Source organism: uncultured Roseobacter sp., assembly GCF_947492555.1.
Taxonomy (GTDB): domain Bacteria; phylum Pseudomonadota; class Alphaproteobacteria; order Rhodobacterales; family Rhodobacteraceae; genus Roseobacter.
This window is the reverse complement of the sequence record NZ_CANLNE010000001.1, coordinates 455,342-513,012: the sequence shown is the minus strand read 5'-3', so window position 1 is coordinate 513,012 and position 57,671 is coordinate 455,342. Positions and strand designations below refer to the sequence as shown.

The following is a 57,671-nucleotide window of genomic DNA, read 5'->3' as shown; positions in this document are numbered from 1 at the left end:
ACGCGCTGGCATCGGCGGATGAGATCATATCGGTGATGGAGGAGCTTTCCGAAGACTTCCCGGCGGGTCTTGAATATCAGGTGGTCTACAACCCGACGGAGTTCATCGCCGCGTCGGTCAACGCCGTTTACAAAACGATCTTCGAGGCGGTGCTGCTGGTTGTCATTGTGATCATCGTCTTCCTGCAGAACTGGCGCACGGCGCTGATCCCGCTTCTGGCCATCCCGGTGTCGCTGATCGGCACCTTTGCGGTGATGCTGGCCTTGGGCTACACGCTGAACCTGCTCACGCTCTTTGGGTTGATCCTGGCCATCGGCATCGTGGTGGATGACGCCATCGTGGTCGTCGAGAACGTGGAACGGAACATCGCGGACGGGATGAGTCCGCGCGATGCTTCCGCCCGCACGATGGACGAAGTGCAAGGGGCGATCATCGGGACCACGCTTGTGCTGATCGCGGTCTTTGTGCCCTCGGCCTTTGTGCCGGGGATCACCGGGCAGTTCTACACGCAGTTTGCCGTGACCATCTCCGTGGCGACGATCATTTCCTCGATCAACTCGCTGAGCCTCTCGCCTGCCATGGCGGCCATCCTGCTGAAATCCAAGGATGCGTCAGAACGGCCCAGTCCGCTGGCGCGGATCACCGGACCCCTGTCGCGCGGCTTCAATCGTGGCTTTGATGCCGTGACGCGCGGATACACCCGCGTGGTACGGTTGCTGGTGGGCTCCACGGCGATGATCGTCCTGTCGCTCGCCGTCTTCGTGGGCCTTTTGGGCGCCACCTATCTGGTCAATGAGCAAGTCCCCACCGGCTTCATCCCGGAGGCGGATCAGGGTTATGCCATTGTCGTTGTGCAATTGCCGGACGGCGCGTCGCTGGAGCGCACCGACGCGGTGATGAAACAGGCAACAGAGGTGGCCCTGAGCACACCCGGTGTCACCAATGCCGTTGCCTTTGCCGGCTTCTCTGGTGCGACGTTCACCAATGCGACCAATCAGGGGGTGATCTTCACCACGTTTGAAAGCTTCGAGGATCGGGCTGAAAGTGGCACCACGGCGGGCATGATCATCGGCCAGCTCTTTGGCCGGATGCAAAGCCTGCGCGAAGCTTTCATCATTGCCATCGCCCCACCCGCTGTCAGCGGTGTGGGCAATGGCGGCGGGTTCAAGCTGCAGCTGAAGGAGAATGAAAGCGCCGATATGTCCCGCGTACTGGGGTCGGCCTACGCAATCATGGGGGCCTCGCAGCAATCCGATCAGGTGCAGGGCGTTTTCACGACCTTCTCTGCGTCCTCGCCGCAGGTGTTTCTGGAAATTGACCGGGTACGTGCACAGATGTTGAACGTGCCCATCGGGTCGATTTTTGAAACCCTCGCCATCAATCTCGGGTCCTCCTATGTGAATGACTTCAACGCCTTTGGGCGGCTCTTCCAGGTACGTGCGCAGGCCGATGAACGGTTCCGGCTGGAGGAGGAGGACATCTCCACCCTGCGCGTGCGGTCTGCCACCGGCGCTCTGGTCCCGCTGGGCACGCTTGTGTCCATCCGGGAAACCGCCGGACCCGCCCTGGTGCAACGCTACAACCAACAGGTCTCCGTGCCTGTTCAGGGTTCCGCGGCAGCCGGTGTTTCGACCGGTGATGCATTGATCGTGATGGAAGAACTGGCGCAGTCGATCATGCCGCCGGGGGTCGACTTTGAGTGGACTGAGCTGGCCCTGCAGGAGCGGAACCAGGGCAATACCGCCGCCTATATCTTTGCCTTCTCGATCCTGTTTGCTTTCCTGTTTCTGGCAGCACTTTATGAGAGCTGGGTCCTGCCCGTTGCCATCATCCTGATTGTGCCCCTGTCCATCCTCGGCGCGCTTCTGGGTGTTCTTTATCGCGGGATGGACAACAACATCCTGACGCAGGTGGGATTGATCGTGCTGGTGGGTCTTGCGGCGAAAAACGCGATCATGATCGTGGAGTTTGCCAAACAGGCGCAGGAGGAACGCGGGCTGGACCCGGTCGAGGCCGCGCTGGAGGCGAGCCGTCTGCGGTTCCGTCCGATCCTGATGACCGCCTTTGCCTTCATCCTTGGGGTGATCCCGCTGATGATCGCATCCGGCCCCGGGGCCGAGATGCGGCAGGCACTGGGGACGGCGGTGTTTTTCGGGATGTCGGGCGTAACCTTCCTGGGATTGTTCCTGACGCCGGTCTTTTACGTGACGCTGCGCAGCATGTTCAAAACCAAGAAGGTCGCGCAGGAGGCCTGACGGGATCAAATTGTGGGTCGCCCCGTTATGCGCGGGCGGCCACTGATCCGTCACTGATGTAGGTGTTGAGCGTGGCAGCACATCCCTGCGACCAGAGAGTTTCGAGCCAACGGTCGAAGGTGGTCGCAAAGCGGGTGTTGCTGCCCAGGTCTCCGTAAAACTGCCGTTGTTCCAGCCAGGCAGCAGGCCGCGTGCGCGCGGCCTTGGCCGCCTCCGCAAGCAGTGGCCAGTGGGGATCATTGGGGCTGATCACCGTGCCGTTTTCGCGTGTGCCCTCGCACATCCGCGCCCAGAGCGCCTCGACCAGCGCAAGCCCTTCGATACCGGTCCCTGCGTCCAGGGCGATGCGCACCGTGGGCAGGACAAAGCCGGTATGCCGCGAAGAGCCGTCAAAGGCCACGCGCCGGGTGGTGTCCACGATCATGGGGTTGGCAAAGCGCCGCTCAATCAGATCGACATAGCTCGCCGCCGTCATGCCGGGCACAGCGGACACATGGGGAGCAATCTCTTCGGTTTGGACCTTGCGGGAAAACGCGGCAATCTGCGGATGCGCCATACAGTCGGCAATGGTCTCCAACCCCATGATCTCACCCGCATTCGCGAGGATCTGGTGCCCCGCGTTCAGAATGCGGATCTTCATCGCTTCGTAGCTGTGCACATCGCGGGTGAGGGTCGCGCCGACCTTGTGCCAATCCGGGCGGCCTGCACAGAAATCGTCCTCGATCACCCATTGGCGAAAGGTTTCATGGGTGACGGGGGCCTGATCGTCGATGCCGATATCCTGCACCAGAGCCAACTCCTTCGGGCCGGTAGCAGGCACGATGCAATCGACCATCGAATTGGGGAAACTGCAGGTGTCGTCGATCCAGTTCGCCAGATCGCTGTCTGACAACCGTGCCAGGGATACCACGGTCTGGCGCAGGATATCGCCGTTGCCCTGCAGGTTGTCGCAGCATTGCCCGGTGAAGGGCCCGGTGCCCGCCTCCCGGCGCTGCCGCAGGGCGGCGATCATCGCACCAAAGGCGGTGCGGGGTGTCTCGGGGTAGGCGGCGTCGTGCTGAATATCGGGATGGCCCGCGTCAAATCCTCCGGTGGCCGGGTCGATGTAGTAACCGCCTTCGGTGACCGTCAAAGCCACGATGCGAATGGTCGGATCCGCCATCTGCGCAATGAGCGGCGCATGTCCGGGTTCCACCGGGACATAGCCGATCATGGAGCCGACAACCTCTGCCGCACTGCCCTTGGGGTCGAGCTCCACCAGCGTCGTCAGGCAATCCTGTGCCAGCAGCTTGTCGCGCTGCGCCGCGTCCTGCGGGCGCACACCGGCACCGATAATCGCCCAGTCGTGGCAGAGGCCTGCGTCAAAGAGCCGGTGCAGATACCATGCCTGATGCGCCCGGTGAAAATTGCCCAGCCCGATGTGTACGATGCCGGGGGTGAGAGCGTTCCGGTCGTAGGTGGGCACCCGGACGTCGGCGGGAAGCCGGGCCAACGTGGCATTCGACAGGCGGATCAGCTCATCCATTGACCACCATCCACGTTGTAGGTCTGTGCCACGATGTAGTCGGCATCGTCACTGGCCAGAAAGACGGCCATGCCGGTGAGGTCCTCCGCCGTGCCCATCCGCCCGTAAGGAACAGCTTCGCCGACTTCTTTCTTTTTCTGTCCCGGCGCCTTGTTCTCATGCTTGGCGAAAAACGCATCGACCCCGTCCCAGTGTTCACCATCCACCACGCCGGGAGAGATCGCGTTCACGTTGATCCCGTGCGCGATCAGGTTCAGCCCTGCCGATTGCGTCAGGCTGATCACGGCGGCCTTGGTGGCGCAGTAGACCGCGACGAGCGGTTCACCCCGACGCCCGGCCTGACTGGCCATGTTGATGATTTTGCCGCCGCCGCCCCGGGTGATCATGTGTTTGGCCACCGCCTGCAGTGTGAAGAGCGTGCCACCCACATTGATATCGAAGACGCGGGCGTAGTCCGCGCGGGTGATTTCTGTGATCGGCGCGGCGGTGAAGAGGGCCGCGTTGTTGATCAGGATGTCGATCTGGCCGAAGTGCTGCACGGTCTCGGCGACAGCGCGGTCGATACTGGCCTGATCGGTGATGTCCATCTCTACCGCGATGGCGGCAGCGCCCAGATCATCGGCGGCTTGCCGGGCGCGCGCCATGTCGATATCGGCAATGGCGACCTGCGCGCCCTCGCGGACGTAGGCCTGTGCAAAGGCAAGACCGATCCCACGCGCGGCCCCGGTGATCAGGGCCGTTTTTCCGTCAAGTCGCGTCATGCAATCCGCAAGCCCTTGTCGTCAAAACGGTGCAGCTGCTCGGTGCGCGGCGTCATGTAGATGGTGTCACCATGGCGGAAACTCACCTCGCCCGGTGCGCGCACGGTGATGGTGTCCGTGAGGCCCGTCTGATGCACGTGAAAGAAGGTGTCAGAGCCGAGGTGTTCGGCCACGCCGACAGTGCCCTGCCATTGACCTTCGGTGGCGGAAACATCGATATGCTCGGGGCGAATACCCAGCGTGTGCCCGCCGTTCTTCACCGCTTCCTCGCCCTCGATCAGGTTCATTTTCGGCGAGCCGATGAACCCGGCTACAAAGGTGTTGCGTGGATTGCGGTACAGCTCCAGCGGGGAGCCAACCTGCTCGATATGGCCTGCGCGCAGCACCACGATCTTGTCGGCCATGGTCATCGCTTCGACCTGATCGTGGGTCACGTAGATCATCGTGGTGGCAAGCTTCTTGTGCAGCTCGCTGATTTCCATGCGCATGCCGACGCGCAGGGCGGCATCAAGGTTCGACAGTGGCTCGTCAAACAGGAAAGCCGCTGGTTCGCGCACAATGGCGCGCCCGATGGCAACCCGCTGACGTTGACCCCCGGACAGCTGACCGGGACGCCGGTCTAGATAATCCGTGAGGTTCAACGCGGCGGCGGCCTGCTCGATGCGCCGATCCTGTTCTGCCTGGTCCATCTTGGCCATCCGCATCGGGAAGGCGATATTCTTGCGCACCGACATATGCGGATAAAGCGCGTAGGATTGGAACACCATCGCAAGGCCGCGCTTGGCGGGTGGGATATCGGTGGCGTCATTGCCGTCGATGCTGATGTGGCCGCTGGTGATGTCCTCCAGCCCCGCGATCAGCCGCAGTAGGGTGGATTTGCCACAGCCCGAGGGGCCGACGAACACTGTGAACTCGCCGTCCTTGATCTCCAGATCCAGCGGCGGGATCACTTCGACGTCGCCGAAACTCTTGGTGACTTTCTGAAGCGTAATCTGTCCCATGGTATCGTTCCTTATTTGACTGCGCCGAAGGTGAGGCCGCGGACGAGTTGTTTCTGGCTGAACCAGCCGAGGATGAGGATGGGCGCAATGGCCATCGTCGAGGCAGCGGAGAGCTTGGCATAAAAGAGGCCTTCAGGGCTGGAATAGCTGGCGATGAACGCCGTGAGCGGCGCTGCCTTGGCGGCGGTCAGGTTGAGCGTCCAGAAGGCTTCGTTCCATGCCAGAATGAAGTTCAAGAGAAGCGTGGAGGCGATGCCGGGAATGGCCATCGGCGTCAGCACATAGAGAATTTCGTCGCGCAAGGTAGCGCCGTCCATCCGTGCTGCCTCCAGGATCTCGCCCGGAATTTCGCGGAAATAAGTGTACAGCATCCACACGATGATCGGCAGGTTGATCAGCATCAGCACGAAGGTCAGCCCGTAAACATTGTCGAGCAGGCCAAACTGGATGAACAGCAGGTAGATCGGATAGAGCACGCCCACTGCCGGCAACATCTTCGTGGACAGCATCCAGAGCAGGATGTCCTTGGTGCGCTTAGAGGGCACGAAGGCCATGCTCCAGGCCGCTGGCACCGCGATGATGATCCCCAGGATGGTCGAGCCCCCGGCGATGAAGATGGAGTTCCACAGGAACCGGCCATAGTTCGACCGCTCCATGACCGTCGAGTAGTTCTCGGTCGTCCAGTCAAAGAACAGGAAGATCGGCGGATCGGCGATGGCCTGCGCCTCGCTTTTGAAGCTGGTCAGGATCGTCCACAGGATCGGGAAGAAGATCAGCAGACCGATGATCCACGCAGCACCGGTGTTGATCATCTTGCGTTGGTTTGTGACAGCACGTGCCATGACGTCGTCCTCCCTTGTTTAGTCGAGGTTCTTGCCAACGATGCGCATCAGGAAGATGGCAACGATATTGGCGAGAATGATCGCATAGACCCCGCCCGCGGACCCGAGCCCTATGTTCTGGCTCTCAAGCACGCGCTGGAAGATCAGGTAGGACAGGGTCCGGGTGCCGAAAGCGCCGCCCGTTGTCACAAAGATCTCTGCAAAGATGGCCAGCAGGAAAATGGTCTGGATCAGGATCACGATGGTGATCGCACGGCTGAGGTGGGGCAGGGCGATGTAGAAGAACCGCGACAGCACCGAGGCCCCGTCCATCTCTGCCGCTTCCATCTGCTCGCCGTCGAGCGACTGGATTGCCGTCAGCAGGATCAGCGTTGCAAAGGGCAGCCACTGCCAGCTGACGATCATGATCAGCGACACCATGGGGGCGTCTGAGAGCCAACTGACCGACTCGGCCCCGAAGAATCGCCATAAATGGGCCAGCAGGCCGTTCGTCGGGTCCATGAAGATATTCTTCCACACCAGCGCGGAGACCGTGGGCATCACGAAGAAGGGGGCGATGACGAGGATGCGGACCACTCCTTGCCCCCACATGGGCTGATCCAGAAGGATCGCCAGCAGGATGCCGAAGACGATGGTGATGGTCAGAACGCCGATCAGCAGGACCAGCGTGGTCGAAATTGCGGGCCAGAACGAGCTGGAGGTGACAAAGCGGACGTAGTTGTCAAAACCGGTCCAGCCCTGATCCCCGCCGCGCAGAGGCAGGTAGGTGCGGAACGAAAACCACAGGGTCATGATCAGGGGCACCAGCATCCAGCCCAGCAAGAGCACAACGGCGGGCGCCATCATCACGCGGGCGGCTGATCGGGAGGCTTTGGTGGCCATTTGACACGTCTCCTCTGTGCGCAGCGGCCTCTGGTGGGCAGCACTGCAGAATTGGGGGTCTAGGACTTAAAGATACGTGAGAGGTGGAGGGCGGCTCAACTGTCCGCCGCCCTCCGATTGAAGGGGGCGGCTTATCTGTAGCCAGCCGCTTCCATTGCTTCGTTGGTGATTGCCTGTGCTTTCGCCAGCGCGTCTTCGATAGACTGCTGACCTGCGTAGGCGGCCGAGAACTCCTGGCTCACTTCGGTTGCGATGCCAGCAAACTCAGGGATCGCGGCGAACTGGATACCCACATAGGGGCTTGGCTCGACGGTTGAGTCAGTCGGGTCAGCCGAGAGGATCGAGTCCAGCGTTTTCTGAGCGAAGGGCACCTTTTGGTACTCGGGGTTCTCATAGAGAGACGTCCGCGCGCCCGGAGGCACATTGGCCCAGCCTTCGTTCTCGGCAACCAGGGCGATGTAGTCCTTGGAGGTGGCCCATTCGATGAACTGCTTAGCTTCGGCTTCTTGCTGTGTCCCGGCAGGAACCGCCAGAGCCCAGGCCCAGAGCCAGTTGGACCGCTTGCCGAGGCCCGTGTCAGGCGCCAGAGCGAAGCCAACCGAGTCAGCAACAGTCGAATCATCACCCGTCACGAAGGAGGCCGCAACCGTGGCGTCGATCCACATGCCGCATTTGCCCTGGTTGAAGAGGCTCAGGTTCTCGTTGAAACCGTTGGTGGCGTAGCCTGCCGGACCGGATTCGTCCATCATACCCTTGTAGAAGTTGAGCGTGTTGGCCCAGGCTTCGGTGTCAAATTGCGCATTCCACTCCATGTCGAACCAGCGTGCGCCGAAGGAGTTGGACATCGCCGTGATGAAAGCACCGCCTTCACCCCAACCGGCCTTGCCGCGCAGGCAGATGCCGTTGATGTCCGCGTCCCGGTCGGTCATGGCCGCCGCAGCTTCGCGCACGAATTCCCAGGTGGGGGCGTCCGGCATTTCCATCCCGGCCTTCTCCATCAGGTCGGTGCGGTACATGATCATGGAGCTTTCGCCATAGAAAGGTGCCGCATACAGCGTTCCCTCATGGCTCAGACCACCGGCCATTGCGGGCAGGATATCACCCACATCATATTCTGCGGACAGATCGTCCAGCGGCACCAGCCATCCGTTGGCACCCCAGATCGGGGTTTCGTACATACCGATGGTCATGATGTCGAACTGACCACCCTTTGTGGTGATGTCGGTCGTCACACGCGAACGCAGCACGTTCTCTTCCAGCGTGACCCACTCCACGGCGATCCCGGTCTTTTCGGTGAAATTATCCGTATACCCCTGCATACGGATCATGTCGCCATTGTTCACGGTCGCGATGGTGAGGGTGGACTGCGCCATGGCAGCCCCAGCGGTAAGTGCAAGTGCACTCGCCGCACAAAGTGCGGTTCTCAGGTACATCCGATTCCTCCCTAGTATTATGGATTGTCCCAACAACAGCATCGAAAAAATTTTAACGCGCGTCAATATTTTATTTTTCGCGCGTTAATATTGAGTGATTTCAAGCTGATGCGCGCAGGATCAGCCGGGCCTCAAAGAGTTTTTCAGTGCGCGAGGTGAGTCGTCCCCCCCCTTCGATGAGCTCAAACAGCGTCTCGACACTGCGGTTGGAGACGGCCTCGTAGTCATGCGCGACGGTGGTCAGCGACGGGCAGGTAAATCGCGAAAACGGGTGATCGTCATGGGCTGCCACGCGCAGCGCGCTGTCAGGCTCCCGCCCCACGCGGATGCCCTTTTCAAACGCCGCCGCGAGGAAACCAATCGCCAGACGGTCGTTGCTGCAGAGCACGGTGTCGCTGGCCAGGGTGTCTTCCGACAGCACGCGCATCGCCCCCCGGTATCCGATGTCCTCGAACGCCCACCCTTCGCCGTCCACCTTGATGACATCTGGTTCGAACCCAAGACGCTCCATGATCGAGATATAGGCCTTGCGCCTCTTGTTTGCGTTTGGGTTCGCCGGGGTGCGCATTTCGAAAAAACAGGGTGGGGCGCCGGACCGCACCAGATATTCGACACTTTGCGCAACGAAACTGAAGTTGTCCGAACCCACGAAGGCCGCGCCGATCCCTTCGAGATCACTGTCAAACAGCACCGTTGGCACGTCCTTACAGAATTTCTCGATGACCGATCTGTCCGAAGCCCGCCCCAGCGGCGCAAAAAGCACGCCCGCAGGTTTCAGGGACCGCAGACTGTCGAGAATATTGCATTCCAGATCGCGCGAGCCGTGCGAGGAGAACAACGTGGGCCAGAACCCCGCAGCGATGCAGCGCTGTTCGATATTCCGGGCTATTTCGGCAAAGAACGGGTCCGACAGGTAGGGCACGACGATGCCGATGTTCTTGGTCAGCCGCCGGTTCTGGTTCATTGCGTAGATGTTGGGCCGGTAGTCATGCTCTTCCAGCGCCGCTTCGATCCGCGTGCGGATGGTGGCGCGTACACTGCTGGGATCATTGAAGTATTTGGAGATCGTTGGGCGGGATATCCCGCTCACGCTCGCAAACTCCGCCATGTTCTTGATCTTGCTCTCGCTCATGCCTCAACTCTGGCCTTCGGCGCATCCACCGATCCGATTCCAGGATGCCAACTCTCGGGAACAGGCCCTCTTTCAATTTTTGTCGCGCGTTAATTTACAGCTTTACAATAGAAAGAGCATTCCTTCGCAGGTCAAGATCAGACTGTATTCTGAAACTTTTCTTCTCGCTTTTTGATGAATGCCGGTGCGCTAGGCGTTTCCGCGGTGCTCGCGGAAGAGCCCCAGTTTCTCCTGAATGGGCCGGTCCGAATAGGAAAACAGCACCGCATCCTCCGCCGTCTCATGGGTGATTTCATGCCAGGAGGGGACGACAACGACATCCCTCGGGCCCCAGTCGATCACCTCGTCTCGGACACGCAGGCGTCCGCGCCCCTCCACCCCGACATAGACGGTCGCATCGGTGGATTTATACGGCGCACTCTGAAAGCCCTTGGGCATCAGTTGCAGACAGGTGCCGATTGTCGGCATCGCCCAACCGCCATCGACAGGGTTGATGTAGCGCATGCGCAGCCCGTGGCAGGGATCCCATTCGTCGTATTTGCGCATCTGCTCAAGCGCGTCGCGGGAGCGGGCGTAAGGATAGTTGAAGATCGGAGAGGTCGGTGTGTGCTGTGCATAGCCCAGCGGCAGCATGTTGGCGCCGTAGCGGGCCGTGCTATCGCCCGTGGGCCTGGTGATCGGCTGCTGATTCTCGCCCAGCCCTTCGGCAAAGGAGGCGTCGAAGAACTGCACCACCGGAATATCCAGCCCGTCGAGCCAGAAAATCGGTTCATTGGTGTCGTTGCCGTGGTCGTGCCATGCCCAGTTTGGCGTGATGACAAAGTCGCCAAAAGACATCTCGGTTTTCTCGCCGCCCACCGCCGTAAAGCCCCCCGCGCTTTCCAGCACGAACCGCAAGGCGGATTGCGTGTGACGATGCGCCGGGGCGACTTCCCCCGGCATCACGCATTGCACGCCGCAATAGAGGCTTGTCGTGACCTTGGAACTGCCCGCCAGCCCCGGGTTTTCGAGGATCAGCACACGTCTTTCCGCCTCTTTTGCCGTGATCAGCTCTGCCGCCTCCAGCAGCCGCGCACGAACGGAGCTGTAGCGCCATTTGAACGGGATGCAGTCCGATTTAGGCTCCGGCGTGATGATGTCCGCCATGACCGACCAGAGTGCGCGCATCGATTCCGGCTCGATCGCGTCATAGAACTGCTGACGGGCCTGCGTGTTTTCAGAGGCGTCGTTTAGGCTCATCTCGGGGTCCTTTCGATCAGGGTGCAGCAAGGCGGTGCTGTGGACGTTTATGCGCCAGTGCAGCGGATTTCGCAAAAACCTTTGGGCGCACATACGGTACAGGTGCGAATTCCCGTTCCGCAATCACCCCGGATATGGTTTGAAGGACGCCAGCACACATCCCACGGGCGGACCTATGGACCTGACGGCGCATGTCGAAAAGCAATTCCTCAAAGGATCGCAGCGCATCTGCGCGGCGAGCGACACCCTGGCGCGCATCCTGCCGCTCAAGCACAAGTTCGGCATCACCCGGCTGGCAAATGTGACCGGGCTCGACAGCGTGGGTCTGCCGGTGGTTATCGCCGTGCGGCCCAACGCGCGGTCCATCGCGATCTCGCAGGGCAAGGGGATGACGCTGGCGCATGCCAAGGCCTCAGCGTTGATGGAAGCGATAGAAATCTGGCACGCGGAGCGCATCGACACGCCGGTGTTCTACGCCAGCATCGCCGATCTGGAGGCGCGGCACCGTTTTGTTGATCTCGACCGGTTGCCGCAGACGCCGCACCCGCGCCCGCATCGCACGGAACGGCAGCATTGGGTTACGGCCTTTGACATCCTGAACGGGCAAGACAAGCTGGTACCCTTCGAGATGGTGCATGCGGATTACACGCACCCGGTGTCGCCCGAAGCCGGGCGCTATCCTGCCAGCACAAACGGCCTTGCCTCCGGCAATCACCTGCTTGAGGCCGTCTGCCATGGCATTTGCGAAGTGGCGGAGCGGGACGCGTTGGCCATCTGGCACGCACGGCCCATCGAAGCGCAACGCGACAGTCGGCTCGATCCGGGATCGATTGAGGATGCCGCCTTGCAGGCGTCGCTGGGCAAGTTCAGACGCGCTGGGCTGGACTGTGCCATCTGGGATGTGACCTGCGATACCGGGGTGCCGAGCTTTCTGAGCATCGTCTTTGATCCCGGCGCGCAGGCGGATCATCTGGGCCTCGGCTCCGGCACCCATCCGGACCCGACAATTGCCCTGCACCGCGCGCTGAACGAAGCGGCGCAGACCCGGTTGAACTACATCTCCGGCGCACGCGAGGATCTGTTTCATGACGAATACAGCGCCGAGGGACGGCAGGCGAAGGCGCAGGCCTTTGAAGATCTGCTGGTCGGTTCCACGGGTGAACGCCGCTTCGATCAGGTCGCAGGGGCGACCAATCGGACGCTGGGCGAGGACCTTGCGTGGTTGAAAAACCGCCTGAAAGGGGCCGGGATCGAAGAGATTGCGGTTGTCGATCTGACGCATTCGGATTTTGAAATACCCGTGGTGCGCGTAGTCATCCCCGGTCTTGAGGCGCCGCATGATGACGTGGCCTATGTGGCCGGCCCGCGCGCTGTGCAGGCGCAAAGCGAAAGCGCAGGGTCATGATCGTTTTTGCAGGTCCATCGCTGGCAGGCGCGGATGCAGAGGTGCTTGATACATTCGACCTGCGGCCACCCGCGCAGCAGGGGGATGTTTACCTGGCAACGTTGGAGACCCCCCGTGCCATTGGCATCATCGACGGGTATTTCGAAGGCGTGCCCGCTGTATGGCATAAGGAAATTCTTTGGGCACTGACGCAAGGGATCGCAGTTTACGGGGCCTCCAGCATGGGGGCGTTGCGGGCGGCGGAACTGGATGCCTTTGGTATGATCGGCCTTGGCGCCATCTACGATGACTACCGCGATGACGTGCTGGAAGACGATGACGAGGTTGCCCTGCTGCATGGCCCGGCAGAGGTTGGGTACCCCGGTTTGAGCGTTGCCATGGTGAATGTGCGGGCGACGCTGAAGGCCGCACAAGAGGCGGGTGTCGTTTCGTCCAATACAGCCGAAACCCTGATCGCGCGCGCCAAGACAGAGTTCTACAAGACCCGCACATGGGATAGCATTTTCCGGACCGGTGAGACCGGGGGGCAGGGGGATACGGCGCTGCCGACGTTGCAAACGTGGATCGCACAAAACGAGGTGGATCAGAAGCGGCTGGATGCGCAGCTTCTCCTGCGCCACATGGCCGAGGAAGCGCATCGGCCCCCTTCCGCGTCCTTTCATTTTGAGCAGACGGCGCTTTGGCACGACGCGGTGCAAAGCTGGCGGCAGCGCGCGCGACAGGAAAGCGCAGCGACCCACGGCGGGTACCGATTGACCGGCGGGCTGTCTTTCCGCGACGATTAGACGAGTGATGGACTGAACGATACGATTGCGATAGCCATAGAATGTAAGTGGTCGGTTTGAAGGTGAGAGTGCATGCAAGGAACGCGGTTTAAACTGTTCCCACAGCCCCAGTTTCTGGACGAATATGCCGAACCGGAGGTGGTCGAGGTGTCGTCGGCGCCGGGCACGGTCGGGCCGGGGCCATCAGACCGCCGGATGTACAGCATCTTTCCGATTGGCAAGACAGAACCCTATGGTATTTCGCCTGATGGGTCGGACCCGTCGGCGCCGCCCTGGACCGGCAAGGTCGAAGCCCCGGCGATGCCGGATGCCGACGGTCATTTCGACTATCTGGAACCGGGCACGCCGCAGTTCGAGACGGCGCATCTTTTTGGCACCGTGCGCTTTGTCATGGACATCTGGGAGGACTATTTCGACCGGGAAATCCCGTGGCAGGGAGAGGCGAGCTATGACCGGCAGGAGCTGACGATTCTGCATTCACTGGAGAATGCCTATTCGGGCTACGGTTTCATTGAAATGGGCGTGGACCGCAGCGCTGGCGAGACGCGTCCCTTCAGCCTGAACTTTGATGTGATCGCCCACGAAGTGGGCCATGCGATCATCTATTCCGAGGTTGGCGTGCCCGATCCGCAGAATGTCACCGGCGAATACTTTGGCTTTCACGAGAGCGCCGCCGACCTCGTTGCGCTGATTTCCTCTTTGCATTTCAACTCATTGGTCGATCGACTGCTCGAGAACACGCGTGGCAATCTCTACATGCTGAACGCGGTCAACCGTGTTGCTGAGCTCTCGGAAAACAAACAGATCAGGATCGCAGCCAATGACAAGAGATTGGGCGAATTCGCCAAAGGCTGGGTCAAGGAGCACCACCTGTCGCAGCCGCTGACAGGCGCGTTCTTTGATATTCTGGTAGATATCTTCCACGAAATGCTGCTCGATTACGGGGCGATCACGCCGCAGATGGAGCACCTGTCGGACGAGTTGCTGGCCACGTCGAATTACGCCCCGGTGATGCAGGAGCTTTTCGACGAGGCCTATGCCGCCAACCCGGACAAATTCAAGATGGCGCTGCTGGATGCGCGCGATATCATGGGCACCTACCTGGCCGATACCTGGGAGCGGCTGGATGAGCAGGGCCTGAATTTCGTCGACGTTGCGGAGGTCTTCCTCGACGTGGATCGCGCACACACCGGCGGCCGGTTCGAGAAGCTCATCCTCGGTAATTTCAGAATGCGCGATATCGGGCTTGTTGCGGTGGGTCCGCAGCTCGAACCGCTCGGAAAAGACAGCCATGCAAATTCGGTCAGAACGATGCTTCCGATGGACTGAAAAACCAGAATAGGTTAACACTGTAATTGCTGAAGGCTGAGGGGGCGGATTTCCCTCACGAAAGGACAAACATTATGAAAGAATCCCTTTATACATCTGCATCTATCGTGTTGTTCGGACGGGAAGTCGACGATCTGGCGGTGGTGTCCGCCAGTCGCGACAATCAGGTGCTAAGCAAGGCGGATGGACAGTTTGCCCGCATTTACGGGTTCAGCTACGACGGCGCTTATTTTGAGATCCCGACACCTGTTCTTTTCATGGTGAAAGGCGAGAGCAAAGACCCCGACAAGGTGCCGGTGCCCGGACCTAATCCGCGGGACAAGAAGTTCTATGCGGACCTGCGGGCCTGGATCGTGAAGCAATCCGACGACACCATCCGGCTTGATGTCGATCAGGGTAAGTTCGAGGATGTGCTTCTAGCCATGGCTGCTGACGGTGTCAGTGGCGTTTCCGGTGCGCGTGTATCGGGTGCCCGGGTGTCCGGTGCCCGCGTGGCAGGTGCACGGGTCTCGGGGGCACGTATTTCCGGCGCCCGGATCAGCGGTGCGCGCGGCGGCGACGCCAGCGATTAATCAGGAAAGGGGTGCGGGCCTCAGAGGCCCGCGCGCTTCATGCCATCGAGGAAGTGCTGAACATCTTCCTCGAACTTGTCGGGCTGGACGGCTGCCCAACGTTCCACAGAAAAATTTGGATGCGCTTCACGTACGAGATCTGCTTGCGCGCGTGCTTCCTTGGTGCGCCCAAGATGGGCATAGCTGGCGGCAAGGATGCGGCGTCCTTCGGTCGGGTTCTGCATTTTCTGGATAGTGTTGATCGCATCTTCGTAGCGCTGCAGGTTGAAGTAGGCGCCGCCAAGGTGCCAGATGTATTGATCCGGATAGAACGGGTTGAGTCGCATGGCTTTCTGCAAAAGCTCCACCGCCTCCTCTGACCGGCCCATGTGAGCCAGTGCGTCGGCCATGTCCGACATCAGGTCGGCGTCGTTTGGATTGAGCTTGAGCGCGCGATCATAGGCGTTGATTGCCGGATCATGCTCCTTGCGGTAGAGATGGGCAAACCCAAGCTCTCCGAAACCACGGGCGTCCGCTTCGTCCAGATCAATCGCTTCGCGGGCGAAACTCAATGCATCGTCCAGCGCAAGATCCGGCTGCTCTGCCCAATCATACCGCCAATCCAGATTGAAGGTCCGGGATTTGGCTGCATAGGCCCGCGCGTAGCGTGCATCGCTGCCAATGGCATCTTCATAGAGATGGCGCGCCTGTTTCACTTCCGGCTGGGTGTATTTGAGCACATGCCTGTGACCTTTGAGCACGAACCCGTAGGCCATGAGATTGGCAGGGGGCAACAGGCGCATGCGGTCCCGCTCTGTGGCCTCGATCCGGGCTGCTGTCGCGGAGACGATGATCTGCGTGATCTCGTCCTGCAAATCGAAGATATCCTCGATATCGCGGTTGTACTGTTCACCCCAGATGGTGCGATCCTGCAGCGCATCCAGCAGCTGCAGCGTGATCCGGATACGTTTGCCAGCCTTGCGCACCGTGCCGTCGACCGCATAGCGCACGCCAAGTTCCCGCGCGGCCTGCGCCGGCGACTTGGTGCGATCCGCAAACATATTGGCCGATCCGCGCGCGATGACAAAGAACTCCTGAAAGCGCGACAGGTTGGTTGTCACGTCCTCGGTCAGACCTTCGGCAAACCACTGGTCCCCCTGGTCACTGCCCTGGAACCCAAAGGGCAGGACAACGATGGATTGGTTGGCGACCGGGCGCTCCTTGAACTCGGCGGAGTTCTCCAGATTGCGGCGCAGCCCCGGCGTCATCGCAGCCGTGGTCGGGTTCTCGTGCACCTGGAACACATCGATGGTCCGGCCAATGTTCTTGAAGTCCTGACCGCCAAGGTATTCGTAGCCGTATTTCAGCTTGGTACAGACGTGATCATAGGCCGCGCCTGAAATGCAGACCTGTCCCGGCGCCGCAAAGGCTTCGATGCGCGCGGCGATGTTGATGCTCTCGCCGGTGATTTCGTTGCCGCTGATCAGGATCTCGCCGAGGTTGATGCCAAAGCGGAAGTGGATCTGTTCTTCTTCCGGCAGCCCGCTGTTCTCTTCTTCCAGCGTCTTTTGCATTTCTACCGCAAAGGTCACCGCGTCCACGGCGCTTTCGAAAACCATGAAGGCATTGTCGCCCGCAGAGCCTTTGAACTCACCCGAGTAGGACGTGATGACATCGCGAAACTTTTCCAGCCGGTTGGTGACCGAGATCGTCGTCTTGACCTCATCCACGCTCATCATCGTGCTGAAGTTCGCCACATCAGCAAAGACGATCGCCACCAGACGACGTTTCAAGGTTTCGCGTGACCCGGGTTTGTTTGCAGTATCAGCCAAGATTTTCTTTCCAACAGGTTGGCGAGAACGAGAGATTGCAGGACCCCGCGACAGTTTCAATGACCTCGTCGCGAGTTGCAATCCATTCCGTTCCTAAAATGCCAGCAATTACGGTATCCTTTCGGATGCCGTCGACAAACCAGCCTTCGCGGAAACGACCTTCTTCGGCAAAACCGAATTTCTCCAGCACGCGTTGTGTCGCGGCGTTGTCCGAGCGGTAGAAGGTGGTCACCCGGTGAAGGCGCAGCCGCTTGAAGGCAAAATCCAGCATCGAGACGGTCATTGCCGTCGCCAGACCTTTCTTACGAAAATCCTCGGTGACGAAGAAGGGCAAAACCGCATCGCCTTGGATATAATTCACTGATTCCAACCCTGCGATCCCGACGGGATTGCCGTTGTCATCCTCTGCCATGAACCAATAGGCGCCCGGCGAGGATTTTTGTATCATCGATTCCCGCCAGCTTTCGCGCAATGCATCGACACTCACCGGTACGGGAAGGGTGCGGTCAAAAAGAGCAACATCCGTAAAGTTCCAGAACCAGCCCGAAATCCGGGGGATATCTTCCAGCCCCATCGGGCGCCAGGTGATGATCGCTGTAGTTTCGTGAGTCATATTTTTATCCTTCCAGCCAAGCCCGGAACTCACAAACGGGTTTTACAACGCCGGTGATCGGGCTTCGCGAGAAACTACAGTCCGTTGGTTAACTACCTTTGTTACTACCGTACCCATCAGAAAAGCAACGGAATTACGGGAAGTGGCTCAGTGGTATGGGAATCATGACGTGCCTGTCTGTAATCTTGGACACGTAGAACGAGAAGCATGGTGTCCTGGCTCACAATGATGAAATGAAGGCGGGCAGCGTCGCGCTGCCCGCCTTCATCCCGCCAGACATCGAGCGGTCAGCAAGTGCCGACCCGTCACGAAATCCTCAGGCCGTGGCCTCTTCCGGCAACTCCTCCTCTTCCGGATCAGGTGGGTCTTCGGCGAGGACCACCTGACCGTCCGTCAACTGCGCAAAGAGGTCGGCCGCTTCCTGCGTCGGATCGCTTTCGCTGCCATCCAGATCAGCTAACCCGTTGAAGATTGCATCTCCATAGGAGGTGAACTGGTTGCCCAGCGGGACATTCGGATCGATCATCACCGGATGGCTCTCGGTGTAGATGTCACCGGTAATCCGGTCAGAGAAGTAGAGATCGACCATGAAGTAGTTTTCTCCGCCAGACGTCGAATAGTAGCCATCCGTCTCCAGAACCCGAAGCACGTCCTCCATATCCATGTTGTAGCTGTCGGTTCCTGCCGGAAAGCTGGTTTGCCCCAGGCTGTCGGTCTTGGTACCGCTGATTTCCACAATCCGGGCACCCGGATCAGGCCAGCCCTCGCGGTAGGTCATCGGATCCAGCACCAGATCGGGCTGCACGTTCTCCGGCAGATCGGCAGAGTTCACGATCTCATCAATCGCTGGATTGAAGTTCTCGTACTCCTGATTGACGTTCTCGAAGGTCGGATCAATGATCGTATGCTGGAACTGATCCGGCGTGCCGGGGTTGTTCGGTGTGAACCATTTGAACAAATCCATGCCCGTATCGAACCCTGAGATCTGCGTCCCGATAAGGGTCATGTCGGTTGTGTTCGGGCCGAAATCGACGCCGACCTGTGCCGAGCTGTAGCTGACCCCCGGACCTTCCCCGATCAGATCGAAATCCTCGATGATGTAGTGCGAGGTATATTCGAAATGCGCGCCCGACCGCACGTTCCACGCGGTAAAATCGCTGAACTTACTGTGCAGATCGTGGCCCTGGTTGGGGTTGGATTTCACCACATGCAGGCCTTCCTTGGCGGCAAAGGTCTCGTTGCCGTCGAAACCCAGCACAGGGAAGTGATCAAGGAATACCGTCTCGTCGCCAAAGAAGGCATCCGGCGCTGCAAAGACATCCGAGTCAGCGGTATAGAGACCCTCTTCGAACCCGCGGTGCATGTAGACAAACCCGTGATTTACGCTGGCGGCAATGTTGTCGGTGGATTCCACCATACGCCCCTGGAACCAGAAGCCATCGCCGGTCTGACCCAGATCGAAATTGGCAATATCATTGCCGTCCTTCGGGGCGGCCCAGCTGTTGCCTTCGGCGTAAATGGCTATGTTGTTGCTCCAAACACCGGTTTCATTCCCGGATTCGGCCACATAGCCGGCACCAAAGGTATCGAAAGTCGCGTTTCCATCGACAATCGCATTGGAATCGTGGTGCACGATACCCCAACCGGGAGAGCCGAAGACAGCATTGCCCATCAGTATTGCCGGATCCTCCAGATCCCCAACGCCCGCCTTGTGAATATGCGCGGGATAGCGGCCTTTTACGTTATCATCAAAGCTGATGTCATTGATATCACTGGCATCCTGCGCGGATTCTGATTTGTCGGTGCGCCCTAAATCATGAAATGCCGCATAACGCACATCCACGTCATCATTGTGCATGAACATCACATGCCCCCGCGCGTAGATTTCCGCATCTGCGCCGTCTTCGGACGAGAAGGTGACATTGCGCGAGTAATTCGCCACGGACGTACTCAGATCATCGCGTGGGGCGTCATGGTCATGCTGCAACGGGTCGTCGAAGTAGACCATGCCGTCCTGAATGTCGGTGATCGTGCGCACCTCGTCTTGCGAGGGGAAAGGGTCAACACCATTGACGCCATTCCAGTCGTGCCCGCGATAATGGGTCCCCGCCACGACGATGGTGTCGCCCACCTCCCAGCCTTCCGGGGCACTGTCGAACTCGACCCATGTGTCGCCTTCCATTGGATCGTCAATTACCTTTTCATGGGCGTCTTTCTCTGCACCATGGATGTTTGTTTCGCCATGGGCGATCAGTCCTCGGGACAGCAGCGTCGGGTCCCAGTCGGTATCGATGGGACCGTTCCCGGCGAACACGATATCAACGCTGACATCCGCCTGCACTGGTGTCTCTTCTGTGCCGATGGTCAATGTGCCGCTGGGAGAGATAACCATCGTGTCAATGACCATCTGGCTGTCGGCGTCATGAGCAAACTCCAGATGTCCGTCAACACGGACGGTGAAGAGACTGGCGTCGCTCACGGCGTCATACGTCATGTGCACCCCATCGGGGATTACCACACGTGCGTCTGCGTCAGGGATTTGTCCCTGATACCAGTTGTCGGCGTCGAACCAGCTGCCGTTGCCGATGGCGATGTGCGTGGCGTCTGCGGGCGAGACGAGGTTCAGCGCCGCCATATGTTCCATACCCTGCGGGGAGCCCGGATCGTGGGGGTGGTGACCATCCTGCCCAGCTCTGACCTCGGCCACGAATGCTTCGATTTCCTCCGGGGTCTGTGGCAGGTCTGAGCCGTGGTCATGCGGTTCATCCCCATGCCCGTCTTCAGGCGGCGTTTCAGGATCGTGCGGACCATCATCATGCCCGTCTTCAGGTGGTGTCTCTGGATCGTTCGGCTCGTCGCCGTGGCCCTCTTCAGGCGGCATTTCCGGGTCCTGGGGATCGTCACCTCCTCCTGTCTCCGGGGGCGTGAAGGGGGGGGCGGGGTCTTCGCCATCTTCATTGGGTGGTGTCACCGGATCCTGATCGTGCTCTTCACAAACGGGGTCCTCTCCGGCTTCGGGCGGCGTTTCCGGAGTGTCTTCGCCACCGGTGTCCGGGGGTGGATCGATGGGTGCAGGATCAACGGGGGGATCCTCTGACGCGTCCTCTTGGGTCGCTTCGAAATATTCGGTCAGCTTTTGAAAGAAATCGGACAGGCCACCGGTGTCGTAAATCCATTTCAGGAATGAAAACATCTCGCGGTTCTCCAGCGTGCAGCATGGTAATGTGGTAGAATCACACTACTGTAGGTTGGTCCCCCGGTGCATACCCTTGCACGTCAAAACGCGATTTCGCAACAACTAGATTCAACTTTTTAGTGCATGGATTTTGCGTGCCGCCGAACCTCAAATCCGAGATTTACATACTGATAACATTGAGTTTTCATAGTTTAGCCGCATTCAGGTTTCGACGAAGTGTAAAGGCTTCGTAAACGCGTTTGGGTTGCGCTGGCGGATTGTTAAGTATTTGCGGATTGCGATGCGAAGGAACCGGTGTGTTGCCGAACGCGGCACCCAGATCGACTAGGGTGACGTTGCTCTGGACAATTGTGGCAACTTTTGGGAAATCCAAACGTCTGGACGCAATGAAGCTCCGGTTTTTGCGCCGCCTTCCAGTGGTGTCTTGGCACTTCGCGCTTGACGTGACACGGTTCCCAACCAGACCCGACGCCCAACCTGCTTTGATGTTTCCGGCGGGTTTTGTACGGCACGGCAGCGCGGTGGCAGCGCAGAATTGGCATCACGCGCACGGTCCGTGATCTGTATGGAGACCGCATATCCGAGGGTAATGCGGTCATCCAAAGGGTTGATGTCGTGGCGAGAGCTTACGTCACCCGCTGATTGCCCACGGGCGTCCGGATGGTGTTGTCCGCCCGATATCTGTGCCACATCTGGCAGTTGCCTACTCACGTAGCTTTCTGCCCGGGTTTGCGGAAACGTTAAGAGCAGCCTTCGTTTTGCTGGAAGAATTTGTGACCGGCTGCACCCGTTGGGGCGGGATTATTGGTCCTCCGGACGTACTGACGGTGTATCAAACTCCCGGTGCAGCGGCGGTAGAGCCTCGAATGACCAACTCGCCCTCGATGAGGGCGTCATTCGTCTGCGCATCTCTGTCCAGCAGAACCTGTCGCACGGCTTCTTTCGCCAGCAGGGCGCTTGGCTGAGAGATCGTCGTGAGCCGCGGCACCACGAGAGAGGCCAGCGTGATGTCATCGAATCCCATCACCGAAAGGGTCTCCGGTACAGCGATTTCCATGTCTCGCGCGGCGCGCAACACGCCGATTGCCATCTGGTCACTGGCGGCGGCAATTGCCGTGGGCCGGATGTCGGGCGGCGACATCAGCAGCTTCCGCGCCATCTGCTCTCCGCTTTCGTAGTCAAAATGACCTTCGAGGACGCGCAGAGACAGGTTAGGGTTCGTCGCCTGATGGCGCGCCACGCACCGCTCAAACCCCAACCGGCGCTGGCGCCCGACTTCGGTGTTTTGCGGCCCGGCGAGATAGGCGATGCCTGTATGCCCCAGGCCAATCAGGTGTTCGGCAGCACACTCTGATCCCTGCACATGGTCTGTGCTGACCAGGGGGCTGGCGTGAAAGCGGCGGTCCAAAGAGACCACCCTGACCTGCGTGTTGCACAGCTGTGAACTGGAATCGTTCGAGGCCACGATGATCAACCCGTGCGGCGATTGCTCCAGCAGCGCCGCGATCTGGCGCTCTTCCGTGGCTGGATCGTCATGCGAGTTGGTCAGCATAACGGTATGCCCCCGCTGTGCCGCTTCGGTTTCGATTCGCAGGGCGAGTTGAGCAAAGAACGGGTTGGTGATGTCTGGCACCACCAGTCCGACGATATTGATCTTGTTGGTGCGCAGGGCGCGGGCGGCCATATTCGGGCGATAGTTCAGATCGGACGCGGCCTGCAGCACCCGCTCGCGCAGGGCCGTCTTGACCGTGGTGTTGTTGGACAGCACCTTTGAGACGGTGCCGACCGACACCCCGGCTTCGCGCGCTACATCCTTGACAGTCGACATATGTCCTCGCTGCTCTGTGTCAGCCTGAGTTTTTCCGGTCCTTGGGCTTTGGTGTCAATGGGTTGTGACCGCTGGCGCGGTCTCTTCCGACCGGAAGGCCAGCAGGTCGGAGAGACTGGGTGCCGCTGCCGCTGCCCCTGGTCGCGTGGTCGCTAGGGCTGCCGCCTCCACCGCCATAGTGATCGCCTGTTCCGGTGTTGCGCCTTCGGCCAGAAACACCGCCAGCGTGCCATTGAAGCAATCGCCAGCACCCACAGTATCCACCGCATCGACCTTTGGTGCAGCTTTGCGACCCTGCGCGTCGCCGATCTGCCAGGCCACGCCCTGTGCGCCCATGGTCACAATCGCGCCGCGCGGTCCCAGCGTGGTCAGTGCCGTGGCCGTCATCTCACCTTCGGGCAAACCGCCCGGCAGGTGGCCGGTGATCAGCGCGGCCTCATGGGCGTTTGGCGTCAGGATATCGAAACGCGCCAGCGTGTCCGCATCCCACATCGGCTGCGGGGCGGGGGCCGGGTCCATGATCACGGTTACCCCGTGTTGGCGCGCAATCTGTGCGGCTTGCAGCGAGGCTGCCAGCGGGATTTCATTTTGTAGCAACAGCACCTTGGATCGCGCGATGAGCGGCGCATGCCGCAGGATGATCTCTGGCGTCAGGGAGGCATTCGCCCCCGGCGCGAGGCGGATGATATTGTCACCGTCCGGGCCTACGTCGATGAAGGCCATGCCGGTTGCGTCCCGAGGTTGGGTTTCGAGGGCAAGATCCAGATTTGCCTCTGTCAGCAAGGCCGTCACCTGTTGCCCGAAGCCATCGGCGCCTACCGCCCCGATCAGGCTGACCTTCGCGCCGAGCCGTGCTGCGGCCACCGCCTGATTGGCGCCTTTGCCGCCCAGACCCACCTGCGTGCGGATAGCCGTGACCGTTTCGCCGACCTGCGGCCAGCGGGGCAGGTGGTTGGTCAGGTCGATATTCACACTGCCGACGACGACGATATCACTCATGATGCGGAATACTTTGCCCGATAGTGGTCCAGAATGACAGCGATCACGATCACAAGTCCGGTGATCATCTGGCGCACGAAGTCGCTCAGGCCAATCAGGATCAACCCGTTGGCCAGCACCCCGATGATGAAGGCCCCCAGCAGCGTGCCAATGACCGACCCACGCCCGCCGCTGAGGCTTGTCCCGCCGATGATCACGGCGGCAATGGCGTTCAATTCGAACCCGATGCCCGCAATGGGTGAGGAAATGTTCAGCCGCGCCATATAGATGATTGCGGCGATCCCCGCCGTCAGCCCGCAGATCGAAAAGGCCGCGACCTTGTACCAGAAAACGGGGTGACCTGCGAGCCGCACCGCTTCTTCATTGTTGCCGATGCCGTAGATGAGCCGTCCAAACACGGTGCGGTTCAGCACGAACCAGGCGATCACCACCAGCGTTAGGGCGACCAGGAACACCACCGGCACGCCGTAGATCAGCTTGGAGCCGAATTCTTCAAAGGCGAAGGGAAAGGAGTAGATCGTCTGCGCCCCGGAGATTTGCAGCGCCGCGCCCCGTGCGATGTTGAGCATGCCCAGCGTGATGATGAAAGACGGCAGGGACCAATAGGCGCTGACCACCCCGTTCAGAATGCCGCAGACCATGCCCGCCAGCACACCTGCGAGCACGGCCAGAATGATGAGTTCGGTCGCCCCAAGCCCGGGCAGGGTGATCGCCTTGCCTGCCACCACGGCAGCAAAGGCCATGACCGAGCCGACGGACAGGTCAATGCCGCCGATCAGGATCACGAAGGTCATACCCACGGCGAGCACCAGGTTGATGGTGATCTGCGTGAGGATGTTGGTGATATTGTTGGCGGACAGGAAATGCTCGCTCGCGACCGAAAAGAAAAGGATCATCAGCAGCAATGCGATGCCGATCCCGGCGTTGTTGATCACAGACCGAATGGACATGCTGGTTTTCTCCGGGGAATGGGGGGTGATGTCGACGGCGCTCATGCGGGGATCCTTTCGTCGGTCTGCGTCTGCCCGTAGGCCAGATGCAGAATGCGCTCTTGTGAGTAATCGGCGCGCGCCAGCGTGCCCTGGATTTCCTGACCGGCCATGACCATGATCCGGTCGCAGAGCGTGATCAGTTCGGGCAGTTCTGAAGAAACCACGATCATTGACATGCCCTGCGCCACAAGATCGCGCAGGATTCCGTAAATCTCGGCTTTGGCACCCACGTCGACGCCACGCGTGGGTTCGTCAAGCAGCAGGATTTTCGGCGTTTTCGCCAGCCATTTCGCCAGCACCACCTTCTGTTGATTGCCACCCGAGAGGCTGGCGGCATGGTCCGACAGCTTGCCGTATTTCAACTTAAGCCGTGCACCGCCCTGGGCGGCCATCTCGCGTTCCTTGCCGAAATTCAGCAGGCCGCGCCGGGATATAGTGCCCAGATCGACCAGCGAGCTGTTGGCGCTGATCGGCATATCAAGGATCAACCCCTCCTCCTTGCGGTCCTCGGTCACAAAGCCGATGCCCGCTGCAATCGCGTCGCGCGGTCCGGTGATCTGCACCGGCTGACCGCCAAGCTCGACCTGACCGTCCAGCTTCGGGTCAGCCCCGAAAATCGCGCGCAGCACCTCGGTGCGTCCCGCGCCGACCAGCCCGGCGATCCCGAGGATTTCACCGCGCCGCAGCTCAAAACTCACCGGCGTGCCAGTGGGGTTCGCGGTGGTGCGCAAGCCATCAACCCTCAGCGCGATCTCTGCGCCCAGATGCGTCTCAGATCCCGCGTGCTGGGCCTCTTCCAGCGTGCGCCCGACCATAAAGCGGACCACATCCGCAGGCGTCACATCGGCAATCTCCCGGGTCGCAATGGTCTCGCCATTGCGGAACACGGTCACCCGGTCGCAGATGCCAAACACCTCGTCGAGATGATGCGACACGAAGACCACCGTCACGCCCTTGGCCTTGATGCCCGCGACAATCTCAAACAGCCGCTCTGTCTCGCGCTCGGTCAGCGTCGCGGTGGGCTCGTCCAGGATCAGAATGCGGCTCTCGCTTTGCAGCGCCCGCGCGATCTCAATAAGCTGCCGATGCGCGATCCCAAGTTGGCGCACGGGCGTGGTCACATCCACATCGCTGAGCCCGATGGCATCCAGTGCGGTGCGGGCGCGGCGGTTCATCTCCCCCCGGTCCAGTAGACCCAGCCGCGTCTTTGGCATCGCCTCAATGGAGATGTTTTCGGCTACGCTCAGATCATTGAGCAGGTTGAATTCCTGATGCACCACCTGGATGCCCGCCAGCTTTGCCGCATGCGGCGAGGCAGGCCTGTAGGGCGCACCGTCCAGCGTGATGTCTCCGGCGTCGAACAGGTGTACGCCCGAGAGAACCTTGATCAGCGTGGATTTCCCGGCGCCGTTTTCACCGACCAGCGCATGCACCTCGCCTGGTTCAAGCTCAAAGCTCACCCCGTCCAGCGCGTGAATGCCGCCAAAGGATTTGCGCAATGCTGACACGGAAAGGAGGGGGGATGCGGTCATGGCTCTGATCCTGTTGGGGGCACCCGGCGTCGCGCGCCGGATGCCGGGAGGGGCGGTTTATTCGCCCGCAACCAGTTCGATTGGCGTCTTGACCCAGCCTTCAAGCTGTGGGCCGCCGGCCAGCACGTCGAGGGCGAGGTCGATGGAGTTCGCCGCCATTTCCTGACCAAACTGATCCACGGAGGCCAGCAGGCGCCCGTCTTCTATCATCGGCAGCACGGCGGGAATGGCATCAAAACCGACCACCTTGATGTCGCTGCGGCCTGCGGATTCCAGCGCTTTGACGACACCGATGGCCATGGAATCATTGGCCGCCATCACCCCCTGAATGTCCGGGTTCGCGGTCAACATGGTGGCAAAGACCTGGTTGGCTTCCTCGGTCTCCCAATGGGCGGTGCGGCTGTCGAGCAGGTTCAGCTTGTGCTCCGCCACGGCATCTTCAAAGCCCAGACGGCGCTGCGTTGCGTTGTCCGCGCCGGGGTTGCCTTCGATGATCACGACCTTTGCACCTTCGCCCAATGCGCTGCCCAGAGCATCACCGGCCATTTTGGCACCGCCGCGGTTGTCGGGTCCGACAAAAGCCAGATCGACGCCCTGCTGTTTCTTCGCGCCTTCGTCCAAGGCCACGTCAAAGTTGATCACGACGATGCCCGCCTCCATCGCGCGTTTCAGCGGACGGACCATTGCCTTGGAATCAGCAGGGGCCACAACGATGGCGTCCACGCCTTGCGTGATGAAGTTTTCCACCGCGTTGATCTGGCTTTCAAAGTCGGTTTCATTTTGCATGCCCACCGCGCGTAACTCATAGTCGCCGCGTTTCTCCGCGTGGGCTTCAGCGCCCGCCAGCATGTTCTGAAAAAATTCGTTCGCCAGCGACTTCATGATCAGCCCGACAACGGGCTTGTCGTCGGCAGCTGCGATGGATGTAGACAATAAGATACTGGTCGCTGCCGCGGCAGCGAATTTCATGAGCTTCATATGAGCCTCCCTGAGTAATTCTCGGCCGCACAGCCGCCCCCACGGCGAATGTTCAACCTGAGTCAAGCAAGTCAGTGAAAGTGATTCTTGTCAATATGAAACGTTTCATTTTTAGTGGAGTAGTAGGTGAGGTAACGGGGATTCCCATTGCTTCGGTTGGTAATGGCAATCGAAACAACGGGTTACGGCGCGCCTCTGTCCAGCTTCCGGAACGCGAATTTCTCGGCGCTGAATTCGCACAGCTCTCCGATTGAGTGGTCAGTCCTGAAGAAGTCTTAACATGCACGAACAGCTTCAGGTTGTGTGGTTGTCGCGGGCAGTTGGTTTTGCCGATGACACGATACCGGGTTTTCGCGCGCTTCAAGTGTAAAATGTGACGCCGGGAAAACCGGGCCGCCTCGAAGAGGTCGAGCGCGTTGACCAAGCGCCGAAACCGCTTCGCTGACTAAAGTTTATAAAAACACTCGGAAAATCACATAATTTACCCAACAATTTCTATCAACAATATTGCTTTCCCCGTCGGAATCAGTAATTGAGTAAATCAATAAGGATTAACCTTTTGGGAGATACCAATGTCGACACCATCGAAATTCATGCTTGCTGCACTGGCCGCGACGACCGCGATCAGCACCGGCTCTCTGGCGCAGGCGGAAGGGGAGCTGAACCTCTATTCATCCCGCCACTATGACACCGACGAACGGCTCTACTCCGATTTCACCGAACAGACCGGCATCACCATCAACCGGATCGAAGGTAAGGCCGACGAGCTGATTGCGCGGATGGAAGCGGAAGGCGCGAACTCTCCCGCCGACATTCTGCTGACCGTTGACACCTCCCGTCTCGAGCGCGCCAAGAACGCGGGCGTTCTGCAGTCCATCGAGAGCGCGGTGCTGGAAGAGCGCATTCCCGCAAACCTGCAGGACAGCGACAACCAGTGGTTCGGCTTCTCTCAGCGGGCGCGTATCATCTTTTACGACACGGCAGATGTGTCCGAGCCGCCGATGGATTACGTCTCGCTGGCCGATCCCAAGTACAAGGGCATGGTCTGCCACCGGTCGTCTTCCAACGTCTATAGCCAAACGCTTCTGGCGGCGGTGATCGAAAACCACGGTGAAGAGGCCGCCAAGGCCTGGGCGCAGGGTGTGGTCGATAACTTTGCACGCGATCCCGAAGGCGGCGATACTGACCAGCTGCGCGGTCTGGTGTCCGGTCAATGTGACATATCGATATCCAACACCTACTACTTTGCCCGCGCACTGCGCAAAGATGTCTCTGGCGTCACCTCGGATATCGAGAAAATCGGCTGGGTGTTTCCTGCACAGGAAGCGGAAGGCGCGCATATGAACCTATCTGGTGGCGGTGTGGCCGCCCATGCGCCGAACAAGGACAACGCCGTCAAGTTCATGGAATACCTCGCTTCCGATCAGGCGCAGCAGTATTTCTCTGCCGGGAACGACGAATTCCCGGCCGTTGAGGGCGTTCCGGTGAGCGAAAGTGTGTCGAAACTGGGTGCTTACAAGGCCGATGCGGTTGATCTGTCCGCCGTGGCCAAGAATGTGCCTGCCGCGCAGAAGATTTTTAACGAAGTCGGCTGGAAGTAACGCCTTTCAGACACCAATAGGGAAGGGGTGTGGCAGGGCCGCGCCCTTTTCCATTTCCGCACTGTGATGTTGCGTGGAAACATCGGAGAAAAATAGCCAAGTTTTTTTGTCGGAATTGACTCCTGCCGTCAATTCCCGCAGAATTTCAACACGTCCCAGCCACCCGAACCGGGCAGCCCGGAGCCATGCAGTTTACTGGAGGTCTCAATGGAGCCATGCCCTTTCCCCGCTTTCCCGCGCCTGACACGCGCGCCGTTTTTGGTCCGCCCGGAGGTGACATCATGAATGCCATGGTGCCCCCGGTGCAATCTGCCACCACAGACAGTGTCGCGGCTGACATGGCGACCTACGATGTCCGTGCCTTGATTGAGACAGGCGTGCAGGCGCGGCTGGTGCTGGATGGACAGCCCTATTTTCTGCGCATCACCCGGGCGGGCAAGCTGATCCTGACCAAATAGCTGCGGCCCGCGATCCTCTCTCCTTGCCCGCTGGCTCAGGCAATCGAATTGCGTATCCTTTGCCGGTGCCCTTGGCATTCCGACCCAAAACGCTCAGGCTGTCCGCGACATGCCTGATATGCGCGTGGGTGCGGAAGCCCGGCGGCGGGATAGCGGAAGGTGAGACGTGGCGCAAAAGAACATCCTCTTCATCATGTGCGATCAGCTGCGCTTTGATTACCTGGGCTGCGCGGGTCATCCGCATCTGAAGACGCCGCATATCGATGCGCTGGCGGCGCGCGGTGTCCGGTTTGACAACGCCTATGTGCAGTCGCCGATTTGCGGACCCAGCCGCATGAGCACCTATACCGGGCGCTATGTGCGCAGTCACGGCGCGACATGGAACCAGACGCCGCTGCGCGTGGGCGAAATGACCCTGGGCGATCATCTGGAGCCGCTGGGGCTGCGCACGGCGCTCTGCGGCAAGACCCATATGGCGGCGGATACCGAAGGGATGAAGCGGCTTGGCATTGATCCGACCTCTGGCATCGGTGCGCGTATTGCCGAATGCGGTTTCGAGGTCTGGGATCGGTTGGATGGTGTCCATCCGACGGGGGGTAAAGCGCCGTCGCACTACAACGATCACCTTGCGGGATTGGGATACGGCGGGCCGAACCCCTGGGAGCAATGGGCGAATTCAGCCGCCGGAGAGGATGACGAGATCCTGTCCGGCTGGTTCATGTCCCATGCCGACAAACCGGCACGCGTGCCTGAAGCAGAGAGCGAGACGCCTTACACCACCACCCGCGCCATGGCCTTCATCGAAGAGGCGGGGGACCAGCCGTGGTGCCTGCATCTGAGCTACATCAAGCCGCATTGGCCCTACATCGTGCCCGCGCCCTATCACGACATGTACTCCGCCGATCAGGTGCTGCCCGCCCTCCGCTCCGATGTCGAACGGCAAAATCCGCATCCGCTCCTGGCGACCTATTTCGAACACCGGTTTTCCAAGGTGTTCACCCGCGACGAGGTCCGCACCCGCGTGATCCCCGCCTACATGGGGCTGATTGCACAGCTGGACGACCAGATCGGGCGGCTCATGGCGTGGCTGGACGAAACCGGCCGGGCCGAGGAGACGCTGATCGTCTTCACGTCCGATCATGGCGACTATCTGGGCGACCACTGGCTGGGGGAAAAGGAGCTGTTTCACGAACAATCCGTCAAGGTGCCCCTGATCGTGGTCGACCCCTCGCCAGCGGCGGACCGGACCCGGGGTCAGGTTCTGCACCAGATGATCGAGGCCATTGATCTTGCCCCGAGCTTTGTCGACTGGGCCGGGGGGGCCGCACGGCCGCAGATTCTGGAGGGGCGGTCGCTGTTACCTTTGCTGCGCGGCCAAGATCTCCCGTGGCGCGGCGCCGTGATCAGCGAATATGATTATTCGGGACGCATGGCGCAAAAAGCGTTGAACCAGCCGATTGCGGATTGCCGTCTCGTGATGGTCTTTGACGGGCGCTGGAAGTACATCCATTGCGAAGGCTTCCGCCCAATGCTCTACGACCTGCAAACCGATCCGCAGGAGTTTCACGATCTGGGTGCCGATCCTGCCTATGAGGCGGAGCGGGCACGCCTTGCCGAGATCATGAACCGCTGGGCGCGGCGTCACCACAACCGCACGACCATTACCGATGCCGAGATCGAAGCGGGGCAGGGCCGTGAGGTGGATCAGGGCGTGCTGATCGGCTTCTGGGACGAAAACGACCTCAAAGATGCGATCCAGGACGGGCACAGCGGCAACTGATACCCGCTTCAAGGCCTCGTGATGTATGGCTTGAAGGCTGATCCGGCCGTGCCCATTGATGATGAGCGTTCATGCGCAGCGTTCTTTCAACAAAGGTTCAGGATTTCTTCAGGTCGAGTCACCCACGAGTCTCTAGGTCAGGACTGGCGGGATGGATTGCGTATCCCGGGCTTGATCAAAAGGAGATTGTTATGGGGCTTTCGTTGAATGCCATAGCGCCGGATTTCTGCGCTGACACCACCGAAGGGCAGATCCGACTACATGAATGGATCGGTGATGATTGGTGCCTTCTGTTTTCACACCCCAAGGATTTTACGCCGGTCTGCACCACCGAACTGGGCGCCATGGCGCATATGAAAGCGGAGTTCGATCGGCGCGGTGTTAAACTCATCGGCTTATCGGTTGACCCGGTTTCGTCGCACCGGCGCTGGTCGCAGGACATTGCGGAAACACAAGGCATGGCGCCCAACTTCCCGATGATCGGTGATCCGAACCTTGAAATTGCCAAGCTGTACCAGATGCTTCCCGAAGAGGCAGAAGGCGCGGCCGGAGATCGCACGGCAATGGACAATGCCACGGCGCGCAGTGTGTTTGTGATTGGTCCGGACAAGCGGATCAAGCTGATCATCCTCTACCCGATGACCACTGGCCGTGATTTCAACGAGGTGCTTCGCGCGATCGACAGTCTGCAACTGACTGCCCGCCACAAGGTGGCGACGCCGGCGAACTGGCGACAGGGTGAAGACGTCATCATCGTGCCCGCGGTCTCGGATGAAGAGGCCCGTGAAAAATTTCCCGCCGGATGGGACGCGCCGCGCCCCTATTTGCGCCTTGTGGCGCAGCCAGGCTGAACTCCAACCTCAGGAATTGAAAAATGACCATGAAACTCACACGCCGTAGACTTGGCGGACTGATGCTGGCGGCAACGGCCTTGCCGCGTCTGGCCGTCGCCAATGTCACAGACTATGCCCACCCCGACCTGCTTATCCGTGCCGCAGATCTTGATGCCAAGGTCTGGATGGAAGGTGACGAACCTGCCGTGCTGGTCGATGTGCGGAACGCCAAGAAATACGCCGCCGGGCACATTCCGGGCGCCATCCTTCTGGATGCCAATGCGGTTGTGGCCCAAGGAGGACCGGTCAAAGGTGCCCTGCGACCGCAAGCGGAAATCGAAGCTCTTTTGGGAGAGAATGGCCTTCTGCCCAGCCGTCACATCATCCTCTACGATGATCGTGGTGGGTTCCACGCGGCACGCATGTTCTGGCTGCTCGAATACCTCGGTCATCAGAAGGTGACCCTGCTGAATGGTGGGCTCAAGGCATGGATTGCGAATGGCGGCAAGCTGGCGAGCCGGAAATCAGATCCCAAACCCGGACGTTTTGTCTCTGCTCTGATGCCACGCCGGTTCGCCAGTGCCGATTACATCATGGCGCATCGCCGCGACCGCGACACCATTGTGATCGATGTGCGCCCGCCAAAGACCTTCGCCAAGGGGCACATCCCATGGGCCAAGAATGTCCCGTGGAGTGCAAATCTGGATGCGGAAGGCTTGTTTTTGAGCGCACATGCGTTGCAGGCGCATTTCGCAGGGCACGGTGTAACCCCTGACAAGAACATCGTGATCCATTGCGAAGTCGGTCTTGCGTCCTCGCATAGCTACGTCGCCTTGCGTCTGCTGGGCTATCCTCGCGTCCGCGTCTACCACCGATCGTGGGCGGAATGGGGTCAGGATCCGTCTCTGCCAAGAGCGGGTGGGGTCTGAGCCTGAGAACTCGAGACGCACTGTTATCGGACAGACAGTGCGTTTCGTTTGCCTGAGGGTGTTTCCCCTCTCCACCCTCAGGATGCTTTTTACCCGGCACGTGCTGGTTCGCAAAATGCGCGCCGGGGCAATTCAGCCTGAATTGCCCCGGCTGACCCACATCGGCACTTTCGGGAAGACACACACGTCGCACATGCGGGTAAATGCAAATTGCTACCCGGCCCAGGTTGCGGTTAGGCTCGCGACTATGAAGAGTACGCCAAGCCCCCGTTACGCCGCCCGTCTGAACGCATTCAAGATTGGAGCGGATAGCTATTGGCCCGGCAAGAACTCCATAACCACCGCCGACCTTCTGGCGCGTGCCGCCTCTGCCGGGCTTACCGCTGCTGATCTCAACTACCCGGATCATTTCGTGGCTGACCGGCCCGCCGATCTTTCCCGCGCATTGGATGACAATGGTATGGCGCTGAATGGCATGGCCATGCGCTATTACACCGATCCGGGTTACAAACTCGGTGCGTTTACGCACCCGGACAAGGATGTGCGTCGCGCGGCCATTGACGAAACCAAGCGTGGTCTCGACGTGTTGGCAGAGATGGGCGGCAGGCTGATGACGCTCTGGATGGGGCAGGACGGTTTCGACTATTCGTTCCAGATGGACTACGCGCGCGGCTGGGATCACACCCTCGCCGCCATGGCTGAGGTGGCCGATCATAACCCCGACATCGACATCGCACTGGAATACAAACCAAATGAACCCCGCGCCTTTGCGCTGATGCCGGATGCCGCCACCACGCTGCTGGCGATCAAGGAACTGGGCCGCGCCAATACCGGCGTGACGCTCGACTTTGCCCATGTGCTTTACGCTGATGAGATGCCTGCCTTTGCCGCCGCCTTGGTGGCGCGCCATTCACGGATCCTGGGTGTGCACCTCAACGACGGGTATGGCAAATGGGACAACGGGCTGATGGTTGGAGCGGTACATCCTATTCAAACGATCGAACTATTGGTCGAACTGGAGCGGGCAGGATACGATGGGGCGATCTACTTTGACACCTTCCCGGATCATTCCGGTCTCGATCCGGTGGCCGAGGCGCAAACCAATATCGAGGTGGTCGAACGCTTGCGCGCCATCGCTGCCGGTCTGGTACAGAATGATGAATTGCAGGCGGCCATTGCGGCCCAGGATGCGCCCTTGGCCATGCGCCTGGTGAACAGGGTGATGCTGGCGTGAGCTTGCTTGTTGTTGGTGCCTTGCACCTCGATGTGGTCCTGCGCGCTCCGCATCTTCCGGCCCTTGATGAAACGGTTGCGGGGTCCTCTGTCGATTACGTCTTTGGCGGCAAGGGTGGCAATCAGGCGGTAGCTGCCGCACGCATGGGGGCCGAGGTCGCCTTCGCCGGGCGGGTGGGGACCGATGGTTTTGGTGTGATGATCTGCGATACCCTGACGGCCAGCGGCGTCCAGCTTACCCAATTGCAAACCGATCCCGGCCCCAGCGGGATGAGTGCGGCCATTGTCGATGCGCAGGGTGAGTATGGCGCCGTGATCGTGTCGGCGGCCAATTTGAATATTGAGGCCGACAGGGTTTCAATCCCACCCGGCACAAAGCTGGTTCTGCTTCAGAATGAAGTGCCTGAGACAGTGAACCTCTCGGTTGCGCGGCGGGCAAAGGCCGCGGGTGCCGTTGTCTGGCTGAACGCAGCCCCGGCGCGCACTCTGCCCGGCGCCCTGTCGGACGAGTTGGACTTGATGATCGTGAACCGGGTCGAAGCGGCGCACTATGCTGGAGTCGATGTGCCAAAACTGGAAACGCTGGGGGCAGACGGGGTGCGTTACGGCGGAGCGCACATGACCGGGTTTCCGGTTAATGTAGCTTCTACGCATGGGGCGGGCGATATGTTTGTCGGTGCGCTGGCTGCGCAGGTGTTGGATGGGCACCGTATTGAAGGCGCCATCCCCTTTGCGCAGGCTGCAGCGGCCTTGCATGTGGCGTCGCCGGTGCCGGAGCGCGCAAACCTCACGCGCAACAGGGTCGAGACGTTTCTGCGGGATCAGAGTAGGTAGTAAAACCGTCTGGCGCTGCCGCCAAAGACCTCCGCGCGCTCGGTTTCAGAAAGATGTGCCGTCAGCGCTTGGGCGATGTCGTGCCAATGGTCGTATTCCGCCTGCAACCGGCAGACCGGCCAATCCGACCCCCACATCACGCGCGACGGGCCAAACACCTCGAGCACATGATGCGCAAAGGGACGCAGATCGCTCAACTGCCACCCATCCCGCGCCTCGGTGACCATGCCAGAAAACTTGCAAAAGGCCTGTGTGTCTTCAGCGAGACGTCGCATGCCCTCAGCCCATTCTGAGAACGCATCTTGTCCCGTCATGGCATCGCGGATCTTGGGCTTCATTACGTGATCGATCACCACCCGCATCATCGGGTAGCGCGTCAGCAGGCTGTGGAAATTGGGCAGATGCTGTGGAAAGCCAAGGGCGTCGAAGGTCAGGTTCAGATCGATGAGCGCGCGGTACGCCCATTGCACATCGTCGCGCAGCATCCAATCCACGTCCGGAATGTCCTGGATCATCGGACGCACGCCGAGGAATTTGGGGTGTTTGGCCAGCCGTTTTAACGTCGCAAGGTGGCTGGTGTCTTCAAAATCGATCCACCCCACGACCCCTTTGACACTGGGCGTCGCATCGGCGATCCCCAGCATGTATTCGGTCTCTCGCACTGTTGCGGCGGCCTGCACCAGCACGGTGCCGTCAATCTGCTGGCGCGCCAGTGACGGGGCCAGATCGGCGGGCACATAGCTGCGGTTCAGGGTCGAATTGTCCTGTGGCATCCAATCATAATCGCCGCGCGCGGGCTGCCAGTAGTGCTGATGCGCATCGATCTTCACGTCGGCGCGTCTTCCCGCATCAGGCCCTTCGCCTTCAGGTCATCCCAAAGCGCGCTTGGAACCTCGGCCTGTGCCGCCTGCAGGTTCGCCTGCATCTCGGACACGCCCTGGCCGCCGGGGATGACCGCCACATGCGCAGGGTGCAGCAATGGGAACTGGAAGGCCGCATCCACCATGCGCACGCCATGCTCTTTGCAGACCGCTTCGATGGCGTTCACCCGGTCGATGATTAGCTGGGGCGCGGGATCGTAGTTGTAGTAGGCGCCCGGTTTTGCCCCGGTGGCCAGAATGCCGGAATTGTAGGGGCCGCCGGTCACGATCCCGATGCCACGGCTTTCACAGAGCGGCAGGAACGAATTCAGCGCCTCCTGCTCCAGAAGCGTATAGCGCCCGGCCAGCAGGAAAAGGTCGAAATCGCCCCGCTCGGCGAGGGTCTGGCAGACCTCCCACTCGTTGATTCCGCCGCCAATCGCCTGGATCATCCCCTGATCGCGCAGGCTGACCATTGCGTCATAGCCGCGCCCGCCAAAGAACTCCTCGATCCGCATGTCCGAGATTTCCTTGGACCCGTGGCTGAAGATGCACAAATCATGCACGTAGAGGATGTCGATCCGGTCCACCCCAAGCCGCGAAAACGAATGTTCGACCGAGCGCATCACCCCGTCATAAGTATAGTCATACTGCTCGCGCCGTTGCGGCACCTCGAACCACTTGCCCACGCCGGAGCGATGTTCGGGCGCGCAGTGCTGCATCAGCCGCCCGACCTTGGAGGACAACACATATTCATCCCGTGGCTTGCCCCGCAGGAAAGGGTTCAACCGCGTCTCTGCCAGACCCATCCCGTAGAGCGGCGCGGTGTCAAAATAGCGCGCGCCACCCTCCCAGGCCGCATCCAGCGTGGCGCGGGCGTCTTCGTCCGAAATCGCGCGGTAAAGATTGCCCAGCGGAGCGGTGCCGAACCCCAGTTCGGTGAAGGTCACACCGCCATTTTCGATCCGATCCCAATGCCTTGTCTTCAGTGCCATGCCGGCCTCCCACTTGTGTTGGCGCTACCATAAACCAGTTTCCCTTTGCGTGAACAGGTCACAAAACCTAAGCTCGAACACAAAAGGGAGAGGGTGCATGACCGAACGGTTCCGGACGGTTTTCCAAACAGAAAAGCCGGTGATTGCCATGGTGCATCTGGGCGCTTTGCCCGGCAGCCCGCTTTACGATCCGGCGGTCGATCTGGTGGCTGCGGCCCGCGCCGATCTACAGGCCTTGCAGGACGCGGGCTTTGATGCGGTGATGTTTGGGAATGAGAACGACAGACCCTATGAATTCGCCGTTGATCCGGCCTCCTCTGCGATGATGGCCTTTGTGATCGGGCAGCTGCGCAATGAGATCACGGTGCCTTTCGGTGTGAACATGCTCTGGGATCCGATGGCGAGCGTCGCGGTGGGGGCGACTACCGGCGCCGGATTTATCCGGGAGATTTTCACCGGCACCTATGCCTCCGACATGGGGGTCTGGTCGCCGGATGCAGGCAAGGCGATGCGGTATCGCGACAGGCTGGGCCGGTCTGACATGGCGATGCTGTTCAACATATCCGCCGAGTTTGCTCATTCGCTGGACACGCGGCCCTTGCCCGACCGGGCGCGGTCAGCGGTGTTTTCGTCGATCCCGGATGCGGTACTGGTGTCCGGCCAGATCACCGGCGAGGCGGCAGCGCTCTCTGATCTGGAGGCCGTGAAGGCGGTGCTGCCCGACACGCCTGTGCTGGCCAACACCGGTGTGAAACACGATACGGTGGCGGATGTTTTGAACGTGGCCGACGGTTGCATTGTCGGCTCTTCGCTGAAACGGGACGGCGACACATGGAACGCGGTTGATCCGGAACGGGCGGCTGATTTCATGAACCGCGTCCGGGCGCCGCGCGGATGACGGGGCGGATCAAAGAAGACCTGATGCAGCTCATGCAGGTGCCGGGGCTTTCGGGGCATGAAGATCGCGTCCGACGGGCAATTGCTGCCCGTCTTGACGCGATGGGGCACACCGCCCAGACCGATGTGCTTGGTAACTTGTGGGTCACCGTCGAGGGCGAGGGTCCGGCAGTGATGCTTTTCACTCATATGGATCAGCTGGGCTTCATCCTGCGCAAGATCGAAGACAACGGGCTTTTGCGGTTGGAACGTCTGGGCGGGGTGCCGGAACGTGCGCTGGCCGCACAGGAGGTGTTGATCTGTCTGGGGGAAGGCCGCGATATCCCCGGCGTGATTGCCAACAAGAGCCATCACGCCACGCGCCCGGATGAGAAATACACCGTGGTGCCCTATGCTGAGCTCTTTGTCGATGCGGGGTTCGCCAGCAGAGAGGCTGCAGAGGCGGCTGGCCTCCGCATCGGGGCCCCGGTGGTCTATGCGCCGCGCGCCCTTGAACTGGTGGGCGGCCGTGTCAGCGGGACCAGCGTCGATGACCGCGCAGGCTGCGCCGTGTTGCTTGACGTTGCAGCCCAACTTGCCAGGCGCGACAGCGGTCCGCCCGTACATCTCTGTTTCACCGTGCAGGAGGAGTTCAACCTGCGGGGCGCGCAACCCTTGGCGCAACGCCTTCAGCCCGACATCGCAATCCAGATCGACCTGATGCTGGCCAGCGACACGCCGGGTATGGCCGCGCGCGGCGAGATGGCGTTGGGGCAGGGGCCGGGCATGAGCCTCTACAGTTTCCACGGGCGCGGCACGCTCAACGGAGTGATCCCGCATCCCGCACTTGTGCGCCTCGCCGAAGACAGCGCCACCGCCACAGATCTGCCATTGCAGCGCTCGGCACAGACGGGCGTGCTGACGGACCTCAGCTACGTGCAGCTGGTGGGCGCAGGCGTCGCTTGCCTCGATTTGGGCTTTCCCATGCGCTATTCACACTCTGCCCGAGAGGTTTGTGATCTGACCGATCTCGGGCAGCTCTCGCGGCTTCTGCAGGAGATGCTCACCCGCATCACACCGGATTTCCCCCTCAACCGCGACGAGGCCTCCTGATGGCATACACACTGGGCATCGATATCGGGACCTATGAGACCAAGGGCGTTTTGGTTGATTTCGAAGGCCGCGTCGTCGCGCAAGCCGCGCGGGGTCACCAGATGCTGGTGCCGCGACCGGGTTGGGCCGAGCACCGCCCCGAAGAGGATTGGTGGGGCGATTTCGTCTACGTCTGCCAAACCCTGCTGCGTGACAGCGGCGTGGATCCGCATGATATCAAGGCTGTCGCCTGCAGCGCCATTGGCCCTTGCATGCTGCCGGTGGATGCGCAGGGTACCCCGCTGATGAACGGCGTGCTCTACGGCGTCGATGGTCGCGCCGAAGCGGAGGTGCGGGAGCTCACCGACCGCATTGGAGAGGACGTATTGATCGACCGTTGTGGCAACGTGCTCACATCGCAATCGGTCGGACCCAAAATCCTCTGGCTCAAACGCCACCGCCCAGAGCTCTACGCCCAAACCGCACATGTGCTGACCTCCACCAGCTTCCTTGTCCAGCGTCTGACCGGTGAGGTCGTGATCGACCACTACACCGCCGCCAACTTCGCGCCGCTATATGATGTCGAGCGTCTCGATTGGATCGATGATCTGGCTGATGATATCCTGCCTTTGCAGAAGTTGCCGCGGTTGATGTGGTCGGGCGAGATCGCCGGGGAAATCACCCAAGCCGCCGCCGCGGCAACCGGGCTTGCACCCGGGACGCCGGTGACCGCCGGGACCATTGATGCCGCCGCCGAAGCCTTCTCGGTCGGAGTGGATCAACCGGGCGACATGATGATGATGTATGGCTCGACCATCTTCATCATACTGCGCGCCGCCGAGCGTGTGGCCGACCCGCGCATCTGGTATGCGCCCTGGCTCTTTGAGGGTGAGCATGCCTCGATGGCCGGTCTGGCCACCTCCGGCACGCTGACCCATTGGTTCCGCGACCAGATCGCCCGCGATCTCGACCCTTCGACCGCGTTTCCGGCGCTTGCCGAAGAGGCCGCCGCCTCCCCACCCGGCGCCAATGGCCTGCTGCAGCTTCCGTATTTCTCGGGTGAGCGCACGCCGATCCATGACGTCCACGCCAAGGGCGTGCTCTTTGGTCTGAACCTGACGCACACCCGCGGTGACATGTATCGCGCTCTGATCGAAGGCATCGCCTATGGGACGCGGCATGTCACCGAGACCTTCGCTGAGATTGGTCAATCGCCCCAGCGGTTACTGGCCGTGGGTGGGGGCACACAAAACCGGCTCTGGTTGCAAGCGACCTCGGACATCACTGGGATCGATCAGGTGGTTTGCGAAAAGGCAACCGGTGCCAGCTATGGGGACGCGTTCCTGGCGGCCCTTGCCATAGGGGCTGTCGACCGGTCTGATATTCTAACCTGGAACCCCGCGACCGAAACCGTCTCCGCTCAATCGCACGATGTCTACCGGAAGAGTTATACGTTGTTTCGCAGGCTCTATGAGCAAACAAAGGATATCGCGGTCGAGATTTCCTAAGGCAGGTCCGGCGCATCCCGTTCTCAAATGCCGTCTCTATTTGACCGCACCTGCTGCCATGCCTTTGATGATGTACTTCTCAAGAAAGATCGCAACAATCACCAGCGGCAGAATCGCAGCAGATGACAGGGCTGCCATGGACCACCAGTTGATGCCCTGCGATCCGGTCTGGCTTGCGACCATCACCGGCAGTGTTTTGGCATCTGTAGAGGTCAAGAGGGCTGCGAAGAAGTATTCGTTCCAGCAGAGAACGAGGCTGAGGATGAAGGCCGCCACCATGCCCGGCAGGGCGATGGGCAGCACGATTTGCAGGAAGGCGCCCCAGATGCCGAGACCGTCCACAAGGGCAGCCTCTTCCAACTCCACCGGGATACCCTGGAACTGGTCCCGCATGATCCAGATGACGATGGGCAGCACCATCAGCGTGTAGAGCAGGATGAGTCCGATCCGACTGTCAAGCAGATCGAGTGACTTGTAGAGCACGAGGAAAGGCAGCGCCAACACGACAGGGGGCAGGATCATCTGGCTGAGAAAGAAAAACGAGATGTCGGAGTTCCTCATGAACCCGAAACGGTAGTTGAAGCGCGACAGACCGTAAGCGGCGAGCGATCCCAGCATGACCGCCAGCGTCGAGGCGGAGATGGCGACCACGGCGGAGTTCCAGAAGCGTTTCAGGAACTCCTCGCGCACGGTCGAGACCTCGCCGATGAGGCGGGGCGACAGGCCCAGGCTCTCCCAGCCCTTCCATTTCGGGGTGTAATCGACGAAGGGGATCATGTTCCCGCGCATCACGTCCGGAGCCAGTTTAAATGAGGTAGTCAGCGTCCAGTAGATCGGAAAGAGGCAGATCAAAGCCCAGAGGATCAGCGCGCCGTAGATTGCCACGCGGCTCGACCACCACTTGACTTGTACCTTGCGCCCCGCCGCGTCGTCTTTGAAAATCGCATTCATGCCGGGCGCTCCATCCAGCGACTCACCAGTTTGAGCAGGGCGGTGATGAAAATGATGATCAGCACCAGATAGACCATGGCCAGCAGCGTGCCATAGCCCACGTTCGACCGGTCCCTGTATTCGCGGAAGATGAAACTGGTCACGCTATCGGTGGCCCCTCCCGGTCCGCCGGAGGTGACGTTGATGATGATATCCGCCAGCTTCAGTTTAAAGATGATGCGGATAACGATGGCGGTTACCGAAACGGGCAGCATCAGCGGGAAGATCACCTCCTTGAAGCTTTGCCAGCCGCTGGCTCCATCGACCTTGCTGGCTTCGATCACCTCACGGGGCAGGGCCTGCAGGCCCGCCAGCAACATGATCATCATGAAGGGGATAAAGGTCCAGGCGTCCATCGCCATGATCATGAAGCGCGCCATCTCCGGGGTTCCAAAGAAGCTGGGCTCGAACCCCATTTCCCGCACGAGGCGCGACACCGGACCAAAGCGCACTTCCAGCATCGACTTGCCGACCATCCAGCTGACGGCCACCGGGCTCAGCATCAGCGGCAGCAGGAAAACAACGCGAAAGAACTTGCGCGCCCGGATCTGTGCGTTCAGCAGCAGCGCAAGGCCAAAGGCGATCACGTATTCCACGCTGACCGCAGCCACGTAATACGCCATATTTTTCAGCGCGTTCCAGTAGAACGCGTCCCTCCACATCTGGCGCATATTGTCCCAACCGTTGGGCTGCGCGCCATCGAGCGAGGCGAGGTTCCAGTCGGTAAACGAGATGTAGAGCGCAAAGAGCAGCGGGAAGACCACAAGACTGATCACGAAAAGGGCTGCGGGCAGGACGAAGAGTGTTCGCTTGCCCTTTTCCCCGTTCACGATCACCTGCGCGGCACAGAGGGCCGTAGCCCACAGCAGATAGGCGAGAAGAACAGGGCGCCAGTTTTCAAAGCCGGCCTCGGTCCAACCGGATTCATGTGCAAACTGGATGGAAACCAGCCCCAGAAAAAACGATGCCGTGACCCAAACCATGGCACGGCCAGTCAACTTGCGGCTTTCGGGAATGTCATCTGCCGTGACGGTGTGGAGCAGGTCGCCTTCGGTATTCATGTCGGGAGACTAGCGGCGTCCGCTCAGCGTGTTAAGCACCAAAGACTTTGAGAAGAAAGATTTTTGAGCGCGCGTTTAGACATTCGCGAGGCCAAAAGAAAAGGCGACCCGAAGGCCGCCTTTGTCAATCTGCTTGGCTTTTGCCGTGTTCAGGAAGCTTTGCGCTTGCGGCGCATGGCACCCAAACCGCCAACTGCAGCGATCAGCATCCAGCCCGCTGCCGGCAGCGGTACCTGGGAAACTTCGGCGTAAATAGCCAGCTTGGACCAGTTGTTTTCCTTGTTGGTCCAGTTGAACTTCAACCCGCTGCCGTATTCAGATTCCGACCACGTTTCGCCACTGGTGTTGCCGATAAGAGCAAAGGAGAACCCGTCGATCCGCAGGCTGCCTGACAGCAGATACGGAATGTCCAAACCATAGTCATCCCAGCGGTAGGTCAGAATACGGTCGCCTGTCGGGTTCGGCGTGTTGTCAATGAAATTCCAGAGGAATTCATTGAAGCTCGCGACCGTCGGGCTGTCGATGTTCAACGCCAAATTGAGACCGGCGTAGAAATCGGTGGTTTTGCTCGATGGGTTGGGTTCGTTCTTCCACTTGATCTGGCCGATCTGAACTTTCTCATGACCGGTGATCTGTTCGCTGAACTCATAGTTCTGCACGAAGAGACGGCTATGCTCGTCGGAGCCGCCATAGTCCGGGCAGCTGCCACTTTCGCCCCAAGCGACGCCATTGCCGCCGGCGGTGCTGTAGGTACAGCTGTAACTCACACCTGGATCATTGAATGTTCCGGATGTGGAACCGGAGAAAAGTGTCGCCGCGCTGCCGCCGGTGGCAAGCCCCGCAATGACACATGATATTGCTAAAGTCTTTTTCACTTCAATTTACCCCTTTTACAATGCACGGGAACAAATTCCTGTTGCTCGGCAAAAATACGATTCGCTCCAATTGGAGTCAACGTTGAGACGTTGATATCACCCTATTTAGAGGAAAAAACACGTTTAGAATGAGTAAGTTGCCAACTTAAGGTTGAATCGGAAGTGTATGCCAAAATCACCAAAAACTTGGTGGATTATCCGGATATAGGGAACAATGATTTTTGGCGGGCTTTTGCCGTCAATAGATCAGTTCGGTATTTGTGAACAATTATAGAGGTTTGAGCGGAAATCAGCCGGATTCGGATTTCACGCTGGCGCGCGTTCTTTACGCGGGTCAACAAAAAAAGGGCGCTGAAACCTCAGCGCCCTCGTGATTCTTGTCAGTATCAGGCTAAAGGCCCAGAGAGGCCTTGTAGAGGGCAATCTGGCTCTCGCGTCCGATCTGGTCGGTGATTTTCTCCCAGGCTGCCGCAATGGCATCCGCCGTTTCCTGCGCCGATCCATACTGACCCGCATAGCCCTTGGCCAGCTCATCTTCCGCCACAGAGTAGTATTGGAAGATGCCGGGAATACGCGGCTCGATCGCGGCATTTGGGTGGTTGTAGCTGTCGGCGTTCGAGCTGAGGTAATCCTCAACAAAGGCGCGGTCATAGCCTGCCTCCTCCCACTCATCGTAGTTGAAGTGAGACTGGCGGTAAGGTTGGAAGCCGGACGGGTAGGCGGAGGCCCAGAGCGACAGATCCTTGCCGCCCAGATGGGCTGCTGCCGACCATGCCGCCTTCTTCTTCTTGGCGTCCCCGTCGACCGTGGCCATGACGTAGATGCCCCACCCGATGTAGGCGTTGTTCGGCGAGACATTGGGCGTATCTTCCCACGCGCCGCTTGCCGAATTCCAGACTCGTGCCGAGCCGGGGTTGATGTCGAAACCGACGACTTCGCCCACAACCGAGGTATCCGAGGTGCGTGCCGAAGAACCCACGTCGCCCCACCAGTTCAGCATGCCGCCCGTGCCTGCCAGGAACTGCTGGAAGGCGGTTGTGCCGGGGTCTGCGTTGATCTGGTCGGCGGGATAGGCATCCGCTGCGATCAGGTCCATCACATCCTGGATCGCCTGAACAAAGGCCGGATTGTTGACGCGCGGTTTCATCGTGTCGGGGTCGAACAGCCAGGCGGGATCATCCGGGTGCTTGGCGTAGGGTGCCGCACGGTTTTCCAGGAAGTAGAAGCCAAAACCGCCCCACCCCTTCAGCGGATCCAGATAGCCATGGGCGTCGAGCCCGGTGAGCGGATCGGTCTTGCCCACGAGGAACTTGGACTGCGCGTTGACCTCTTCCCATGTGGTCGGTTGTGCCCAGGGCGTGGTGTTGCCCGCATCGGCCCAGGCCTGCGCCAGTTCTTCGCTTTCGTAATAGTCCTTACGATACGCAAACGTATGGGTGTCGCCATCGATAGAGACGCGGTAGGTCTTGCCATCCCAGGTGCCCACGGGCGCCTTGAGGTAATCCACATAGTCGTCCATGTCGATCTGGTCCCGGACCCAATCGGGCATCTCCGAGGCCATGCCGCGTCCCAGCACGTCACCCTCAAAGGGGGCGCCCATCTCGATGATGTCGAAATCTACGGTGCCGGTCGCAATCGACTGCTGCAGGCGCGCGTTATAGTCGGCCTGTGCGAGGTCGATCCAGTTGATCTTGGCGCCAGTGTAGGCCTCCCAGGGTTTCAGAAAACCGCGGAACAGGAAGTTGTGCAGGTTCTGATTGTTCAGCCCCATGAAGGTCAGCTCGACACCGGCCAATTCTCCCTCGGCGACGTTTTCCTTGGTGGCCCCAAGGCACATCTCGCCCACTTTCTGCCAGTCGCTGTCGGTGGGGGAACCGGCGCCGACACCGGGGATTTTCAGGATTTCTGCCCGGACATTCCCATGCCCGTCGGCGTAGGCTGCCGCCTTGGGCATCATGGCAACAGCACCCACTGCGGCGGTACCTTTGAGCACCTGCCTGCGGTTCATCTTCTGCGCCGCTTTGATGTAGTTATAAAGGTCAACTTTCATATCCATCCTCCCGGGACCTGGTGATATTCTCTTGTCCATGGGCAGACGTTTGGACGCGCGTTTTTATCTGCGTTTTTGATCAGCAGCGCCAGGTGATCCCCCCACGGGATTTCACTATGGGCGAGATTAACCTTAAGTCAACAAAAGCTGTAAACCGGGCGTGGACAAGGCAAATTCCTTTCTCTAGCATCAAAATTCGAAGGCGGGGGGACATCGCATGGCAGGCGTCACAATCCAGGACATCAAGAAATCCTATGGCGCTGTCGAGGTTATTCACGGGGTGAATGTCGATATCGCCGACGGTGAATTCGTGGCCCTCGTGGGCCCGTCGGGCTGCGGAAAATCGACGCTGCTGCGCATGATCGCGGGGCTGGAGCCAATCAACGGCGGGACCATCGCCATCGGGGACCGTGTCGTGAACAATCTCCCCCCGGCGCAGCGGGACATCGCGATGGTGTTCCAGACCTACGCGCTTTATCCTCACAAGTCGGTTGCCGCCAATATGGGCTTTGCGCTCAAGGTCGCGCGTGCGGACAAGGCCGAGATTGACCGTCGGGTGAAAGAAGCGGCGGAGATATTGAGCCTCACCGAATATCTCGACCGGAAACCGCGGCATCTGTCGGGCGGGCAACGCCAGCGGGTGGCGATGGGCCGGGCCATCGTGCGTGACCCGCAGGTATTTCTGTTCGACGAGCCACTGTCCAATCTGGACGCCAAGCTGCGCATACAGATGCGTACGGAAATCAAGGAACTGCACCAGCGGCTTAAGACCACGACCGTCTTTGTGACCCATGATCAGATCGAGGCAATGACGCTGGCGGACCGGATCGTGGTGATGCAGGCGGGGCGGATCGAACAGATCGGCACGCCGCTGGAGCTTTATGACAACCCGGCCAATGAATTTGTGGCCACCTTCATTGGCGCGCCGTCGATGAACCTGATGTATGGCACGCTGACAAATGGGGTTGTCAATCTGGCCGGGCATTCCGTTGCGCTGCCGGGTGTCGAGGGGGCCGGACAGGTGCGCTTGGGCGTGAGACCGGAACATCTGGCGCTGTCCAGCGAAGGCAAGGGGCTGCCGATGCAGGTCAAGGTGGTGGAACCGACCGGGTCGGAAACCATGGTGTTCCTGACCTTCGACGGACGCGATGTGACGGCGGTGTTTCGTGAACGTCACGCCTTCGCGCCGGGAGACATCATTCATCTGACGCCTGATCCGCATCACCTGCATTGCTTTGACGCCGCGACCGGTCAGCGGATCGAATAAGCGATGTCGCCGCGCACCGTTCTTTGTTTCGGGGACAGCAATACCCATGGGACCTGTGCGATGCGCTTCGCCGAGGATCGGCGGCGGCTGCCGAAGGAGATGCGCTGGCCCAGCTGCATGGCGGAGGGTCTTGGTCCGGACTGGGATGTTGTCGCGGAAGGTCACCCTGGCCGCACAGCAGTTTTTGACGACCCCATCGAGGGGTCGCACAAAAACGGGCAGGCTGCGCTGCCGGTGCTCCTGGAGACGCATCGCCCCATTGATCTGGTGATCGTGATACTGGGGACCAATGATCTCAAGGCCCGGTTCAACCAGTCCGCCCATGACATCGCGCTGGGAGTGCAGCGGCTTGTGCGCGATATCATGGCTTGCGATAGCGGACCGGGCAGCAGCGCCCCGCAGATTCTGGTGGCAGCGCCGGCGGTGGTCCGGGAAACCGGGGCGCTGGCCGCGATTTTTGCCGGTGCGGAGGCGAAGTCTGCTCTGGTGCCTGACCTGCTGGCGACGGTGGCGGAGCGGCAAGGCGTGCATTTCACTGACGTGAACGCCGTTGCTCGGGTGGACCCGGTGGATGGTATCCATCTGACGGCAGAGGCGCATGCTGCAATTGGTGCCGCGATGGCGCAAGCTGTGCTACGCATTTTCAAGGACTGACAAAGGAAGGACGCAAGACATGCTCAAAGGACTGGATCCGATCCTGAACGCGGATGTGCTCTATGCATTGCGCGCGATGGGACATGGCGACGATCTGATCATTGCCGATACCAATTTCCCCTCTGACAGCGTGGCGCGGGAAACCGTCTTGGGCGAGGTGTTGCGCATCGACCGCCCGGCGGCGGAGGTGGTGCGCGCGGTTCTGTCGGTCTATCCGATAGATACCTTCGTCGAGGATGCCGCCGCACGTATGGAAGTGGTGGGAGAGCCCGACACGATCCTGCCGGTGATGCAGGAGGTGCAGGCCGAAGTGGATGCCGTAGAGGGCCCCACGATGCTGGGGATCGAGCGGTTTGCCTTCTATGACCGGGCCAAGCAGGCCTACGCGGTGATCCAGACCGGCGAGCGGCGGTTTTACGGCTGTTTTGCCCTGCGCAAGGGCGTGGTGCCGCCGGAGGCAGAGGGCTGAGGTATGGGCAAGGTCGTCATCCTTGGGGTGTTCGTGGCGGACACGTCCTATCGCGCGGATCGGATGCCGCGCATGGGCGAGACCATTCTGGGCAACAGCTTCGCGCTGGGGCCGGGGGGCAAGGGCTCCAATCAGGCGGTGGCCTGCGCGCGCATCGGTGCCGAGACACATATGATCTCCAAGCTTGGGCAGGATGATTTTGCCAAGCTCGCGCTCGACACCTGGGCTGGCGCCGGGGTGACGCCTCATGCGGATCAGATCAGCGAGAGTTATACCGGGGCGGCCTATATCTTTGTCGAGGAAAGCTCTGGCGACAATGCCATCATCGTGGCGCCGGGGGCGGCGGCCTTGATTGACGCGGCGGATATTGATGCGCGTGCGGACCTGATCAAAAGCGCAGATGTGTTCATTACGCAGTTGGAACAACCGATGCCAGCGGCTCTGCATGCGTTGGGTATCGCGCGCGCTGCTGGGGTGACGACGATCCTCAACCCGGCACCTGCGGCGGATCTGCCGGAAGGGATGCTGGCGCTTTGTGACTACGTGACGCCGAATGAAACCGAATGCGAAGCGCTGACCGGGATCACGGTCGAGACGGAGGCGGATGCAAAGCGCGCGGCGGCGGCGCTTCGGGCGCTTGGCGTTGGCACACCCATCATCACGATGGGAGAGCGTGGAGCCTATCTGGACGGTCACGGGCTGGTGCCGGCGATCAAGGCAGGTCCGGTGGTTGAGACAACCGGGGCCGGGGATGCCTTCAACGGTGGGTTTGCTGCGGCGCTGGCAGAAGGTCAGTCGCCCCTGCAGGCGGTTAAGATCGGCTGTGCGACTGCCGGGATTTCCGTGACCCGGCCCGGCACCGCCCCGTCGATGCCAGATCGCAGCGAGGTGGAGGCGCTGCTGCGCGCTTAAACGCGTTTCAGTGCATGGCGTGCGTTATTCGTCGCGGGCACGCTATCTCGGCGCAACAACATCACGGTTTTTTTGAAAAATGGTCTTAGCTGCCCTGCGCGCTTTCAGGTGTTTCGACCTGAGGCCGTGGGGCGTCGCTGATCGCATCACGTGCGACGGAAATCGCCTTGAGGACCGCAAAGACAGGCGCGCCGGGTTCCAGTGCAAGCGCTTCGGCGGACCGCCGTGTAATCCTTGCCAAAAGGAACGCCCTGCCAAAAGACAGCTGCACGATCACGCCTGGACCCGCGCCCAAGCGCAGTTCCGTGACCGTTGTCTCAAGCACATTGAGGGCGGAAATGCCGCGTGGTTCTTTCGTCGCCAACATCACGTCCTGCGCTTCGATCCAGACACGCACCGCAGCGCCTACAGGCTTGTCGACACGTGGCAGCAGCAGGGGCACGCCTTCGGCTTCCAGCGTGCTGAGGCCGTCGGCGTGATGCGCCTGTACCCGCGCGTCGAGCATGGCACCGGCGGACCGCACGCCAAGAGGTGTGATCGCCGGATCGCTCATGACCTCCGCGGCCGGACCCTGACGCGCCACGCGGCCGCCCTCTAGTGCCACGACCGTGGTGGCAATCCGCGCCACTTCCGTTGCCGCGTGGCTCACGTAGAGGATGGGCACAATCACCTCATCCCGCAGCCGTTCGAAGTAGGGCAGGATCTCTGCTTTGCGTTGTTCGTCCAGTGCGGCCAGCGGTTCGTCGGCGAGCAGGATTTGTGGGCTGGCCAGCAGTGCCCGACCAATGGCAACCCGTTGCTTTTCTCCGCCCGACAGCCCCGCGGGCCTGCGGTTGAGCAGGTGCCCGATGCCCAGCAAATCGACAATGCGCGCCATATCTTCGCGCCGGACCGTTTTGGGGGCAAACCAGCGCCCGTAGCCAAGGTTTTGACGGACAGTCAGATGCGGAAACAGCCGCGCCTCCTGAAAGATATAGCCAACCCTGCGCTTATGCGGCGGTAGATTCCGGCCCGTCGTGCTGTCCAGCAGCACGGTGCCATTGCTGGCGATACGACCCGCTTGCGGCGTAAGCAGGCCAGCCACGGTGTTGATGATGGTCGTCTTGCCCGCACCGGACCGGCCAAAGAGCACGGTAATGCCGGGTGGCGCCTCGAACGCGACGTCCAGATCAAAATCGCCAAGGCGGTGCTGCAGCGAAACGGAAAGTGTCATGTGCCCTGCACCTTTCTGGCGGCCCGGCGCGCGAGTGCTTCTGAAAGCAGCAGCGCGCTCATCGCCACGATGATCGAGATGATCACCAGCCGCCAGGCCGAGGTTTCACCGCCCGGCACCTGCAGGAAGGCATAGATGGCCGAGGGCACCGTTTGCGTCTGGCCGGGGATGTTGGAGACAAAGGTGATGGTGGCGCCGAACTCTCCCATGGCCTTGGCAAAGGCAAGCACCGCGCCTGCGATCACGCCCGGCAGGATCAGGGGCAGGGTGACGGTCAGAAACACCCAGACCCGCGACGCACCGAGGGTGGCGGCGGCTTCTTCCAGCTTTGGGTCCACCGCCTCGATCGACAGGCGCATGGCCCGCACCATCAGTGGAAAGGCCATGACGGCTGCCGCAAGGGCTGCCCCGGTCCAGCGGAAGGCGAGCACAATGCCGAAAGGTTCCAGAAGACGCCCCACTGGCCCCTGCGTGCCGAAGGTGGCCAGCAGCAGATACCCCGTCACCACGGGCGGCAGGATCAACGGTAAATGCACCAGCCCGTTCAGCAGCTGTTTGCCGCGGAACTCATAGCGCGCCAGGACATAGGCGACCCACAGGCCAACGGGCAGGCTCAGGAGCGTTGCCCAGAAGGACACATTCAGGGAAAGCGCAACGGCGCGCCATTCGTCGGGGCCGAGCCATTCTGTCACGGGGCGGCCCTCAGCAGGGTAAAACCCTGATTTTCAAAAACCTGACGCGCAGGGGCTGTGGTCAGATGATTGAGGAAAGCCTGCGCTGCCGGTGATGCGCGCGCCTCAAGAAGGGCCGCCGGATAACGTATCACCGGATGGCTTTCGGGCGGGAAGAGCGCAAGGACGCTCACCCGTGGCTCGGCCTGCGCATCGGTGGCATAGACGATCCCAAACGGCGCTTCACCAGCAGCGACCAGCGCCAGTGCTGTGCGCGCATTGTCGGTTTGTACGATCTGAGGGGACAGTGCGTCCCACAGCTCAAAATGCGACAGGGCGGCCTTGGCGTAGATGCCGGCGGGCACCGCCTCGACCAGCGCCGTTGCGATACGTGCGGCACCCAGACGATCGGCAAGGGTTTCTCGGGTCAACGTCAGCGGGGCCGCCTCCGCGCCATGGGCGATCAACACAAGCCGGTTGCCGATGAACTCCCCGCGGGTCTCCGGGGCCAGGGCCTGTTGTGCCTCCAGCCAATCCATCCACGCGCGGTTTGCGGAGATGAAGACATTCGCAGGCGCGCCCTGTGAAATCTGGCGTGCAAGAAGGGAGCTGCCCGCATAGGACAGCGATACGCTATAGTCCGTCTCTTCGATAAAACCCGCTGTGATCTCGTCCAACGCCGTTTTCAGACTGGCAGCGGCAAAAACCGTGATTTGTTCCGCGCGCGCAGGTGCAAGACCGAAAGCGATGAGACAGAGCGCGCAGATCAGCAAGAACCGCATCATTCGGCCTCTCGCCACGTCGGGCGAGCCGCGTACGCAATCTTATTCGTGAGCCTTCGGATCATGGGGCTACATTCTTGCACAGGCAGGGGGGTTGCAAGGGGCCGCGACCGAGGCATGCTGCCGGGGGCGTGATTTTTGCACAGGCGCCTGTGCCACAATGGGCATTTCGCGGGTGCATCGGCGGGGCTAGACTGATGCGCCAGCGAGAAGGAGGATCATATGCGCACCCTGGAAGAGATATTGGCGATCAGCGTTGAACGAAAAGGGTCCGAAGCGGCGATCTTCGAAGGCTTTGAGCCTGCCAAGACGGCGGACCAGTTGGCAGCGACCTCGGATGACCGCTGGCTGGCCGCCATGTCGCGCGCGATCTTCAATGCCGGTTTCAACTGGAAGGTCGTGGAGGCAATGTGGCCGGGGTTTGAAACCGCGTTCAAGGGGTTCGATCCGGGTGTGTGTTCCATGATGGATGACGATTGGTTCGATGCGCTGATCACCGATACCTCAATCGTGCGTCACGGGCCGAAAATCCGCGCCGTGCAGGAAAACGCGGTCTATGTGCGGGCGCAAGCCGATGCGCATGGCAGCTTTGGGGCTTTTGTTGCAAGCTGGGGCGTGGATGATTTTTCGGGGCTGCTGGCACATCTCAAGTCCGAAGGGACACGGCTCGGTGGGACGTCGGGGCAGTACTTCCTGCGGTTCATGGGGGTGGACGGTTACATCCTGTCCCAGGACGTGGTCACCCGGTTGATTGCCGAAGGGGTGATCGACAAACCGCCAACGTCCAAAGGGGCCATGACCGCAGTGCAGGAAGCATTTTCGACGTGGCACCACGCCTCCGGACGGTCGTTGAAAGAGATCAGCCGGATCTTGGCCACCAGTACCGGTTAGGCATTGCCCTCGGCGAATTGACCGCTTTCCGAGGCCCTCAGACGGCCTGCGCCGAACGTGCTGAGCGCAAGCAGCGCGGCGGCCGTTCCCAGACAGAGCGGCAGGCCGCCGATCTGATAGCTGGCCCCCGACAGCACCGTGCCCAGCAGGCGCCCGGCGGCATTGGCCATATAGTAGAACCCCACATCCATCGTGACCCGTTCGCCCGTGCTGAAGGCGAGGATGAGATAGGAATGCAGCGCTGAATTGACCGCAAAAAGCGCGCCGAATATCAAAAGCCCGCCGATCAGCGTGGCCGTCAGCCAGCCGGTGGGTTCCGGCGTGATGTAGGTCAGCAGTGCGAGGCCTGCCGGAATGATGACCAGTGCCGCGACCCAATTGCGAGCCTCGCGGATGATGTCAGCCTCCGGGCGCGCCTTGGCTTTCAGCAGTTTCGGGGCTGCGGCCTGGACCGCCCCGTAGAGGATGATCCAGAGGGCCATGAAACTGCCAATGGTGAAGAAGGCGGCCCGGTTGCCTGCCTCCGTGCCATCGGAGAGCACCGCGTAGAAATAGATCGGGATGCCGACCACGAACCAGACATCGCGCGCGGCAAAGAGGAAGACGCGCGCAAAGCTCAGCCAGTTGACATTGGCGTTCTTGGAGAAAACCTCGCGGAATTTCGCGTCCTTGCGACCCGTGGGCAGCCCCGCGGGCATTTTCACGACGATCACAAGCAGGATCAGCGCCACCACCGCCGCCATGCCCAGCACGGCGATTTTAAGGCCGACGAGGCCCAGCAGCACCGCGCCGGTCAGAAAGCCGAGGCCCTTCACCGCATTCTTGGAGCCGGTCAGCAGCGCCACCCAGCGAAAGAGCCCTCCCTGTTCGGCCGGGGCCAGCAGTTTAACGGCGGATTTCGCGCTCATCTTTGAGAGGTCCTTGGCGACGCCTGAGGCGCCTTGCACCGCCATCACAAAGACCACAGAAGCGGCAACCGTCCAGCTCGGGTCAAGCTGCGCCAGGGCCACCAGCGCGCCGACCTGCAGCGCAAGTCCCGCATAGAGTGTCGAGGTCAGCCCAAACCGCGCCGCGATCCAGCCCGCGCTGAGGTTGGTGACCACGCCCGCGACCTCGTAGAGCACGAAGAGATAGGCCAGTTGCACCGGCGAAAACCCCAGCGTGTGAAAGTGCAGCAGCACCAGCATGCGCAGCGCGCCATCGGTCAGCATGAAGGCCCAATAGGCCGCCGTCACTGCCACATAGGCCGCACCTGCATGCGGGGCGCTCATAGGGAAGCGCCGACCATGAAGGCCACATCCGCCAGCCGGTTGGCATAGCCCCATTCGTTGTCATACCAGACGTAGACTTTCAGCTGGGTGCCATTCACCACCATGGTCGAGGGCGCGTCCACGATCCCGGAGCGCGGGTCGTTGGTGTAATCGGTGCTGACCAGCGGGCGGGTTTCATAGCCCAGAATGCCTTTGAGGTCCCCCTGTGCAGCCGCCTTGAACAACCCGTTCACTTCCTCGACCGTCGTTTCCCGCTCAAGCTCAAAGACACAATCCGTCAGCGAGGCGTTCAGCAGCGGCACCCGCACGGCATGACCGTTCAGGCGGCCCGTCAGTTCCGGGTAGATCAGCGTGATCGCTGTAGCGCTGCCCGTGGTGGTGGGGATCAGTGAATTCAGTGCAGATCGTGCGCGGCGGAGGTCCTTGGCGGGGCGGTCCACGATGGTCTGTGTGTTGGTGACATCGTGGATGGTGGTGATCGAGCCATGTTTGATACCGAGGTTTTCGTGCACGACCTTGACCACCGGCGCGATGCAGTTGGTCGTGCAGCTGGCCGCTGTCACGATCTGGTGCTGCGCTGGATCATAGACGTCGTGGTTCACGCCATAGACGATATTGGCGGTTGGCCCGTCCTTGACCGGTGCGGAGACGACGACTTTTTTCACGCCCGCGGCGAAATAGGGCGCAAGGGTGGCTTCGGTCTTGAAGACACCGGTGCAGTCGATCACCACATCCACACCGTCCAGCGGCAGGGCTGCCAGATCGGTCTCGCCGTGCACCGGCAGCCGGATGCGGTCAATGGTGATACTGTCCTCATCGGCGGCGAAATCCGCTGGCCAGCGCCCGTGCACCGTGTCGAATTCCAGCAGATGCGCGTGCATGGCTGAATCGCCCACCGCATCGTTGATCCAGGCGATCTTTGCGCCACGCTCCAGCAGGGGGCGCAGTGCCAGTTTGCCGATGCGGCCCAGGCCATTGAGGGCATAAGTGGTCATGCAGGGGTTCCTTCCAGGTGGTCCGCGCCAAGATCATCTATGGCGGCTTGCAGTGAAATGGCATCCAGCGTGCTGATGGGCAGCGCGGCAAAGGCCTTCAGCCGGTTGCGCAGCGCGCCATAGGTCTGTTGAAAGGCGAGCCGACGTTCGGCGAGGCTGCCACTGGCCTTGACCGGATCGGGCAGACCCCAATGACCGCTGATTGGCTGACCCTCCCAGGAGGGACACTCCTCGTTGGCGGCCTGATTGCAGACGGTAAAGACAAAATCCATGCGCGGGCTCTCGGGGCTTTGAAACTCCGACGTATGCTTGGATCGTAACGTCGATGTGTCATGCCCCTTGGAGATCAGCATCTCCACCGCCAGCGGGTTCAACTCGGACGTCGGCAGCGTGCCGGCGGAATAGGCGTTGAACCGGGATCCGTCCAGATCGCGCAGAATGGTTTCGGCAAAGATCGAGCGGGCGGAATTGCCTGTGCAGATGAAGAGAACATTGTAGCGGGTGTCGGTCATCTTTGGTGCTCCTTTGGCGAGAGGGGGGCACAACTCCGGTCGGCCCCGGCAGCAGTCAATGAAGAGGAAATCGATCAGCTCCCCTGCTGCGCCGGGCGCGGCACGGTACAGCAGCGAGGTGCCTTGCCGGTGCTGGCGGATCAGGCCCGCGTCCGTCAGGGCCGCGAGGTAGACGGAGGTCGTGGACGCCTTGAGAGACAGGGCTGCGGCAATTTCACCGGCGGGCACCTCGTCTGGATAGCGCCGCATCAGCAGGCGAAAGACGCTCAGTCGCTGAGGGTGGCTGAGTGTGGTGAGGCGGAGAAGAGATTTTTTTTCCATATTTCATGAATATATGAAATAATGAGTCGTGCAAGACTGATCTGCGGTGGGGGCAAAGAAAAACGCGCCCCTTTTGGAGCGCGTTTTAGAGGTCAAAAAGAAGGAGCAATCAGCGGACGACGTGCACGCTGCAATTGGAGTGCCGGACAACACGGGCCGCGTTCGGACCCAGCAGGTAATCCTTGAAGTCCGGCTTGTGGGCGCCGATCACGATCAGCCCGCAATCCGTCTCCCGCGCCACATGCAGGATTTCCTCATAGGCGTTCCCGGTTGCCACCACATGGCGCACCATCGCATCCACATCCGCGCCAATGCTGGCGGTGATTTCGTCACTCAGCATTTGACGCGCCTCGGCGACCGCCTTTTCGTGGTGGTCGGCCTCGAAGAAACTGCCGACGATGCTTTCGCCGAAATCGGGCACAACCGTCATCACGTCGAGCGATGCGCCGTCGAGGTCGGCGAGCTTTTTAGCCACGCGCAGAACCTCCGCGTCCTGGCCCTTGTGGCTGACATCAATCGCGCAGAGAACTGAACGGCTCATGCGGTGACTCCTTCCTGTTTTTCTTCTTTACCCACACGGCCGCGTTGCAGCAGGACGATCAGCCCGAGGAACAACAGGGCCGGCAGGAACACTAGCTCCTTTGGCATCTGATCCGCCGGGGCCTTCACGGCTTTGACGGTCACGAATTCGTCGCCGTAGAAGTCATAGCCCTGGAAGGTTTCCGCATAGGGTGTGCCAAAGAGCGGCTCTTCCAAGGCGATTTCATCACCCTCTTCAACGGTCAGCAGGCCGTAGGCTTCCATCCGGGTGCCTTCAGCTTCTTCACCGATGGGCACCAGCAGCGTGGTTTCCTTGGTCTCGCCGGTATCGAAGTCGGGGCCGCTGACGATCACCCGGAATTCACGACCCACGGGCGCGCTCTCCACCTTCTCGGCAAAGTTGGCCGGGGCGATATCCTCAAACGGAGGCTGCAGGCGGTCCATGAAGAAATCCGGACGGAAGAGCATAAAGGCGATGAAGATCAGCGCTATGCTCTCATAGATCCGGTTGCGGGTCAGGAAATAGCCCATGGTGCCAGCGGTGAAGACGAGGATGGCGATGGTGGCCGTTATGAACACCAGTATGCCCTGTGCCCATCCCACATCGATCAACAACAAATCCGTGTTGAAGATGAAGACGAAAGGCAGGGCAACCGTGCGCAGGCTGTAGAAAAACGCTACAAAGCCCGTGCGGATTGCATCGCCACCTGAGACCGCGGCGGCGGCGAAACTGGCAAGGCCCACGGGGGGCGTCACATCTGCCATGATCCCGAAATAAAACACAAAGAGGTGCACGGCGATCAGCGGCACGATGAGGCCGGACTGCGCGCCCAGCTCTACCACAACACCCGCCATCAGCGACGAGACCACGATGTAATTCGCCGTCGTGGGCAGGCCCATGCCGAGGATGAGGCTGAGAAGCCCCACCATGATCAGCATCAGGATCAGGTTGCCGCCTGAGAGGAACTCAACCAGGTCGGCCATGACCTGACCGACACCCGTTAGCGTCACCGTGCCGACGATGACACCGGCGGTTGCGGTGGCAAGGCCGATGCCGATCATATTACGTGCGCCGTCGATCAGGCCCTGCAGCAGGTCGACCACGCCGTCCTTGAAGGCGTTGGCCATGTTGTTTTCACCGCGGAAGATCGACTTGAGCGGTTTCTGTGTCAGCAGGATCACGAAGAGCAGCGAGGTGGCCCAGAAGGCCGAAAGGCCGGGGGATTTCTGCTCGATCATCAGGAAGTAGACCAGCACAATGATCGGCAGCAGGAAGTAGAGACCGGCCTTGTAGATCTCGCCCACAACAGGCAGTTCGATCTCTTCTGCATTGGGGTCATCCGGCTGCAGATCGGGCACCTTGGCGGCCAGCGCCAGCAGTGCGACATAGGCAAGGAAGACCAGCGCCGACAACAGCAAGCCCGAGTTGGGCAGCAGCGCCGTGATCCATTTCACCGGATACTGCACACCGTAGCAGAGCAGCGCAAAACCGACGAAGAAAGCCGCCATGCCGCCGATGGTCTTGCCCATCGAGACCACGCGGTTACCCAGCGTTGGCATGTTGTTCTTCACCGCTTCCAGATGCACGATATAGACCAGCGCGATGTAGGAAATCGTTGCGGGCAGGAAGGCGTGGGTAATGACCTCGACGTAAGAGATGCCCACGTATTCCACCATCAGGAAGGCTGCGGCCCCCATCACCGGTGGCATGATCTGGCCGTTCACGGAAGAGGCCACCTCGACCGCGCCGCCCTTCTCGGAGGAGAAGCCCACGCGTTTCATCAGCGGGATGGTAAAGGTGCCGGTGGTCACAACATTGGCGATAGAGGAGCCCGAGATCAGGCCGGTGGCGGCAGAGCCGACCACGGCGGCCTTCGCCGGACCACCGCGCAGGTGTCCCAGCGCGCCAAAAGCCATCTTGATGAAGTAGTTGCCCGCGCCCGCCTTATCGAGCAGCGCGCCGAAGAGCACGAAGAGGAAGACGAATTTCGTTGAGACCCCGAGCGCGATGCCAAAGACCCCCTCGGAGGTGATCCACATATGGCTCATCGCCTTTTGCAAGCTCGCGCCTTTCCATCGGATCACATC

The 57,671-nt window shown here is 60.5% G+C and carries 50 protein-coding genes (2 of these 50 running past the window's edge); 20 read left to right on the top strand and 30 right to left on the bottom strand.

What is annotated here, in order from left to right:
• A protein-coding gene (locus Q1A07_RS02380) for an efflux RND transporter permease subunit (protein ID WP_299777480.1) crosses the window boundary here: on the top strand, positions 1–2,255 show its 3' portion. The gene continues 895 nt to the left of window position 1, outside the view; only the last 2,255 of its 3,150 coding nucleotides appear in the window; its start codon lies off the left edge, out of view; its stop codon occupies positions 2,253–2,255.
• Between the two features lie 25 nt (positions 2,256–2,280).
• Here Q1A07_RS02380 and Q1A07_RS02375 read toward each other — a convergent pair whose 3' ends face one another.
• From Q1A07_RS02375 to gtdA, 8 genes are all read right to left on the bottom strand, one after another.
• Positions 2,281–3,780, bottom strand: coding sequence for a mannitol dehydrogenase family protein (locus Q1A07_RS02375; protein WP_299777479.1), 1,500 nt, complete (start codon positions 3,778–3,780; stop codon positions 2,281–2,283).
• Positions 3,768–4,541: an L-iditol 2-dehydrogenase gene (locus Q1A07_RS02370; protein WP_299777478.1), complete on the bottom strand. Its 774-nt coding sequence runs from the start codon at positions 4,539–4,541 to the stop codon at positions 3,768–3,770. The genes Q1A07_RS02375 and Q1A07_RS02370 overlap by 13 nt, the downstream gene beginning before the upstream one ends.
• Positions 4,538–5,542 carry an ABC transporter ATP-binding protein gene (locus tag Q1A07_RS02365; protein WP_299777477.1) on the bottom strand — a complete coding sequence of 335 codons (1,005 nt, stop codon included), beginning with the start codon at positions 5,540–5,542 and terminating at the stop codon, positions 4,538–4,540. Before Q1A07_RS02365 ends, Q1A07_RS02370 begins: the two co-directional genes overlap by 4 nt.
• 11 nt (positions 5,543–5,553) lie before the next feature.
• Positions 5,554–6,384: a carbohydrate ABC transporter permease gene (locus Q1A07_RS02360; protein WP_299777476.1), complete on the bottom strand. Its 831-nt coding sequence runs from the start codon at positions 6,382–6,384 to the stop codon at positions 5,554–5,556.
• An 18-nt stretch (positions 6,385–6,402) separates the two neighbouring features.
• Positions 6,403–7,266: a carbohydrate ABC transporter permease gene (locus tag Q1A07_RS02355; RefSeq protein WP_299777474.1), complete on the bottom strand. Its 864-nt coding sequence runs from the start codon at positions 7,264–7,266 to the stop codon at positions 6,403–6,405.
• Positions 7,267–7,397: 131 nt separating this feature from the next.
• A complete protein-coding gene (locus Q1A07_RS02350) occupies positions 7,398–8,699 on the bottom strand; it encodes a sugar ABC transporter substrate-binding protein (protein WP_299777472.1) in 1,302 nt (433 codons plus the stop codon).
• Between the two features lie 100 nt (positions 8,700–8,799).
• Complete coding sequence (locus Q1A07_RS02345) at positions 8,800–9,831, bottom strand: LacI family DNA-binding transcriptional regulator (protein ID WP_299777471.1); 1,032 nt, start codon at positions 9,829–9,831, stop codon at positions 8,800–8,802.
• 189 nt (positions 9,832–10,020) lie between these two features.
• Positions 10,021–11,070 carry a gentisate 1,2-dioxygenase gene (gtdA, locus tag Q1A07_RS02340; RefSeq protein WP_299777469.1) on the bottom strand — a complete coding sequence of 350 codons (1,050 nt, stop codon included), beginning with the start codon at positions 11,068–11,070 and terminating at the stop codon, positions 10,021–10,023.
• Positions 11,071–11,245: 175 nt separating this feature from the next.
• On the opposite strand from gtdA, the gene Q1A07_RS02335 reads away from it, so the two are divergent.
• The 4 genes from Q1A07_RS02335 to Q1A07_RS02320 all read left to right on the top strand — a co-directional run bounded on the left by Q1A07_RS02335 (position 11,246) and on the right by Q1A07_RS02320 (position 15,161).
• Positions 11,246–12,475 (top strand): YcaO-like family protein, encoded by a 1,230-nt coding sequence (locus Q1A07_RS02335; RefSeq protein WP_299777467.1) that lies wholly within the window; start codon positions 11,246–11,248, stop codon positions 12,473–12,475.
• Positions 12,472–13,260: a TfuA-like protein gene (locus tag Q1A07_RS02330; protein WP_299777465.1), complete on the top strand. Its 789-nt coding sequence runs from the start codon at positions 12,472–12,474 to the stop codon at positions 13,258–13,260. Before Q1A07_RS02335 ends, Q1A07_RS02330 begins: the two co-directional genes overlap by 4 nt.
• A gap of 72 nt (positions 13,261–13,332) precedes the next feature.
• The gene (locus tag Q1A07_RS02325) at positions 13,333–14,589 is read left to right on the top strand and encodes a hypothetical protein (RefSeq protein WP_299777464.1); all 1,257 of its coding nucleotides are present in this window, start codon (positions 13,333–13,335) and stop codon (positions 14,587–14,589) included.
• A gap of 74 nt (positions 14,590–14,663) precedes the next feature.
• On the top strand, positions 14,664–15,161 hold the full coding sequence (locus Q1A07_RS02320; RefSeq protein WP_299777462.1) for a hypothetical protein: 498 nt from the start codon (positions 14,664–14,666) through the stop codon (positions 15,159–15,161).
• Positions 15,162–15,181: 20 nt separating this feature from the next.
• Here the strand turns inward: Q1A07_RS02320 and Q1A07_RS02315 are convergent, their stop codons facing one another.
• From Q1A07_RS02315 to Q1A07_RS02280, 8 genes are all read right to left on the bottom strand, one after another.
• The gene (locus tag Q1A07_RS02315) at positions 15,182–16,972 is read right to left on the bottom strand and encodes a tetratricopeptide repeat protein (protein WP_299777460.1); all 1,791 of its coding nucleotides are present in this window, start codon (positions 16,970–16,972) and stop codon (positions 15,182–15,184) included.
• The gene (locus Q1A07_RS02310) at positions 16,965–17,618 is read right to left on the bottom strand and encodes a GNAT family protein (RefSeq protein ID WP_299777458.1); all 654 of its coding nucleotides are present in this window, start codon (positions 17,616–17,618) and stop codon (positions 16,965–16,967) included. Before Q1A07_RS02310 ends, Q1A07_RS02315 begins: the two co-directional genes overlap by 8 nt.
• Positions 17,619–17,901: 283 nt before the next feature.
• On the bottom strand, positions 17,902–20,778 hold the full coding sequence (locus tag Q1A07_RS02305) for a G8 domain-containing protein (protein WP_299777456.1): 2,877 nt from the start codon (positions 20,776–20,778) through the stop codon (positions 17,902–17,904).
• 835 nt (positions 20,779–21,613) lie between these two features.
• Positions 21,614–22,609: a LacI family DNA-binding transcriptional regulator gene (locus Q1A07_RS02300; RefSeq protein ID WP_299777454.1), complete on the bottom strand. Its 996-nt coding sequence runs from the start codon at positions 22,607–22,609 to the stop codon at positions 21,614–21,616.
• Between the two features lie 54 nt (positions 22,610–22,663).
• Positions 22,664–23,608 carry a ribokinase gene (locus tag Q1A07_RS02295; RefSeq protein WP_299777452.1) on the bottom strand — a complete coding sequence of 315 codons (945 nt, stop codon included), beginning with the start codon at positions 23,606–23,608 and terminating at the stop codon, positions 22,664–22,666.
• Complete coding sequence (locus Q1A07_RS02290) at positions 23,605–24,603, bottom strand: ABC transporter permease (RefSeq protein WP_299777450.1); 999 nt, start codon at positions 24,601–24,603, stop codon at positions 23,605–23,607. Before Q1A07_RS02290 ends, Q1A07_RS02295 begins: the two co-directional genes overlap by 4 nt.
• A complete protein-coding gene (locus tag Q1A07_RS02285; RefSeq protein ID WP_299777448.1) occupies positions 24,600–26,132 on the bottom strand; it encodes a sugar ABC transporter ATP-binding protein in 1,533 nt (510 codons plus the stop codon). The genes Q1A07_RS02290 and Q1A07_RS02285 overlap by 4 nt, the downstream gene beginning before the upstream one ends.
• A 57-nt stretch (positions 26,133–26,189) precedes the next feature.
• The gene (locus Q1A07_RS02280) at positions 26,190–27,110 is read right to left on the bottom strand and encodes a sugar ABC transporter substrate-binding protein (protein WP_299777446.1); all 921 of its coding nucleotides are present in this window, start codon (positions 27,108–27,110) and stop codon (positions 26,190–26,192) included.
• Positions 27,111–27,703: 593 nt separating this feature from the next.
• On the opposite strand from Q1A07_RS02280, the gene Q1A07_RS02275 reads away from it, so the two are divergent.
• The 7 genes from Q1A07_RS02275 (at position 27,704) to Q1A07_RS02245 (ending at position 34,778) form a co-directional block, all read left to right on the top strand.
• Positions 27,704–28,711, top strand: coding sequence for an extracellular solute-binding protein (locus Q1A07_RS02275; RefSeq protein WP_299779117.1), 1,008 nt, complete (start codon positions 27,704–27,706; stop codon positions 28,709–28,711).
• 281 nt (positions 28,712–28,992) lie between these two features.
• Positions 28,993–29,169 carry a hemin uptake protein HemP gene (locus Q1A07_RS02270; protein ID WP_299779115.1) on the top strand — a complete coding sequence of 59 codons (177 nt, stop codon included), beginning with the start codon at positions 28,993–28,995 and terminating at the stop codon, positions 29,167–29,169.
• Between the two features lie 166 nt (positions 29,170–29,335).
• The gene (locus Q1A07_RS02265) at positions 29,336–30,949 is read left to right on the top strand and encodes an alkaline phosphatase family protein (protein ID WP_299777444.1); all 1,614 of its coding nucleotides are present in this window, start codon (positions 29,336–29,338) and stop codon (positions 30,947–30,949) included.
• A 191-nt stretch (positions 30,950–31,140) separates the two neighbouring features.
• A complete protein-coding gene (locus Q1A07_RS02260; protein WP_299777442.1) occupies positions 31,141–31,800 on the top strand; it encodes a peroxiredoxin in 660 nt (219 codons plus the stop codon).
• 23 nt (positions 31,801–31,823) lie between these two features.
• Positions 31,824–32,711, top strand: coding sequence for a sulfurtransferase (locus Q1A07_RS02255; protein ID WP_299777440.1), 888 nt, complete (start codon positions 31,824–31,826; stop codon positions 32,709–32,711).
• Between the two features lie 247 nt (positions 32,712–32,958).
• Complete coding sequence (locus tag Q1A07_RS02250) at positions 32,959–33,945, top strand: TIM barrel protein (protein ID WP_299777438.1); 987 nt, start codon at positions 32,959–32,961, stop codon at positions 33,943–33,945.
• Positions 33,942–34,778, top strand: a complete 837-nt coding sequence (locus tag Q1A07_RS02245; protein WP_299777436.1) for a PfkB family carbohydrate kinase — start codon at positions 33,942–33,944, stop codon at positions 34,776–34,778. Before Q1A07_RS02250 ends, Q1A07_RS02245 begins: the two co-directional genes overlap by 4 nt.
• Here the strand turns inward: Q1A07_RS02245 and Q1A07_RS02240 are convergent.
• Together Q1A07_RS02240 and Q1A07_RS02235 are read right to left on the bottom strand one after the other, a co-directional pair.
• Positions 34,766–35,608, bottom strand: a complete 843-nt coding sequence (locus tag Q1A07_RS02240; RefSeq protein WP_299777434.1) for an amidohydrolase family protein — start codon at positions 35,606–35,608, stop codon at positions 34,766–34,768. The genes Q1A07_RS02245 and Q1A07_RS02240 overlap by 13 nt on opposite strands.
• The gene (locus Q1A07_RS02235) at positions 35,605–36,633 is read right to left on the bottom strand and encodes an aldo/keto reductase (protein WP_299777432.1); all 1,029 of its coding nucleotides are present in this window, start codon (positions 36,631–36,633) and stop codon (positions 35,605–35,607) included. The genes Q1A07_RS02240 and Q1A07_RS02235 overlap by 4 nt, the downstream gene beginning before the upstream one ends.
• 97 nt (positions 36,634–36,730) lie before the next feature.
• Between Q1A07_RS02235 and Q1A07_RS02230 the strand changes: the two genes are divergently transcribed.
• Genes Q1A07_RS02230 through Q1A07_RS02220 form a run of 3 tightly spaced genes read left to right on the top strand, consistent with a single transcriptional unit; the run spans position 36,731 to position 40,109 of the window.
• On the top strand, positions 36,731–37,531 hold the full coding sequence (locus tag Q1A07_RS02230; protein ID WP_299777430.1) for a BtpA/SgcQ family protein: 801 nt from the start codon (positions 36,731–36,733) through the stop codon (positions 37,529–37,531).
• Positions 37,528–38,622: a M20/M25/M40 family metallo-hydrolase gene (locus Q1A07_RS02225; RefSeq protein WP_299777428.1), complete on the top strand. Its 1,095-nt coding sequence runs from the start codon at positions 37,528–37,530 to the stop codon at positions 38,620–38,622. Before Q1A07_RS02230 ends, Q1A07_RS02225 begins: the two co-directional genes overlap by 4 nt.
• Positions 38,622–40,109: an FGGY-family carbohydrate kinase gene (locus tag Q1A07_RS02220; protein ID WP_299777426.1), complete on the top strand. Its 1,488-nt coding sequence runs from the start codon at positions 38,622–38,624 to the stop codon at positions 40,107–40,109. Before Q1A07_RS02225 ends, Q1A07_RS02220 begins: the two co-directional genes overlap by 1 nt.
• 36 nt (positions 40,110–40,145) lie before the next feature.
• Here the strand turns inward: Q1A07_RS02220 and Q1A07_RS02215 are convergent, their stop codons facing one another.
• The 4 genes from Q1A07_RS02215 to Q1A07_RS02200 all read right to left on the bottom strand — a co-directional run bounded on the left by Q1A07_RS02215 (position 40,146) and on the right by Q1A07_RS02200 (position 45,085).
• Positions 40,146–41,060, bottom strand: a complete 915-nt coding sequence (locus Q1A07_RS02215; RefSeq protein WP_299777425.1) for a carbohydrate ABC transporter permease — start codon at positions 41,058–41,060, stop codon at positions 40,146–40,148.
• Entirely contained in the window at positions 41,057–42,160 is a 1,104-nt protein-coding gene (locus Q1A07_RS02210; RefSeq protein ID WP_299777423.1) for a carbohydrate ABC transporter permease, read from the bottom strand. The genes Q1A07_RS02215 and Q1A07_RS02210 overlap by 4 nt, the downstream gene beginning before the upstream one ends.
• Before the next feature lie 149 nt (positions 42,161–42,309).
• Positions 42,310–43,035, bottom strand: coding sequence for a choice-of-anchor K domain-containing protein (locus Q1A07_RS02205; protein WP_299777421.1), 726 nt, complete (start codon positions 43,033–43,035; stop codon positions 42,310–42,312).
• A gap of 391 nt (positions 43,036–43,426) precedes the next feature.
• Positions 43,427–45,085 carry a substrate-binding domain-containing protein gene (locus Q1A07_RS02200; protein ID WP_299777419.1) on the bottom strand — a complete coding sequence of 553 codons (1,659 nt, stop codon included), beginning with the start codon at positions 45,083–45,085 and terminating at the stop codon, positions 43,427–43,429.
• A gap of 217 nt (positions 45,086–45,302) precedes the next feature.
• Here Q1A07_RS02200 and ugpC point away from each other — a divergent pair, with 217 nt between their 5' ends.
• Genes ugpC through rbsK form a run of 4 tightly spaced genes read left to right on the top strand, consistent with a single transcriptional unit; the run spans position 45,303 to position 48,387 of the window.
• Entirely contained in the window at positions 45,303–46,352 is a 1,050-nt protein-coding gene (gene ugpC / locus Q1A07_RS02195) for a sn-glycerol-3-phosphate ABC transporter ATP-binding protein UgpC (protein WP_299777417.1), read from the top strand.
• A gap of 3 nt (positions 46,353–46,355) precedes the next feature.
• Positions 46,356–47,006, top strand: coding sequence for an SGNH/GDSL hydrolase family protein (locus Q1A07_RS02190; RefSeq protein WP_299777415.1), 651 nt, complete (start codon positions 46,356–46,358; stop codon positions 47,004–47,006).
• 19 nt (positions 47,007–47,025) lie between these two features.
• Positions 47,026–47,475: an RbsD/FucU domain-containing protein gene (locus Q1A07_RS02185; RefSeq protein ID WP_299777413.1), complete on the top strand. Its 450-nt coding sequence runs from the start codon at positions 47,026–47,028 to the stop codon at positions 47,473–47,475.
• Positions 47,476–47,478: 3 nt separating this feature from the next.
• Positions 47,479–48,387, top strand: coding sequence for a ribokinase (gene rbsK / locus Q1A07_RS02180; protein WP_299777411.1), 909 nt, complete (start codon positions 47,479–47,481; stop codon positions 48,385–48,387).
• A gap of 85 nt (positions 48,388–48,472) precedes the next feature.
• Here the strand turns inward: rbsK and modC are convergent, their stop codons facing one another.
• Genes modC through modA form a run of 3 tightly spaced genes read right to left on the bottom strand, consistent with a single transcriptional unit; the run spans position 48,473 to position 51,056 of the window.
• Positions 48,473–49,600 (bottom strand): molybdenum ABC transporter ATP-binding protein, encoded by a 1,128-nt coding sequence (gene modC, locus Q1A07_RS02175; protein WP_299777409.1) that lies wholly within the window; start codon positions 49,598–49,600, stop codon positions 48,473–48,475.
• Positions 49,597–50,292, bottom strand: coding sequence for a molybdate ABC transporter permease subunit (modB, locus tag Q1A07_RS02170; RefSeq protein WP_299777407.1), 696 nt, complete (start codon positions 50,290–50,292; stop codon positions 49,597–49,599). Before modB ends, modC begins: the two co-directional genes overlap by 4 nt.
• On the bottom strand, positions 50,289–51,056 hold the full coding sequence (gene modA / locus Q1A07_RS02165; protein ID WP_299777405.1) for a molybdate ABC transporter substrate-binding protein: 768 nt from the start codon (positions 51,054–51,056) through the stop codon (positions 50,289–50,291). The genes modB and modA overlap by 4 nt, the downstream gene beginning before the upstream one ends.
• Before the next feature lie 219 nt (positions 51,057–51,275).
• Between modA and Q1A07_RS02160 the strand changes: the two genes are divergently transcribed.
• Positions 51,276–51,944, top strand: coding sequence for a DNA-3-methyladenine glycosylase I (locus tag Q1A07_RS02160; RefSeq protein ID WP_299777403.1), 669 nt, complete (start codon positions 51,276–51,278; stop codon positions 51,942–51,944).
• Here Q1A07_RS02160 and arsJ read toward each other — a convergent pair.
• From arsJ to Q1A07_RS02135, 5 genes are all read right to left on the bottom strand, one after another.
• Positions 51,941–53,215 carry an organoarsenical effux MFS transporter ArsJ gene (gene arsJ / locus Q1A07_RS02155; protein WP_299777401.1) on the bottom strand — a complete coding sequence of 425 codons (1,275 nt, stop codon included), beginning with the start codon at positions 53,213–53,215 and terminating at the stop codon, positions 51,941–51,943. The two genes, Q1A07_RS02160 and arsJ, sit on opposite strands and share 4 nt — an antisense overlap.
• Complete coding sequence (locus tag Q1A07_RS02150; protein ID WP_299777399.1) at positions 53,212–54,210, bottom strand: ArsJ-associated glyceraldehyde-3-phosphate dehydrogenase; 999 nt, start codon at positions 54,208–54,210, stop codon at positions 53,212–53,214. The genes arsJ and Q1A07_RS02150 overlap by 4 nt, the downstream gene beginning before the upstream one ends.
• Positions 54,207–55,043, bottom strand: a complete 837-nt coding sequence (locus Q1A07_RS02145) for a helix-turn-helix domain-containing protein (protein ID WP_299777397.1) — start codon at positions 55,041–55,043, stop codon at positions 54,207–54,209. Before Q1A07_RS02145 ends, Q1A07_RS02150 begins: the two co-directional genes overlap by 4 nt.
• A 109-nt stretch (positions 55,044–55,152) precedes the next feature.
• Positions 55,153–55,584, bottom strand: a complete 432-nt coding sequence (locus Q1A07_RS02140) for a universal stress protein (protein WP_299777395.1) — start codon at positions 55,582–55,584, stop codon at positions 55,153–55,155.
• Positions 55,581–57,671 carry the 3' portion of a TRAP transporter permease gene (locus tag Q1A07_RS02135; protein WP_299777393.1) on the bottom strand. 525 nt of this gene lie beyond the right edge of the window, so only the last 2,091 of its 2,616 coding nucleotides appear in the window; its start codon lies beyond the right edge, outside the window — the gene reads right to left on this strand; it ends in the stop codon at positions 55,581–55,583. The genes Q1A07_RS02140 and Q1A07_RS02135 overlap by 4 nt, the downstream gene beginning before the upstream one ends.

What these genes read in the sequence shown, in the direction of transcription:
- Q1A07_RS02375 (WP_299777479.1), bottom strand. Translation starts at nt 3,780, where the DNA reads ATGGATGAGCTGATCCGCCTGTCGAATGCCACGTTGGCCCGGCTTCCC.
- Q1A07_RS02370 (WP_299777478.1), bottom strand. Translation starts at nt 4,541, where the DNA reads ATGACGCGACTTGACGGAAAAACGGCCCTGATCACCGGGGCCGCGCGT.
- Q1A07_RS02365 (WP_299777477.1), bottom strand. Translation starts at nt 5,542, where the DNA reads ATGGGACAGATTACGCTTCAGAAAGTCACCAAGAGTTTCGGCGACGTC.
- Q1A07_RS02360 (WP_299777476.1), bottom strand. Translation starts at nt 6,384, where the DNA reads ATGGCACGTGCTGTCACAAACCAACGCAAGATGATCAACACCGGTGCT.
- Q1A07_RS02355 (WP_299777474.1), bottom strand. Translation starts at nt 7,266, where the DNA reads ATGGCCACCAAAGCCTCCCGATCAGCCGCCCGCGTGATGATGGCGCCC.
- Q1A07_RS02350 (WP_299777472.1), bottom strand. Translation starts at nt 8,699, where the DNA reads ATGTACCTGAGAACCGCACTTTGTGCGGCGAGTGCACTTGCACTTACC.
- Q1A07_RS02345 (WP_299777471.1), bottom strand. Translation starts at nt 9,831, where the DNA reads ATGAGCGAGAGCAAGATCAAGAACATGGCGGAGTTTGCGAGCGTGAGC.
- gtdA (WP_299777469.1), bottom strand. Translation starts at nt 11,070, where the DNA reads ATGAGCCTAAACGACGCCTCTGAAAACACGCAGGCCCGTCAGCAGTTC.
- Q1A07_RS02335 (WP_299777467.1), top strand. Translation starts at nt 11,246, where the DNA reads ATGGACCTGACGGCGCATGTCGAAAAGCAATTCCTCAAAGGATCGCAG.
- Q1A07_RS02330 (WP_299777465.1), top strand. Translation starts at nt 12,472, where the DNA reads ATGATCGTTTTTGCAGGTCCATCGCTGGCAGGCGCGGATGCAGAGGTG.
- Q1A07_RS02325 (WP_299777464.1), top strand. Translation starts at nt 13,333, where the DNA reads ATGCAAGGAACGCGGTTTAAACTGTTCCCACAGCCCCAGTTTCTGGAC.
- Q1A07_RS02320 (WP_299777462.1), top strand. Translation starts at nt 14,664, where the DNA reads ATGAAAGAATCCCTTTATACATCTGCATCTATCGTGTTGTTCGGACGG.
- Q1A07_RS02305 (WP_299777456.1), bottom strand. Translation starts at nt 20,778, where the DNA reads ATGTTTTCATTCCTGAAATGGATTTACGACACCGGTGGCCTGTCCGAT.
- Q1A07_RS02300 (WP_299777454.1), bottom strand. Translation starts at nt 22,609, where the DNA reads ATGTCGACTGTCAAGGATGTAGCGCGCGAAGCCGGGGTGTCGGTCGGC.
- Q1A07_RS02295 (WP_299777452.1), bottom strand. Translation starts at nt 23,608, where the DNA reads ATGAGTGATATCGTCGTCGTCGGCAGTGTGAATATCGACCTGACCAAC.
- Q1A07_RS02290 (WP_299777450.1), bottom strand. Translation starts at nt 24,603, where the DNA reads ATGAGCGCCGTCGACATCACCCCCCATTCCCCGGAGAAAACCAGCATG.
- Q1A07_RS02285 (WP_299777448.1), bottom strand. Translation starts at nt 26,132, where the DNA reads ATGACCGCATCCCCCCTCCTTTCCGTGTCAGCATTGCGCAAATCCTTT.
- Q1A07_RS02280 (WP_299777446.1), bottom strand. Translation starts at nt 27,110, where the DNA reads ATGAAGCTCATGAAATTCGCTGCCGCGGCAGCGACCAGTATCTTATTG.
- Q1A07_RS02275 (WP_299779117.1), top strand. Translation starts at nt 27,704, where the DNA reads ATGCTTGCTGCACTGGCCGCGACGACCGCGATCAGCACCGGCTCTCTG.
- Q1A07_RS02270 (WP_299779115.1), top strand. Translation starts at nt 28,993, where the DNA reads ATGAATGCCATGGTGCCCCCGGTGCAATCTGCCACCACAGACAGTGTC.
- Q1A07_RS02260 (WP_299777442.1), top strand. Translation starts at nt 31,141, where the DNA reads ATGGGGCTTTCGTTGAATGCCATAGCGCCGGATTTCTGCGCTGACACC.
- Q1A07_RS02255 (WP_299777440.1), top strand. Translation starts at nt 31,824, where the DNA reads ATGACCATGAAACTCACACGCCGTAGACTTGGCGGACTGATGCTGGCG.
- Q1A07_RS02250 (WP_299777438.1), top strand. Translation starts at nt 32,959, where the DNA reads ATGAAGAGTACGCCAAGCCCCCGTTACGCCGCCCGTCTGAACGCATTC.
- Q1A07_RS02235 (WP_299777432.1), bottom strand. Translation starts at nt 36,633, where the DNA reads ATGGCACTGAAGACAAGGCATTGGGATCGGATCGAAAATGGCGGTGTG.
- Q1A07_RS02230 (WP_299777430.1), top strand. Translation starts at nt 36,731, where the DNA reads ATGACCGAACGGTTCCGGACGGTTTTCCAAACAGAAAAGCCGGTGATT.
- Q1A07_RS02225 (WP_299777428.1), top strand. Translation starts at nt 37,528, where the DNA reads ATGACGGGGCGGATCAAAGAAGACCTGATGCAGCTCATGCAGGTGCCG.
- Q1A07_RS02220 (WP_299777426.1), top strand. Translation starts at nt 38,622, where the DNA reads ATGGCATACACACTGGGCATCGATATCGGGACCTATGAGACCAAGGGC.
- Q1A07_RS02215 (WP_299777425.1), bottom strand. Translation starts at nt 41,060, where the DNA reads ATGAATGCGATTTTCAAAGACGACGCGGCGGGGCGCAAGGTACAAGTC.
- Q1A07_RS02210 (WP_299777423.1), bottom strand. Translation starts at nt 42,160, where the DNA reads ATGAATACCGAAGGCGACCTGCTCCACACCGTCACGGCAGATGACATT.
- Q1A07_RS02200 (WP_299777419.1), bottom strand. Translation starts at nt 45,085, where the DNA reads ATGAAAGTTGACCTTTATAACTACATCAAAGCGGCGCAGAAGATGAAC.
- ugpC (WP_299777417.1), top strand. Translation starts at nt 45,303, where the DNA reads ATGGCAGGCGTCACAATCCAGGACATCAAGAAATCCTATGGCGCTGTC.
- Q1A07_RS02190 (WP_299777415.1), top strand. Translation starts at nt 46,356, where the DNA reads ATGTCGCCGCGCACCGTTCTTTGTTTCGGGGACAGCAATACCCATGGG.
- Q1A07_RS02185 (WP_299777413.1), top strand. Translation starts at nt 47,026, where the DNA reads ATGCTCAAAGGACTGGATCCGATCCTGAACGCGGATGTGCTCTATGCA.
- rbsK (WP_299777411.1), top strand. Translation starts at nt 47,479, where the DNA reads ATGGGCAAGGTCGTCATCCTTGGGGTGTTCGTGGCGGACACGTCCTAT.
- modC (WP_299777409.1), bottom strand. Translation starts at nt 49,600, where the DNA reads ATGACACTTTCCGTTTCGCTGCAGCACCGCCTTGGCGATTTTGATCTG.
- modA (WP_299777405.1), bottom strand. Translation starts at nt 51,056, where the DNA reads ATGATGCGGTTCTTGCTGATCTGCGCGCTCTGTCTCATCGCTTTCGGT.
- Q1A07_RS02160 (WP_299777403.1), top strand. Translation starts at nt 51,276, where the DNA reads ATGCGCACCCTGGAAGAGATATTGGCGATCAGCGTTGAACGAAAAGGG.
- arsJ (WP_299777401.1), bottom strand. Translation starts at nt 53,215, where the DNA reads ATGAGCGCCCCGCATGCAGGTGCGGCCTATGTGGCAGTGACGGCGGCC.
- Q1A07_RS02150 (WP_299777399.1), bottom strand. Translation starts at nt 54,210, where the DNA reads ATGACCACTTATGCCCTCAATGGCCTGGGCCGCATCGGCAAACTGGCA.
- Q1A07_RS02145 (WP_299777397.1), bottom strand. Translation starts at nt 55,043, where the DNA reads ATGGAAAAAAAATCTCTTCTCCGCCTCACCACACTCAGCCACCCTCAG.
- Q1A07_RS02140 (WP_299777395.1), bottom strand. Translation starts at nt 55,584, where the DNA reads ATGAGCCGTTCAGTTCTCTGCGCGATTGATGTCAGCCACAAGGGCCAG.